The sequence below is a fragment of the Treponema bryantii genome, assembly GCF_036492245.1.
Taxonomy (GTDB): Bacteria; Spirochaetota; Spirochaetia; order Treponematales; family Treponemataceae; genus Treponema_D; species Treponema_D bryantii_C.
The window spans coordinates 1,608,052-1,665,722 of the sequence record NZ_AP025286.1; the positions used below are offsets into that span (position 1 = coordinate 1,608,052).

The 57,671-nt window shown below is 35.8% G+C and carries 54 protein-coding genes (2 of these 54 only partly in view); 22 read left to right on the forward strand and 32 right to left on the reverse strand.

Features of this window, described 5'->3' with window-relative positions:
* The 3 genes in view from AABJ44_RS07065 to AABJ44_RS07075 are tightly spaced (at most 12 nt apart) and all read right to left on the reverse strand, a layout consistent with a single transcriptional unit that may run on beyond the window.
* Positions 1 to 845: the 5' portion of a nucleotide sugar dehydrogenase gene (locus AABJ44_RS07065; RefSeq protein ID WP_338371182.1), read on the reverse strand. Its footprint begins 346 nt before the window's first position; 845 of the gene's 1,191 nt are visible here — the first part of the coding sequence; its start codon is at positions 843 to 845; the stop codon falls past the left edge of the window.
* 12 nt (positions 846 to 857) lie between these two features.
* Positions 858 to 1,853 (reverse strand): glycosyltransferase, encoded by a 996-nt coding sequence (locus AABJ44_RS07070; protein ID WP_338371183.1) that lies wholly within the window; start codon positions 1,851 to 1,853, stop codon positions 858 to 860.
* 2 nt (positions 1,854 to 1,855) lie between these two features.
* Entirely contained in the window at positions 1,856 to 2,893 is a 1,038-nt protein-coding gene (locus tag AABJ44_RS07075; RefSeq protein WP_338371185.1) for a GDP-mannose 4,6-dehydratase, read from the reverse strand.
* A 177-nt stretch (positions 2,894 to 3,070) separates the two neighbouring features.
* Between AABJ44_RS07075 and AABJ44_RS07080 the strand changes: the two genes are divergently transcribed.
* Entirely contained in the window at positions 3,071 to 4,198 is a 1,128-nt protein-coding gene (locus AABJ44_RS07080; protein WP_338371186.1) for an acyltransferase family protein, read from the forward strand.
* A gap of 11 nt (positions 4,199 to 4,209) precedes the next feature.
* Here AABJ44_RS07080 and AABJ44_RS07085 read toward each other — a convergent pair whose 3' ends face one another.
* On the reverse strand, positions 4,210 to 5,013 hold the full coding sequence (locus tag AABJ44_RS07085; protein ID WP_338371188.1) for a LicD family protein: 804 nt from the start codon (positions 5,011 to 5,013) through the stop codon (positions 4,210 to 4,212).
* Between the two features lie 90 nt (positions 5,014 to 5,103).
* Here AABJ44_RS07085 and AABJ44_RS07090 point away from each other — a divergent pair, with 90 nt between their 5' ends.
* Genes AABJ44_RS07090 through AABJ44_RS07110 form a run of 5 tightly spaced genes read left to right on the forward strand, consistent with a single transcriptional unit; the run spans position 5,104 to position 8,994 of the window.
* Positions 5,104 to 6,162, forward strand: a complete 1,059-nt coding sequence (locus tag AABJ44_RS07090) for a pyridoxal phosphate-dependent aminotransferase (RefSeq protein WP_338371190.1) — start codon at positions 5,104 to 5,106, stop codon at positions 6,160 to 6,162.
* 9 nt (positions 6,163 to 6,171) lie between these two features.
* The gene (locus AABJ44_RS07095; RefSeq protein WP_338371191.1) at positions 6,172 to 6,885 is read left to right on the forward strand and encodes an IspD/TarI family cytidylyltransferase; all 714 of its coding nucleotides are present in this window, start codon (positions 6,172 to 6,174) and stop codon (positions 6,883 to 6,885) included.
* On the forward strand, positions 6,882 to 7,310 hold the full coding sequence (gene rpiB, locus AABJ44_RS07100; protein ID WP_338371192.1) for a ribose 5-phosphate isomerase B: 429 nt from the start codon (positions 6,882 to 6,884) through the stop codon (positions 7,308 to 7,310). Before AABJ44_RS07095 ends, rpiB begins: the two co-directional genes overlap by 4 nt.
* A 22-nt stretch (positions 7,311 to 7,332) precedes the next feature.
* A complete protein-coding gene (locus AABJ44_RS07105; RefSeq protein ID WP_338371194.1) occupies positions 7,333 to 8,160 on the forward strand; it encodes a glycosyltransferase family 2 protein in 828 nt (275 codons plus the stop codon).
* 27 nt (positions 8,161 to 8,187) lie between these two features.
* Entirely contained in the window at positions 8,188 to 8,994 is an 807-nt protein-coding gene (locus AABJ44_RS07110) for a LicD family protein (protein WP_338371195.1), read from the forward strand.
* Here the strand turns inward: AABJ44_RS07110 and AABJ44_RS07115 are convergent.
* Complete coding sequence (locus AABJ44_RS07115) at positions 8,982 to 10,457, reverse strand: oligosaccharide flippase family protein (protein WP_338371197.1); 1,476 nt, start codon at positions 10,455 to 10,457, stop codon at positions 8,982 to 8,984. The genes AABJ44_RS07110 and AABJ44_RS07115 overlap by 13 nt on opposite strands.
* Positions 10,458 to 10,547: 90 nt before the next feature.
* Between AABJ44_RS07115 and AABJ44_RS07120 the strand changes: the two genes are divergently transcribed.
* Genes AABJ44_RS07120 through AABJ44_RS07130 form a run of 3 tightly spaced genes read left to right on the forward strand, consistent with a single transcriptional unit; the run spans position 10,548 to position 13,652 of the window.
* A complete protein-coding gene (locus AABJ44_RS07120; RefSeq protein WP_338371199.1) occupies positions 10,548 to 11,444 on the forward strand; it encodes a LicD family protein in 897 nt (298 codons plus the stop codon).
* 11 nt (positions 11,445 to 11,455) lie between these two features.
* Positions 11,456 to 12,616, forward strand: coding sequence for a CDP-glycerol glycerophosphotransferase family protein (locus AABJ44_RS07125; RefSeq protein WP_338371200.1), 1,161 nt, complete (start codon positions 11,456 to 11,458; stop codon positions 12,614 to 12,616).
* Between the two features lie 13 nt (positions 12,617 to 12,629).
* Positions 12,630 to 13,652 (forward strand): NAD-dependent epimerase/dehydratase family protein, encoded by a 1,023-nt coding sequence (locus AABJ44_RS07130; RefSeq protein ID WP_338371201.1) that lies wholly within the window; start codon positions 12,630 to 12,632, stop codon positions 13,650 to 13,652.
* A 16-nt stretch (positions 13,653 to 13,668) separates the two neighbouring features.
* On the opposite strand, the gene AABJ44_RS07135 is transcribed toward AABJ44_RS07130, so the two are convergent.
* Positions 13,669 to 15,444, reverse strand: a complete 1,776-nt coding sequence (locus AABJ44_RS07135) for a capsule assembly Wzi family protein (RefSeq protein WP_338371202.1) — start codon at positions 15,442 to 15,444, stop codon at positions 13,669 to 13,671.
* Positions 15,445 to 15,552: 108 nt separating this feature from the next.
* On the opposite strand from AABJ44_RS07135, the gene AABJ44_RS07140 reads away from it, so the two are divergent.
* The 4 genes from AABJ44_RS07140 (at position 15,553) to AABJ44_RS07155 (ending at position 20,003) form a co-directional block, all read left to right on the forward strand.
* Positions 15,553 to 16,275, forward strand: a complete 723-nt coding sequence (locus AABJ44_RS07140) for a DUF6675 family protein (protein ID WP_338371203.1) — start codon at positions 15,553 to 15,555, stop codon at positions 16,273 to 16,275.
* 23 nt (positions 16,276 to 16,298) lie between these two features.
* Positions 16,299 to 17,249: a dTDP-4-dehydrorhamnose reductase gene (gene rfbD / locus AABJ44_RS07145; RefSeq protein ID WP_338371204.1), complete on the forward strand. Its 951-nt coding sequence runs from the start codon at positions 16,299 to 16,301 to the stop codon at positions 17,247 to 17,249.
* Positions 17,250 to 17,315: 66 nt separating this feature from the next.
* Positions 17,316 to 18,503, forward strand: coding sequence for a pyridoxal phosphate-dependent aminotransferase (locus tag AABJ44_RS07150; RefSeq protein ID WP_338371205.1), 1,188 nt, complete (start codon positions 17,316 to 17,318; stop codon positions 18,501 to 18,503).
* 9 nt (positions 18,504 to 18,512) lie between these two features.
* Positions 18,513 to 20,003 carry a glycogen synthase gene (locus AABJ44_RS07155; RefSeq protein ID WP_338371206.1) on the forward strand — a complete coding sequence of 497 codons (1,491 nt, stop codon included), beginning with the start codon at positions 18,513 to 18,515 and terminating at the stop codon, positions 20,001 to 20,003.
* Here the strand turns inward: AABJ44_RS07155 and AABJ44_RS07160 are convergent.
* The 11 genes from AABJ44_RS07160 to AABJ44_RS07210 all read right to left on the reverse strand — a co-directional run bounded on the left by AABJ44_RS07160 (position 20,000) and on the right by AABJ44_RS07210 (position 30,349).
* The gene (locus tag AABJ44_RS07160) at positions 20,000 to 21,907 is read right to left on the reverse strand and encodes a WD40 repeat domain-containing protein (RefSeq protein WP_338371207.1); all 1,908 of its coding nucleotides are present in this window, start codon (positions 21,905 to 21,907) and stop codon (positions 20,000 to 20,002) included. The two genes, AABJ44_RS07155 and AABJ44_RS07160, sit on opposite strands and share 4 nt — an antisense overlap.
* Before the next feature lie 20 nt (positions 21,908 to 21,927).
* Positions 21,928 to 23,031 (reverse strand): M50 family metallopeptidase, encoded by a 1,104-nt coding sequence (locus tag AABJ44_RS07165; RefSeq protein WP_338371208.1) that lies wholly within the window; start codon positions 23,029 to 23,031, stop codon positions 21,928 to 21,930.
* Positions 23,028 to 24,116 (reverse strand): 1-deoxy-D-xylulose-5-phosphate reductoisomerase, encoded by a 1,089-nt coding sequence (dxr, locus tag AABJ44_RS07170; protein WP_338371209.1) that lies wholly within the window; start codon positions 24,114 to 24,116, stop codon positions 23,028 to 23,030. Before dxr ends, AABJ44_RS07165 begins: the two co-directional genes overlap by 4 nt.
* A 2-nt stretch (positions 24,117 to 24,118) precedes the next feature.
* Positions 24,119 to 24,955: a phosphatidate cytidylyltransferase gene (locus tag AABJ44_RS07175; protein WP_338371210.1), complete on the reverse strand. Its 837-nt coding sequence runs from the start codon at positions 24,953 to 24,955 to the stop codon at positions 24,119 to 24,121.
* A gap of 2 nt (positions 24,956 to 24,957) precedes the next feature.
* Complete coding sequence (gene uppS, locus AABJ44_RS07180) at positions 24,958 to 25,695, reverse strand: polyprenyl diphosphate synthase (RefSeq protein ID WP_338371211.1); 738 nt, start codon at positions 25,693 to 25,695, stop codon at positions 24,958 to 24,960.
* Positions 25,695 to 26,237: a ribosome recycling factor gene (gene frr, locus AABJ44_RS07185; protein ID WP_074645317.1), complete on the reverse strand. Its 543-nt coding sequence runs from the start codon at positions 26,235 to 26,237 to the stop codon at positions 25,695 to 25,697. The genes uppS and frr overlap by 1 nt, the downstream gene beginning before the upstream one ends.
* Before the next feature lie 97 nt (positions 26,238 to 26,334).
* Complete coding sequence (gene tsf / locus AABJ44_RS07190) at positions 26,335 to 27,168, reverse strand: translation elongation factor Ts (protein ID WP_338371212.1); 834 nt, start codon at positions 27,166 to 27,168, stop codon at positions 26,335 to 26,337.
* A gap of 3 nt (positions 27,169 to 27,171) precedes the next feature.
* Positions 27,172 to 28,047: a 30S ribosomal protein S2 gene (gene rpsB, locus AABJ44_RS07195; protein WP_074645321.1), complete on the reverse strand. Its 876-nt coding sequence runs from the start codon at positions 28,045 to 28,047 to the stop codon at positions 27,172 to 27,174.
* Between the two features lie 189 nt (positions 28,048 to 28,236).
* Entirely contained in the window at positions 28,237 to 28,827 is a 591-nt protein-coding gene (locus AABJ44_RS07200; RefSeq protein WP_338371213.1) for a Maf family protein, read from the reverse strand.
* 94 nt (positions 28,828 to 28,921) lie between these two features.
* Positions 28,922 to 29,638, reverse strand: a complete 717-nt coding sequence (locus AABJ44_RS07205; protein ID WP_338371214.1) for a HEAT repeat domain-containing protein — start codon at positions 29,636 to 29,638, stop codon at positions 28,922 to 28,924.
* 75 nt (positions 29,639 to 29,713) lie between these two features.
* Positions 29,714 to 30,349, reverse strand: a complete 636-nt coding sequence (locus tag AABJ44_RS07210) for a hypothetical protein (protein ID WP_074645326.1) — start codon at positions 30,347 to 30,349, stop codon at positions 29,714 to 29,716.
* A 55-nt stretch (positions 30,350 to 30,404) separates the two neighbouring features.
* Between AABJ44_RS07210 and coaD the strand changes: the two genes are divergently transcribed.
* The 7 genes from coaD (at position 30,405) to AABJ44_RS07245 (ending at position 37,292) form a co-directional block, all read left to right on the forward strand.
* Entirely contained in the window at positions 30,405 to 30,881 is a 477-nt protein-coding gene (gene coaD / locus AABJ44_RS07215) for a pantetheine-phosphate adenylyltransferase (protein ID WP_338371215.1), read from the forward strand.
* A 146-nt stretch (positions 30,882 to 31,027) separates the two neighbouring features.
* Positions 31,028 to 31,216, forward strand: coding sequence for a 50S ribosomal protein L32 (rpmF, locus tag AABJ44_RS07220; protein WP_074645330.1), 189 nt, complete (start codon positions 31,028 to 31,030; stop codon positions 31,214 to 31,216).
* A gap of 18 nt (positions 31,217 to 31,234) precedes the next feature.
* Positions 31,235 to 31,474 (forward strand): acyl carrier protein, encoded by a 240-nt coding sequence (gene acpP, locus AABJ44_RS07225; RefSeq protein WP_027726958.1) that lies wholly within the window; start codon positions 31,235 to 31,237, stop codon positions 31,472 to 31,474.
* Positions 31,475 to 31,542: 68 nt separating this feature from the next.
* Positions 31,543 to 32,238, forward strand: coding sequence for a ribonuclease III (rnc, locus tag AABJ44_RS07230; protein ID WP_338371216.1), 696 nt, complete (start codon positions 31,543 to 31,545; stop codon positions 32,236 to 32,238).
* 40 nt (positions 32,239 to 32,278) lie between these two features.
* The gene (locus tag AABJ44_RS07235; protein ID WP_338371217.1) at positions 32,279 to 35,170 is read left to right on the forward strand and encodes a CHASE2 domain-containing protein; all 2,892 of its coding nucleotides are present in this window, start codon (positions 32,279 to 32,281) and stop codon (positions 35,168 to 35,170) included.
* A gap of 31 nt (positions 35,171 to 35,201) precedes the next feature.
* On the forward strand, positions 35,202 to 36,923 hold the full coding sequence (locus AABJ44_RS07240) for a M30 family zinc metallopeptidase (RefSeq protein ID WP_338371218.1): 1,722 nt from the start codon (positions 35,202 to 35,204) through the stop codon (positions 36,921 to 36,923).
* A 15-nt stretch (positions 36,924 to 36,938) separates the two neighbouring features.
* The gene (locus tag AABJ44_RS07245; protein ID WP_338371219.1) at positions 36,939 to 37,292 is read left to right on the forward strand and encodes a hypothetical protein; all 354 of its coding nucleotides are present in this window, start codon (positions 36,939 to 36,941) and stop codon (positions 37,290 to 37,292) included.
* Between the two features lie 59 nt (positions 37,293 to 37,351).
* On the opposite strand, the gene AABJ44_RS07250 is transcribed toward AABJ44_RS07245, so the two are convergent.
* The gene (locus AABJ44_RS07250; RefSeq protein WP_074645136.1) at positions 37,352 to 38,569 is read right to left on the reverse strand and encodes an aspartate-alanine antiporter-like transporter; all 1,218 of its coding nucleotides are present in this window, start codon (positions 38,567 to 38,569) and stop codon (positions 37,352 to 37,354) included.
* Positions 38,570 to 38,657: 88 nt separating this feature from the next.
* Here AABJ44_RS07250 and AABJ44_RS07255 point away from each other — a divergent pair, with 88 nt between their 5' ends.
* Entirely contained in the window at positions 38,658 to 39,527 is an 870-nt protein-coding gene (locus tag AABJ44_RS07255; RefSeq protein ID WP_338371220.1) for a lipase family protein, read from the forward strand.
* Positions 39,528 to 39,597: 70 nt separating this feature from the next.
* Here the strand turns inward: AABJ44_RS07255 and AABJ44_RS07260 are convergent, their stop codons facing one another.
* The 9 genes from AABJ44_RS07260 to AABJ44_RS07300 are packed head-to-tail and all read right to left on the reverse strand — an operon-like array spanning position 39,598 to position 48,482.
* A complete protein-coding gene (locus AABJ44_RS07260) occupies positions 39,598 to 41,235 on the reverse strand; it encodes an FAD-dependent oxidoreductase (protein WP_074645132.1) in 1,638 nt (545 codons plus the stop codon).
* Positions 41,236 to 41,249: 14 nt separating this feature from the next.
* Positions 41,250 to 41,951: a 4Fe-4S dicluster domain-containing protein gene (locus AABJ44_RS07265; protein WP_338371221.1), complete on the reverse strand. Its 702-nt coding sequence runs from the start codon at positions 41,949 to 41,951 to the stop codon at positions 41,250 to 41,252.
* Positions 41,952 to 41,967: 16 nt separating this feature from the next.
* Complete coding sequence (locus AABJ44_RS07270) at positions 41,968 to 42,798, reverse strand: FAD/NAD(P)-binding protein (RefSeq protein WP_074645128.1); 831 nt, start codon at positions 42,796 to 42,798, stop codon at positions 41,968 to 41,970.
* Positions 42,798 to 43,865 carry a 4Fe-4S dicluster domain-containing protein gene (locus AABJ44_RS07275; RefSeq protein ID WP_338371223.1) on the reverse strand — a complete coding sequence of 356 codons (1,068 nt, stop codon included), beginning with the start codon at positions 43,863 to 43,865 and terminating at the stop codon, positions 42,798 to 42,800. Before AABJ44_RS07275 ends, AABJ44_RS07270 begins: the two co-directional genes overlap by 1 nt.
* Positions 43,865 to 44,827 (reverse strand): 4Fe-4S dicluster domain-containing protein, encoded by a 963-nt coding sequence (locus AABJ44_RS07280; RefSeq protein ID WP_338371225.1) that lies wholly within the window; start codon positions 44,825 to 44,827, stop codon positions 43,865 to 43,867. The genes AABJ44_RS07275 and AABJ44_RS07280 overlap by 1 nt, the downstream gene beginning before the upstream one ends.
* The gene (locus AABJ44_RS07285) at positions 44,812 to 45,252 is read right to left on the reverse strand and encodes a hydrogenase iron-sulfur subunit (protein WP_074645123.1); all 441 of its coding nucleotides are present in this window, start codon (positions 45,250 to 45,252) and stop codon (positions 44,812 to 44,814) included. The genes AABJ44_RS07280 and AABJ44_RS07285 overlap by 16 nt, the downstream gene beginning before the upstream one ends.
* 18 nt (positions 45,253 to 45,270) lie before the next feature.
* A complete protein-coding gene (locus AABJ44_RS07290; RefSeq protein ID WP_338371226.1) occupies positions 45,271 to 47,283 on the reverse strand; it encodes a 4Fe-4S binding protein in 2,013 nt (670 codons plus the stop codon).
* 15 nt (positions 47,284 to 47,298) lie between these two features.
* Positions 47,299 to 47,688 (reverse strand): 4Fe-4S dicluster domain-containing protein, encoded by a 390-nt coding sequence (locus AABJ44_RS07295; protein ID WP_074645120.1) that lies wholly within the window; start codon positions 47,686 to 47,688, stop codon positions 47,299 to 47,301.
* Positions 47,688 to 48,482, reverse strand: coding sequence for a CoB--CoM heterodisulfide reductase iron-sulfur subunit B family protein (locus AABJ44_RS07300; RefSeq protein WP_338371228.1), 795 nt, complete (start codon positions 48,480 to 48,482; stop codon positions 47,688 to 47,690). Before AABJ44_RS07300 ends, AABJ44_RS07295 begins: the two co-directional genes overlap by 1 nt.
* A 277-nt stretch (positions 48,483 to 48,759) precedes the next feature.
* Here AABJ44_RS07300 and AABJ44_RS07305 point away from each other — a divergent pair, with 277 nt between their 5' ends.
* Entirely contained in the window at positions 48,760 to 50,616 is a 1,857-nt protein-coding gene (locus AABJ44_RS07305) for a glycoside hydrolase family 36 protein (RefSeq protein WP_338371229.1), read from the forward strand.
* On the opposite strand, the gene AABJ44_RS07310 is transcribed toward AABJ44_RS07305, so the two are convergent.
* The 5 genes from AABJ44_RS07310 to AABJ44_RS07330 form a co-directional block, all read right to left on the reverse strand.
* Complete coding sequence (locus AABJ44_RS07310) at positions 50,613 to 51,356, reverse strand: response regulator (RefSeq protein ID WP_074645115.1); 744 nt, start codon at positions 51,354 to 51,356, stop codon at positions 50,613 to 50,615. The two genes, AABJ44_RS07305 and AABJ44_RS07310, sit on opposite strands and share 4 nt — an antisense overlap.
* Complete coding sequence (locus AABJ44_RS07315; RefSeq protein WP_338371230.1) at positions 51,353 to 54,412, reverse strand: hybrid sensor histidine kinase/response regulator; 3,060 nt, start codon at positions 54,410 to 54,412, stop codon at positions 51,353 to 51,355. The genes AABJ44_RS07310 and AABJ44_RS07315 overlap by 4 nt, the downstream gene beginning before the upstream one ends.
* Entirely contained in the window at positions 54,409 to 55,779 is a 1,371-nt protein-coding gene (locus AABJ44_RS07320; RefSeq protein WP_338371231.1) for a sensor domain-containing diguanylate cyclase, read from the reverse strand. Before AABJ44_RS07320 ends, AABJ44_RS07315 begins: the two co-directional genes overlap by 4 nt.
* 126 nt (positions 55,780 to 55,905) lie before the next feature.
* On the reverse strand, positions 55,906 to 57,294 hold the full coding sequence (gene fumC, locus AABJ44_RS07325; protein WP_074645110.1) for a class II fumarate hydratase: 1,389 nt from the start codon (positions 57,292 to 57,294) through the stop codon (positions 55,906 to 55,908).
* A 104-nt stretch (positions 57,295 to 57,398) separates the two neighbouring features.
* Positions 57,399 to 57,671 carry the 3' end of an L-lactate dehydrogenase gene (locus AABJ44_RS07330; protein ID WP_074645108.1) on the reverse strand. It continues 669 nt past the right edge of the window, so 273 of the gene's 942 nt are visible here — the last part of the coding sequence; the start codon falls outside the window, past its right edge — the gene reads right to left on this strand; the stop codon is at positions 57,399 to 57,401.

Below are 57,671 nucleotides of genomic sequence, written 5' to 3' on the forward strand. Positions count from 1 at the left end.
CGGATAAGATTCTGAGGTACATTATTATAATTAGCAAGCAACTGTTTTGTATCCTTTGGAAGACAATAACCGCCATATCCAAAACTTGGGTTATTATAGAAGTCTCCAATTCTTGGATCCAGACATATACCTTGAATTATCTGTTTTGTATTCAAACCGCGAACTACAGCATAAGTATCCAGTTCATTAAAATAGGCAACTCGTAAAGCAAGATAAGTATTTGCAAAAAGCTTTATCGCTTCAGCTTCAGTACAATGAGGGTGAAGAACAGGAATTTCATCAGCAGGTTTTAAAGCTCCCTGTTTAAGAAGTTCAGCAAATTGAATTGCTTTGTCTTTTAATTTTTCATCATCCTTTGGATAACTTGTCACAATTCTGCTTGGATAAAGATTGTCATAAAGTGCATGACCTTCTCGTAAGAATTCAGGACTAAAAATCATATTTAAGTAACCAGTATCTTCACGTAATTTTTCTGTATATCCAACAGGAACTGTTGATTTGATTACAACTGTAGCGGTTGAGCCGCATTCTTTTATTATATCCATTACAGTATCAATGCTTGATGTGTCAAAATAATTTTTATCTGGATTATAGTTTGTTGGAGTTGAAATAATAATAAAATCAGCATCTTTATAAGCGGAAGCACCATCTGTTGTAGCATTCAAATTCAGATCTTTTGTTTCTAAGTATTCTTCAATTTCTTTATCAATAATTGGTGATTTTTTATTATTAATTAGATTTACTTTTTCCTGAATTATATCTACTGCGGTTACTTCATTATTTTGAGCTAAAAGTATAGCATTAGATAGTCCAACATATCCTGTTCCTGCGACTGCGATTTTCATTTTAAACCTCGATTATTTTTTGAGTTTTTTTCCTAAAGTACGTAGAAAAGAAGCTTGTACTTCCATAAAAGTAAAAAGCCCTGGTAATTTTTCTTTGATATCTGCAAGTGTAAAAGTTAAAGGCGACTGCATAATACTTACAATTCTTTTATCATTTATTAAATGTACATTGTTAAATTGAAACTTTGGTTCCAAAATCATTTTCTGAATATCTTCTGGAATAGCTCCAGATTCTTTAATACGATTCTGTAAGTTTTTATCAGCAAGTTTATAATATGGAATATAATTTTTACCACTAAATTCACTGGAATAATAATGAATAATTTTTGCATCCTTTAGATATGCTAAACCTCCGTGACTCGGTTGACAATTCCATATACCGTTTAGATGCCCCATTTTCAGACCAGTACGATAATTAGCTTCATTTAATGCACTTTGGTCATGAAAATCATGCTTTTTATATGCAGAATATTTCCATACTTCATTCCATGTTTTAAACAATTGTTTTGTCTGTTCACCTTCTTTAGCAAGAATAATTCCACCATTTATATTGCACTCAGATTGCTGTGTTCCCTTAAAGCCAAGTTTTTTATCTCGTTTTAAAAAATAATTTTTATGAATATGATCTTCTAACATACAGTGTCCATCAAGAACCCCGGCCGTTTCAAAAGATTCATTTTTAATTGAAGATAAATCATCACAAATTATAGTATCGCAATCAATGTATAAAAAAGAACCTTCAACATAATCAGGAATAGAAGTTTTAATCAAACGACTACGTTCTATATTGGTAACTGAATTATCAAAGTCAATTGTTTTGATTAAACTTGCAACTGATTTAAGTTCTGTACGTTTATATTCAAGAGTAAAAGAAGATGCTGTTTTGTCATCAACAAGAACAATTATATCGGCATTTGGCATTTTTTGTCTAAGTGACCATACCGACATAAGACATTGCTCATAATACAAATCTTTAGGTGTTGAAGTCAGTACATAAACAAATTTCATATTTATCTATTGTAATAAGTTTTATACCATTTTGCAAATGCAGAAAGTCCCTGTTCAAGTGTTGTAGATGGTTTAAAATCAAAGTCTTTTTCAAGTTCTGAAACATCTGCATAAGTCTGATAAACATCTCCAGGTTGCATTGGAAGAAGTTCTTTCTTGCCAGGTTCAGAAATAATTCCTTCTTTTATCAGACAATTTTCCAAAATTTCAACAAAATTCATAAGGCTGGAAGGTTTATTATTTCCGATATTATAAACTTTATAAGGGGCACCATCCTCTGTTTCTTTAGGTATTTTTTGAATTACATTAATGATTCCTTTTACAATATCGTCAACAAAAGTAAAATCACGGTACATATCGCCCATATTATAAATCTGAATAGGTTCTCCTTTTACAAGCTTATTAGTAAACTTAAAATATGCCATATCTGGTCGACCCATAGGACCATAAACTGTAAAAAATCGTAAACCTGTACTTGGAATTTTATATAGTTTAGAGTAGGCATGTGCAAATAATTCATTTGACTTCTTTGTAGCAGCATAAAGGGAAACTGGATTATCTACTTTGTCATCTGTTGAATATGGAACTTTTTTATTAGAACCATAAACACTGGATGAAGATGCATATATAAGATGCTTTACAGGATTTTCTGTCTGCATTGTAGAACGACATGCTTCAAGTATATTATAAAAACCAATAATGTTTGAATGAATATAACTTTCTGGATTAGTAATTGAATAACGCACTCCTGCTTGTGCTGCAAGATTTACAACAATAGTTGGCTTATAGTTAGAAAAAACATTATTAAGAAAGTTTTGATCAGCAATATCTCCTTTAAGAAATGTAACCTTTCCTTTAGTATTTTTAAGCATATTAAGTCGTTCTTCTTTTAAGGAAATATCATAATAGTCTGTTATAGAGTCAATTCCAATAATTGATATAGAAGAAAATTGTTCCATAAGAGCTTTAGTAAGGAAACTTCCGATGAATCCTGCAGCGCCGGTGATTAAAATTGTTTGGTTGGAAAGTGTAATATTCATTTTTCATCCTTAATATCTTTTAGATTAAAGATATATATTATAATTAATATTTTATAAGTATTGTTTTGTAAACTCAATAGATGAATATAATCCTTTTTATATATAAAAAAAATATATTTTATAATAATACTATAATTAATTTTGTATTTATTATAAAAGAGTTTATAATTATTTATAATGAACACGAATAATTACAAAGAAAGAGATTCAAATATTGAATTATTACGATGTTTACTGATGTTTATGATTATGTGCTGTCATATTAAGGCACATGGACTTAGATTTATTAATGAAACTATAACTCCAATGGAAGCGTTTATGTCTTCATTTAATTGGAGTGGAAGTGTAGCAAATTACTGTTTCATGCTTATTTCAGGTTTCTATCTTTCATCAAGAAAATTTTCATGGAGAAAAGAAGGTAAAATATATGTTCAATTATGGTTTTATAGCAGTATTTTTGGATTATATTTATATTTGAAACAATGTAATATTTATCCACAAGGACTGATAATAGATTCAAATTCAGTACCGAAAATTATGGATAAAAAACATCTAATAGCTTCTTTTTTGCCATTCCTAACAAATCAAAATTGGTATGCTTCTGCATATTTAATATTTTATCCTTTATCAATATATGCTAATAAACTATTACAAAATCTAGAAAGAAAAGAACATTTTAATTTGTGTATTATACTTATTATAATTAGTGCTGGACTATCAAGTATACCATTACAAAAAGCATTTGATCCTGATTATTTAATTTATTTTTTCACCTTTTATTTTATTGCAAATTATATAAAAAAATATAATCCTTCTTGTTTTAATAATTTTAGGAAAAATTTAATAATATCAATATGTCTTATTTCTTTTTTCGTTTTGTGGGCTAATGGGATTTATTATGTTTCAAAATGTATAGAATTCGTTAGTAATAATTATAATTTTTTCGTATCCTTAATTATAAATGACTTGTTAAAGGTCATAACTGCAATTTATATTTTTTGTACATTTAGGGAATTAAAACTAAAACAAAATAAAATAATAAACTTAATAGGTGGGTGTACATTTGGAATATATTTAATTCATAATAATAGAACTTTCAAACATTATATGTGGTTTGAACTATTTAATACTCAATCATATATTGAAAGTGTATATTTGCCTTTATATTGTTTAAGCTGTGTCGTAATTCTTTTTGTTATTGGAACATTAATAGAATTAGTAAGACAAAAATTTTTTGTATTATTAAAAGTAATTATCAATAAATTATTTCTAGAGAAAAACATAAATAAATTTAACAATAGTTAAAAAGATTTTAACTATTTATAGATTTTATAATTATGATGCGGAATTCTTTCACTTTCAGGAGGTAAATTCATATAACCTTTATGAGTCAGAGTCAGCACAGAATCGTAATTATTTGGAATATATACTTTATGTCCTTCAAAATCAACTTCCGGTGGATTTATAAATAGATTTTTTTCAATGGGATCACAATCGTATAGAACTCCCACATAATTATCTTTTTCATTATGAAATCTGGAATTATATTTAATTAGTTTTGAATCAAAATCATAGTTCTTACCCCATAAAATCTTTAGGATAATGTAAAGAAGACATCGGACAAAAAATTTAAGGTTCCTTTTACCATTGTCAGGATTTAAATAAATCATATATTTTTTATCCCAATTTCTGATTTTCTTTCCAAATTTTTTTCCATGTTCAAAGGTATTACCACAATAATCTAAGATATAAATATCTACAAATGCGCCCAAATCAAATTTTTTTTCATAAGAATAACTTGATTCAAATATATAACTTGTATCAACAAAACGTGGAATTGATGGGGAGTAATTTTTTGTATTACTTCTTGTACATATTTTAAAAGGTTTTAGCTCCTCCTGGTGTGATTCCATGTATGTTTTTAGAATTTCATAATCTTTTCTAAGCATCATTACATCGATATCATCATCCCAAGGAATAAAACCTTTATGTCGTATAGCACCAATAAGTGTTCCAAATGCCATGTAATAATGTATATTCAGTTTTCGGCAAATCTCATCAAGTTTAAGAAAAGTTGAAAAGCATGCCTGTTGTATTTCCTGTAAATTTAATTCTTTCATATTAAAAATCCAAAATTAAGATTATATATTCAAAAATATGTATTTATGTTACAATAAACTAATTTTACAATAATTTTTGAGGAAAGTAAAATGCATTATGTTAATCCAATAATTAAGAACTTTTTGAGAACAAATCAACCGGAAGATAGAGGAAATTATATTCGCCTTGATCAGAATGAAAATCCTGATGGACTTCCAAAATGGCTTTTTGACGAGGCTATGAAAAAAATCACTCCTTCATATCTTTCGTTATACCCAGAAGAAATCAAATTTACTACAAAGTACGCAAAACTTCTTGGTCTGGAATATGATAATGTTACTTTAACAGACGGTTCTGTTGTTGCAATGGGATATGTAATTAAGGTTTTTGGTGAGCCCGGAAAAACTCTTTTATGTGTAACTCCAACCTTTGGTATGTATAAAGTATATGCGGACATGGCTCAGATGAATACAGAAATGGTACATTATGAATCTGATTATTCTTTTGATATTAATAAACTGATTGATAAAATTGATTCAAATACAGGTATTGTTTCTCTTGTTAATCCAAGTATGCCAATTGGAAATGTTTACTCAGATGATGAAATACGCCGTGTTGTTGAAAAAGCTAAATCTGTAAATGCTCTTGTAATAATTGATGAAGCATATCATTACTTTTATGATAAACATTCTCTTAATCTTATAAAAGAATTTGATAATGTTGTAATTCTCCGTACATTCTCTAAAATGCTTTCAATGCCAGGCTTACGTATGGGTGCTGTTATTTCCACAAAAGAAAATGTTCAGTATGTGAAGAATTATAAGCCGCACTATACAGTAAACAATGTTGCTCTTGCTTTTGGTGAAACAATTGTAGATAACTTTGATAAGGTAATTACAGAGCTTAAAAATACATTTAATGGTGGTAAAGACTATCTTATCAAAGCATTGGAAGATAACGGCTATTCATATATTCCAACTTATGGCTGTTTTATCTGTATAACTCCAAAATATAAAACTGCAGAAGAAATTACAGAAGAATTAAAGAAACAGAATATTTTAATTTTCTGTGGAAAAGGAGATAGTGCAGGTTTCTTAAGAGTTACAATCTGGGATGTAAAATATATGAAAATGTTCATGGATGCACTTTTGAAAATAGATGTAAAATAAGGATTTCATATGAAAAATATTGCAATCATTCTGGCTGGTGGTATTGGTTCAAGAATGGGCGGGCCAATGCCTAAACAATTTTTATCATTAAATGATAAACCTGTAATTGTTCATACAATCGAAAATTTCCAGAAAAACAAACAGGTTGACGAAATCATTATAGTTTGTGTAAAGGATTGGATTGATCATCTAAAAGAAATACTTGAAGAATACAAAATTTCAAAAGTTACTGATATTATTGAAGGCGGTGAAAGTGGACACGATTCAACCCGTAACGGTATTTTCAGTCTGAAAAATAAACTTTCAGAAGACGATTTTATTATAATTCATGATGCAGCTCGTCCAATACTTCCGCAGGCTGCCATTGATGATATGTTACGAATTGCACATGAAAAAGGAAATGCATCTCTTGCAATACCTTGTTATGAAACTGTAATTTATACAGATGATGGAAAAATGGGAAACAGTCAGCTTGATAGAAGCAAAATAATGCGTATTCAAACTCCACAGGCATATAAATATGGACCTATCCTTCGGCTTTATGAAAAAGCAGAAGCAGAAAATAAACATGATTTTATTTATGCAGATTTAGTTCTGATTTATTATGGTGAAACTGTTTATTTTTCTAGAGGTTTTACTAATAACATAAAAATAACCCGAAAAGAGGATATTCCGCTTTGTAAGGCACTTATGACATTTACAGAAGAGGAGTTGTTTTCATGAAAATTGCAATAGGTTCAGATCATGCAGGATTCAGTTATAAACAGAAGTTAATCGAATTTCTTACTTCAAAAGGTTATGATGTTATAAATGTTGGAACTGATTCTGAAGAACAGGTTGATTATCCAGTTTATGCAGATAAAGTATGTAAACTTATAGAAGAAAAATCTGTTGATACAGGCATACTCATTTGTGGAACTGGAATAGGTATGAGTATGGCTGCAAATAAACATAAATCTATACGTGCTGCTGTTTGTACAGATTTAAAATCAGCTGAATTTACAAGATTACATAATGATGCAAATGTTTTATGTATGGGAGAAAGAATAATCCCTTATGAACTTGCGCAGGAAATAACTGAAAAATATTTAACTACAGAATTCTTAGGCGGAAAGCATAAGACTAGAATAGATATGTTCAGTAAATAAACTTTAGCTAAAGGTAGTTTATATGAAAATTTATGCTATTATGCTCGTTAAAAATGAAGCTGATATAGTTGGTAAAGTAATTACAGAAGCCGAAAAATGGGCAGATAAAATTTTTATTCTTGATAATGGTTCTACTGATGGAACCTGGGAAATTATACAATCCTTAAAAAATGACATTGTTACTCCATGGAAACAGTATTTTGGAGATTATCATGACGGCTTAAGAGCTGATGTATATAATGAATTTAAATCAATTTCTAAACCAGGTGACTGGTGGTGTTTTAAGCTTGATGCTGATGAAATATATGCCGAAGATCCAAGAGAATTTTTACAGAAAATTCCAAAAAACTGTCATTTAGTAGCTAAGCAATCCCTGGATTATGTAATAACTAATGAAGATGTTGAAGAATATGAATTTACCGGAAATTTTGAGCATGACAGCCAATATTTAAAATATTTCAAAAATCCATGTTATTCAGAACCACGTTTTTTCAGATATAGAAAAGGACTGAAATGGATAAAAACTCCATATGCTCATTGGCCACAAAAGATTGGTGTTCTGGCTGATGAGAATATTTTATGTAAACACTATCAATGCCGTTCTCCTCAACAGATGCAGGCTCGTATTGATTTAAGGAACAATACCTGGGTTAAGAAAACCGGAATTGTATGGAAAACTAAAAAAGAAACAGACTGGCATGAACTTTTGAAACCTAGATGTGAACTTTATTATGATGATGGAGATATGGAAAAAATCAGAAAGCTTGAAATTGACAGAGGTGATTTTAAGCAAGGTACACTTAAAAAAATGATTAAACGTGTTTTAATAGCTCTCCATTTATATCAATAAAATTACTGTGTGTTAAAGGAAAATAATATGAAAAGAATGACAACCGATGAAATGAAAGCCACAATGCTTCCAATGATGAAATGCATACATGAATACTGTGAAACTAATAATATTCGATATTCATTATCAGGTGGTTCTCTAATTGGAGTCGTTCGTCATAAAGGTTATATTCCTTGGGATGATGATATTGATATTATGCTTCCACGTCCAGATTATGACAAATTTGTACAGAGCTTTAATTCAACACAAAACAGATATAGACTGATTAGCTGCGAAACAGATAAAGATTACTTTCAGCCATATGCAAAAGTTGTTGATACACAAACTAAACTTGTTGAACATTATGATAAAAAGATGAAATCATTGGGAGTATACATTGATGTTTTTCCTATTGATGGTTTACCTGATGATGACGAAAAAAGAATTGCTTACTGGCATAAACTATTTAAATTACGTAATCTGATGTCCTGTACGTATGAGAAAAGTTTAAATAGTGAAAAAGGAATAAAAAAATTATTAAGAAAGATTATTTTTTATTTATCACATATATTCCCTGCAAATTTTGCTGCAAAGCGTTTAAACTCTTATGTAAGAAAACAATATGATTTTGACAAATCAAAATATGTAGGATGTATTGTTTTTGGATACGGAATGAAAGAAGAGGTTCCACATTCTTTTTATGAAAAATTAACTGATATGGATTTTGAAAATCTGAAATTGAAAGCTTCTGAAGAAAACTATATTTATTTATCAAATATATATGGAGATTATATGAAGCTTCCGCCAGAAGACCAGCGCAAAACACGTCATCATGCAGAAGCTTATTTCTTATAATGTTTTTTCAGCATTGAAAGAATCATTAATGCAGAGGAATGTCTTAATAAACATTCAATAATTGCATAAACAATACTTCCAGTTATAACGCTTATAAGAATTTTTATTGTAATATTTGTAATTGTAGAAACAATTAAATAAAGTACCAGAAGCATTAATGCAGACCCAATAAGAGCTTTAAGTAAATCATAGAAATTCTTTTTGTTATTTATATATTTCCAGCCTGCAAAAAGTTTTACTATTGGTAAGGTAAGATCAACTAAAAGAGTTGCGATTCCTGCTCCGAATACTCCCCATTTTATTCCATATTTTAAACCATATGTAATTAAAATCCAGTTTAAGCCGCCATTTATAACAAGGGCTATAAGCTGTGCGTAAAGCATAAATCTTTCAAGCCTGTTTGGGGTAAGAATTAAATTATTTAAATAACTATTAAAACTGCAGAATATAATACTGATTGCAAGGAGCTTCATTGTTGGAACAGAATCCAGATAATTATCACCACAAAAAATAATTGTTAAAGGCTCTGCTAAAAAGAGCAGACCAACAGCGGCCGGAATACTCAGGAAAAAAGTAATACTCAAGACTTTTGTTAATAAAGATTCATATTCATCAGATTCTCTATGGTTAATTAAATATGAACTTCTTGGCATAAAAGTTGAAATAATAGAAGTGATAAGCTGCCGAACCATTTTACTTAGTTTTGTAGCCGCAATATAAAGACCAACACTAAGATCTCCAGATAAAAAACCTAACATAATGGTATCCAATACTCCATTAACTTTTCCTGCAGCATCTACAGAAAAGAAAGTAAGGATAGGTTTTATGTGTCTTGTAAGTTGTATTGGAGTTTTTTCCCGTAAATTAATGTATTTTCGAGAGTGTATAAAATTAAAAATATTGGCACCCACATTACTAAATACACCAATACCGGCATATATTAAATAGTCCTCTTTGGATTTTACTAAAGTGAATAATAGAATAAGACTTATTATTTGAAAAGCAATATGTCGGATAGTTATATATCCATAATCTTCTTGAGCTGTATATAACCAGCCAATTCCTATTGTTGAGAATAAAATTTTTGTTGAGCAGATTATAAGAAGTAACCTGTAATCTGAAAGACGGTTTATAAATAGAAGGCTGATGATTAATAATAAATATGCAATTGTAGTAGTTATGAAATTGAAGAATAATATTTCACGGGTTAATTTAGAAAGCTCATACTTATTATCTCTTATTCTTGCAGCTTCCCGGGCTGCATATGTTCCGATTCCGAGATCAGCAATTAATAAGAAATATTCAATAATGGAATTTGCAAAATTTACAGAACCAATTCCTTCTGGAAGTAAAATTCTACTTGCATATGGAAAGGAGATGATTGGAAAAATTATATTCATTACGCTTTTTATTGAACTAAAAAGCGCATTTTTTTTAAGTGATTTTTGTCTTATGTCTGACATACTTAAACTATATTATAATGATTTATAATGAAAATTTAAACAATTATTGATATAATTATGTATACGAATATTTTAGGAGAGTAATTACTTATGGTTCCACTTAATATAGAATTACCCGAACATTTCCTTGAAGAAGAAGAAAGAGAAGGGTATATTGTAACATCCCAAATGAAAGAACTATGGGCAGTTCAAATAGATTTACTTTTTCAATTAGATAAAATCTGTAAAAAATATATTTTGCGATATGTTGCAGATGGCGGAACTTTATTAGGTGTATTCAGACATAAAGGTTATATTCCTTGGGATGATGATATTGATGTTTGTATGCCTCGTTCTGATTATGAAGAATTATGTAAAATTGCTCCAAAAGAATTAAAATATCCATATTTTTTTCAAAATGAAAATACTGATCCGGGCTGTGTTTTTGGTTTTTCTAAAATATGTAATTCAGATACAGCTATGGTTCTTGAAGTAAATAAAAATAGAAATTTCAAATTTAATCAGGGAATAAATATAGATATTTTTCCTCAGGATAATGTTCCAGATGATGAAGAGGAACAAAAAAAGTTTTTTGAAGAATTACAAATATTAAGAAGAAAAGGCAAGATATTCCGTAACCGGATGCATTTAGATAATGGGGAAAAGAATACCATAAAGAAAATATTTGCATTTATTATGGAAAAATTAAAAATAAAAAATTATCCATATTTTAAGTTTGAAAAGGCATGTCAAAGATACAATAATAAAGACTGCAAATTATGTGGAAGTATTTCTTTCAGACCAGAAAGATGTATCGGCCTTAGACATACAGCAAGTTTTTCAAATATTGAAGAAAAACCTTTTGAGTTTTTTACACTCCCATGTACCACAGATGATGAATGGTATTTAACTGATTTTTATGGTGATTGGAAAACTCCGGTTAAGGGAAGTTCGCTTCATGGTGGAGTTATTATAGATACTGATAAGTCATATAAGGAATTTTTCTAAGAGGTATTTGTGTGAATTCTTTTATAGAAAAGAAATTTGGAAAATATTATCATCCGATTATCTGGAATTTGAAAAGAACATGGAAATATAAAGTTATATATGTTTCTGTTTATAAGAAATTAATAAAACAAACAAAAATAATACCTGATAGTGTTATAATATTTACTCGTGATTATGAAAAAATGTCTCCTTCTTTTGATAGGATTTATACACAATTAAAAGAAAAACAATTTTTAATTACAATAATTAATAGATTAAATAATGAAAATGAAGAATTAGATTTTATAAAAAAACTGGCTTCTGCAAATTTTGTAATAGTAAATCAGGCATGTACAATTATAAATGCTTTACCAATCAGAAAAGAAACTAAGTTAATAAATTTATGGCATGGATGCGGAGCATTAAAAAAATTTGGTTGCTCTAAAATGAAATCGTGGAACAAAAATTTTTATCCTTATAAAAGATTTAATAATTACACATTATTTACGGTGAGTTCAGATAAGATTCTAAAATATTATGAGGAAGCTACAAAGATTCCATTAAGAAAAGGAATATTGAAGCCTATCGGAATTAGTAGAACAGATATTTTTTTTGATAAAACTTTTATAAATAATTGTGAACAAAAAAAGAAACAGCTAACAGAGAAAAAAATAATTCTTTATGCACCTACATTGAGAGGTAATACGTTAACAGAAGCTTTTACGCCTGAATATATAAATTTTAAGGAAATGAAAGCGGCTTTAGGTAATGAATATATTTTAATCATAAAACGACATCCAGATACTTTAGATAAACCATATAATATACCGGATGATTGTAAAGATTTTTGTATTGATTTATCTTTTGATGGTTCTATCAGTGAATTAATAGTTATGAGCGACATCCTCATTTCAGATTATTCTTCATTATTTTTTGAATGGTGTCTTTTTGATAAACCTGTTATTTTTCTTACACCAGATTTTGAAGAATACGTTGATGAAAGAGGTTTTTATATTGATTTTAAGTCGATTGTCGAAAAGGCACGTTGTAATAATACACAAGAATTGATAAATATAATAAAGAATATAAATAATTATGATTTTTCATTTGTAAAGCAAATCAGAAACGATTATATGTCAGCTTGTGATGGTCATTCTACAGAAAGAATAGTAGAATTAATGAAATCACTTTAATATGGAGTAAAATTTGAATAATAAAAATATAATACAGGAAGATATAGAAAGCATTCTTTTACAAAATTGTGATTTTTCTATATTAAAAAACAAAACTATTTTACTGACAGGTGCCACCGGTCTCATAGGTTCTGTCATTACAGATATGCTTTGTTTTTTAAATGTTAAATACAATCTAAATTTAAAATTATTACTTATATCACGTCATGAACATGAATCAAAATCTTCATGCACAAAATACATAGTACATGATATAAATATCCCCTTTGTTTCAAATGAAAAAATTGATTTTATTATCCATGCTGCATCAAATACACATCCTGTACAATATGCATCTGAACCCATTGAAACAATAACCGCAAATATTTTTGGTACCTATAATTTGCTCCAGCTGGCAGAAAAAAATAAAAACTGCAGATTTATTCTTGCTTCAAGTGTAGAAATTTATGGAGATGATAAAGAGTGTAAAACAAAGGGATTTGAAGAAAAAGACTGTGGTTATTTAGATTGTAATACAGTTCGTGCCGGATATAACGAAAGTAAACGATTATGTGAAACTCTATGTCAGGCTTTTCTGGCACAAAAAAAAGTTGATTTTGTCAGTGCAAGACTTTGCAGGGCATACGGACCTACTTTGAAAAAAGATGATTCAAAAGTTATGAGTCAGTTTTTAAGGAATGGAGCAGATACAAAAGATATCATATTAAAAAGTGAAGGACTCCAGTATTATTCATATATTTATTCTGCAGATGCTGCAAGTGCAATTATTTATCTGATGCTCAAGGGAAAATCAGGTGAAGCATATAATATTGCTGGAAAAGATTCTGATATTCATTTAAAAGATTTAGCACAAATTATAGCTGATTATTCAGGAACAAAAGTAATTTTTGATTTACCTTCTGCTATTGAAAAACAAGGTTTCAGTAAAGCACAGCATGCTGTTTTAAATACAGATAAAATTTGTGAATTGGGTTGGAAACCAGTATATTCTATACTTGATGGCTGTAAGAGAACAATTGATTATTTTAAAGTATAAGCATTAATTATTTGAATTAAAAATTATACTTTGCAGAAAAAGAAAATCGGAAATTATGCCATACTAAATATTGTTCATCTGCCTGATTATATATTGGATTAACAATATGACAATATGCCAAACCAGCACCTAATCTGAAATCTTCTGTTATATAATAATCAGAATCTACACCAATTGTAAGAATACCTTTATAAAAATTCCATGTGCGGTTATGCAAATCTCCATTAGCACCTGTGGAAACATCATTTATAGCTTCTTTAAATAAATAACTATTATCAGGATTATATCTATGAATATAAATATGAGATAAACCTTTTGGATAGTAAATTTTACAGCCTAAATATTGACTTTGTCCTCCATAACCAATTCCAGAACCAAGCCACTGACCTTTATTTGTAAATCCTTGTGTAATTATATGATGGAATCCAAAACAATAATTGTATTGCATCTGGAAATCCTGTGACATTTCTGTATTATTCCATTCAAAAAGAATTTCACCTGAAATATTTCCTTTTTTATAAATATCGAAGGCTTTCTTTAAACCAAATGTGTAAGTAAATGTATGCCAGTAATGAGTTGTATATGAATTAATTGTATCTCTTGCATTTATATGATCATCAAATCCGAATTCAGCATATACATCAATTCCTCCTTTAGGAACTAACCAGTTAAGTGTAATAGAAATCTTTTGATCTTCAACTTCATTTCCGGATGCGGCTCCGCTTGTTCCATAAAAAGGATTGAAATATTTGTAAAATTCATTATCATCCCATTTACTTATACAGATTTTATTGATTCCAAGTGTAAGTCCAGGCAAGAAGAAAGGCGAATAAGATAATGTCATTCCGGTTATCTGGTTATGATCATTTGAACTGTCATTATCAAAATAATCACTTTCTGACAATTTTCCAATCCAGAAACGGAATTCAATATCACCAATATAATAATTAATATATGGAATATAAATTTGAGTCTTTCTTAAACCAATATCAAATTTAGGATAAGTGGCAGCGTTATTTGAATGTAAAAGTGGATTTAACCAGGCAGGTCCAAGCCACGGACTTTGAGTTCCAAAGCCTAAGGTTAAATTATACCAGCTCCATCTGATTTCTGAATCACCCCAATCGTAGGTCCAGAAAGCTTTATCACCAAAACGTTGAGGAGCATCAGCACCTTTGTCATTTCCATATCCCCATATATATCCGAATTCATTTGTATAAAAGGAACTGTTATCAACTAACTGAAACGCTTTATTTTGCGAAAAGCTCACCTGCGGTTTCACCGTTAACTCAAAGCCATAACCTTCAAGACGTAAGCCGGCGGTTAGCGAGGTGTTATAGCCGCGGCCCTGCCAGAGGGCGCCGTCGTTCTGTCCGTAAGGGGTGGCTGTATTGTAACTATTAAACCATTCAGGTCCATAAATACGGACAGTAAAATTCTGTTTAATACCACGGGTAAACCAGTTATCGATCGGAGACGCTGGCTGCCACAGTGTATATGTAGTTCCAAGATTGTTATTTTTCCAGATATGAGTTGGACTTTGTTCACCTGAAGTTCGTACTTTTGTGAAGGTTACTTCTTCGTTTTTTTCAAAGGATTCAATTTCATTAAATGTCCATACGTTGTCGCTTAAAGATCTATATCCAAGGGTAGGTCGTTTTACGACTCCTGTAAGAGATAGAAAATCATAATAGTCTTCTTCAATGCTTTTTAAAGATTCCTGAGAATTTAATGTAAAAATCAGAAATATAAATATAAATGGGACAGCAAAATTCTTTAAATTTAAATTCATAAAATAAATTATAGTAAATTCTTCTCAAATAATCTATTTGTAAAAAAAATAATAAAAGTGTACTGAATTGCAAGTTTGCGTGTTTTAAATTATAATAGGAGGATACATATGAAAAGAATAATTTGTTCCGCATTATTTTTAATTACTCTTGTTTTTGCTGGTTTTGCAGATCCATTTAACAGCAGACTTACTGAAAATGAAAGAGCAAAAATTGCTACTGGTGATATTTTAATTAAGAATATAAATTACGAAAAATATATCAGCCTCAAAAAAGGTGAAGTTACTCTTGGAGACAAGCTTCTTTCAGAAATTCATGATTTGAATCCTAAATATCTGGCAGAAGTAATTCAGATTAAGCCATATAAGGGAAATGAAGATCTTCCTCAGCGTCTTGAAACAATCTTAAATAATGTTCCTGAATATGCAGGTATTCCATATTATTCAGAACGTCATGATGCCTGGTGGGATTTGTATGATTCAGCAGAAATTGTAGAAACAATTGACCGTTCTGATGGAAAAACAATAAAGGCTAAGCTATTAATGGAGCCTTTTGACATTGTTCAGGAAGATATCGTACTCACTCGCGGTTCAGATTCTATCTTGTATTCAGCAGTTAATACAAACAAATTGCGATATCTTGATAAATTTGATTGTATCTGGCCACGTAAAATGAAAATCTGTATCCTTTTGTTCCGCGATGGAGATAACTGGGTACTTTATGGAATTGGTGGTGTAAATGCACCTCGTGTGCCATTCTTTACAGAACGAATTCAAACATCATTCATCAACAGAATAAATACTTTCTGTTCATTTATATTTAAGAAATTTTAATAAAAGAAAAGAGGAAGGGGAAAATGATCTGGTTAATCGGTTGCAAAGGTATGCTTGGTAGTGAGGTTGCAAAGCAGCTTGATGAAAAAAAACTTCCATGGATTGGTACAGACAACGAGGTTGATATTACTGATCCACAGGCACTTATTGATTTTACAAATAAAATCGAAACAGCCGCATATTTCCCTTCTGATTTACGCAAAGCAGACAGAAAAATTCAGTGGATTATTAACTGTTCTGCGTATACAAATGTAGACAAAGCAGAAGAAGAACCTGAACTTGCAGAGAAACTTAATGCAACTGGTCCTCTTAATATTGCCCGCGTTGCACGTTCTATTGGTGCTAAACTGATTCATATTTCAACTGATTATGTTTTTGATGGTCAGGGAACTTCTCCATACTCAGAAGAACTTCCAAAGGCACCTCTTGGTGTTTATGGTAAGACTAAAGCAGCCGGTGAAGATGCCATCATGAAGGAAATGAATACCTATTACATTATCCGTACTGCATGGCTTTATGGTTTTGATGGTAAGAATTTTGTATACACTATGACAAAGCTTATGAACAGTCATGACCAGATTCGCGTAGTAAATGATCAGAAAGGTACTCCAACTTATGCGCCAGACCTGGCTTCTGTAATTCTCCGTTTTATCGATAAAAGTGATAATGCTAAATCATTCTTCGGAAAAAACAGTGCTCCTGCATATGGAATCTATCACTTTACAAATGCTGGTCAGACAAACTGGCATGAATTTGCCTGCGAGATTTACCGTCTTGGACGTAAATTCGGCCGTATAACACAGGAATGTACTGTAAATCCTTGTACAACTGAAGAATACGGAGCAAAAGTTCAGCGCCCGGCTTATTCTGTACTCAGCAAGGATAAAATCGCAAAGAGTCTTAAGCTCAAGATTCCAGAATGGCAGAACAGCCTCGAGAAATTCATTAAGAGCGACAGATTTAATCCTCTTTAATCATAAATAATACTTCAAACAGAAACAACTTTTGCAAGTAAACAGAAACTGTGGTATAATATCTTTATGATTTCAAAGAAAGTAAAAGATATAGTTGAAAGCCCATCCAACGGAGTTATCCGCAAGATGTTTGAAGAGGGCGCCATTCTTAAGCAGAAATACGGTGCAGATAAAGTTTATGATTTCAGTATCGGAAACCCCGACCTTGACCCCCCGCAGAAAGTAGTTGATGCAGTTCGAGAAGTAGCTGCAGATACTACCCACCTCCGCCACGGTTATATGCCGAATGCCGGATACCCTGAAACCCGTGCCGCAATGGCCGCAAAAACAGCAAAAGAACAGGGAGTTCCTGTTACTGCAGACTGTGTTGTTATGGAAGTTGGAGCCGGTGGTGCACTTAATGTTGTCCTTAAGTCACTTCTGAATCCTGGCGAGGAAATTGTAATTCCTTGTCCATATTTTGCTGAATATAATAATTATGTTCATAATCACGACGGTGAAGTTGTTCCTGTAAAAACTAAGGAAGATTTTTCTCTTGATGTTGATGCGATAAAGGCAGCTCTTGGTCCTAAAACTGCTGCTGTTCTTATCAATTCACCTAACAATCCAAGTGGTCGTATTTATGATGAAGCTGATTTGATTGCGCTTACAGATATGCTCAAAGAGTTCGGTGCAAAAACAGGCCGTTATCCATATCTGATTTGTGATGAACCTTACCGCGACATTACTTATGGAAAAAAAGTTGCTACAGTTTTTGATAAATATGAATATTCTGTAATTGCAACTTCCTTTGCAAAAAATCTCAGTGTTCCAGGTGAGCGTGTAGGTTATGTTTGTGTAAATCCTGCCTGTCCTGAAAAAGCTGATTTTATTGCAGCTGCAATTTTCTGTACACGTGTCCTTGGCTTTGTAAACTGCCCGGCCTTTTTCCAGAAGGTTATTGCAAAAAGCTGGGATGCAGAATGTGATTTTTCTACATACGAAAAGCGCATGAAAGAAATCTGCGAGGTTATGGATTATGCCGGCCTCAAATATGCAAAACCAGAAGGTGCTTTCTACCTCTGGGTAAAATGTCCTGATAAATGGAATGATGATGATATGGCCTTCACAAATCATCTGAAAAAATACAATATTCTCTGCGCTCCAGGAAGCGGATTCGCAGGTAAAGGCTGGTTCAGAATCGCATATTGCTGTTCTGAACAGAGTATTTTGAATAGTAAAGAAGCTTTTTATAAAGCAGTTCATGAAGAATAGGAGAGCTATATGAAAATTTTGATGGTTACTTCGGAAACAGTTCCTTTTGCTAAAACCGGTGGACTTGCAGACGCCGTTTCAGCACTTGCAATAAATCTTAGAAAACAGGGACATGATGTTCGTATCGTTATGCCTCGTTACTATAAGATAGACCGCAGCAAACTTAAGGCCATTGAGGCTCCTCTTGCTGTTGCCGCTGGAACCATCGAAACCTGGGTAAAGGTTTATGAAGCTCCTCTTCCTGGAACTGATGTTCCTGTTTACTTTATTGATCACGAGCAGTGTTTCGGACGCGACGGTATTTATGGAACTAAGGCTGAGCCTGATTTCCATGATAATCCATACCGTTCTGCTGTTTTGTGCCACGGTGCTTTCCAGCTCTGTCGTCTGCTTGGCTGGTATCCGGACATTATGCATGCCCACGACTGGTTCTGTTGTCTTGTTCCAGTACTATTAAAACACGTTTGCCGTAACGGTTATTTTGCTCATACTGCCTCAGTTCTGACAATTCATAATCTTGGATATCAGGGCTGGTATAGTAAAGATTCATTCCCGGCTCTTGGTTTGGACTGGAATCTTTACTACGGCGGTGGTTTTGAACGTAACGGAAGCATCAACCTCTTACAGGCTGGTATTTCCTGTGCAGATATGATTACAACTGTTTCTCCAACTTATGCTGGCGAAATGAAGAGTGTAGAAGGTGGCTTCGGCCTCGATGGCTTGCTGCGTGTACGCTCAGATGTTGTTCGAGGTGTCCTCAACGGCTGTGACCTCGAAACCTGGAATCCAAAAACAGATAAACTTCTTCCTGCCAATTTTGATTATAAAGATCTTAGCGGTAAGGCTAAATGTAAGGAAGCTCTTCAGAAGCGAATGGGACTTCCGGTAAAGAAAGATGTTCCAGTTATTGGTATTGTAACCCGTCTTGCAGATCAGAAGGGTATTGCAGAAGTATTTGCTCCATCTTACGGAAGCATTTACAGCATCTGTGCAAATATGGATGTACAGTTTGCAATTCTGGGAAGCGGTGAAAAATGGTGTGAAGACGAAATAAATTCCCTTCAGTCAAAACTTCCGAATCTTCGTGCTTACATTGGATATGATGAAAGCCTTAGTCATCTGATTGAAGCAGGTTCTGACTTCTTCTTAATGCCTTCTCGCTATGAGCCATGTGGCCTTAATCAGATGTACTCAATGCTTTATGGAACTCTGCCAATTGTACGCCGTACTGGTGGCCTTGCAGACACAGTTGAGCAGTACAATGAGTTTAGTGGAGATGGAACCGGCTTCCTGTTTGATAATCTGACTCCAGGTGCAGTTTACGACACAACTGGCTGGGCTGTATGGGCATACTACAATAAAAAAGATCACATCAAAAAAATGCAGGTACGCGGTATGCAGAAAAATTTCAGCTGGGACACAAGCGCTCAAAATTATGTAGGAATATATTCTGATGCTCTGTGGCGTGGCTGTGGAATTAACACTGCCGACTGGCGTTAGAACTCGTACCACTGGTCATCTTTAGTAAGATACCAGTCTGCAAGCAATTTAGAATCAGAAGTTCCGCACCAAGAAATACTACCATTAGAGTTCAAAATAACCGCACGGCGGCTGTTCAAACAAAGTGTTTTAGGAATAGAAGCTGAGCGGTTATATGCGAATCTTTTCTTAGTAGAAAGATTATAGCAGTAAACCTTATTACGTCCGATGTTTGTAAAAAGTGTATTTCCATTCAGATAAGTAAATGCTTCTGCATCTTCTTCCGCAAACTTCAAAATATTTGTCATCTGCTTTGTATAAACATTATAAGAGAATACATAAGTATTGCGTCCTGTCTCATCAGAAACAATATAAAGACCATAAATTGTTTTACCATCTGTGCTCAGAGCGTAAGTAACGTTACCCTTAATACTGATAGGTACTGTTTCCATTGTCTCAGGATTTACTGTAAGCAGTGGAGTCTGTGGATTTGTTGCAGCAGACTTTGCAATATAAACGAGTTTATTGTTCATATAAACAGCATCTTGAATACCAGTTCCAGAATAAACTTCAGAAAGAGTACCAGTCTGAATATCATAAAGATTTACAACACTGTTACTTTCAATTTCAATAAGATAATCTTTTCCATCTACACTGCAAAGACGTACTTTTTGAACACTGTTCTTTGGAGTAAAAAGAACTGAAGGAGTTTTTGTATCAAGATTTAAAAGTTTAATTGGAGTCTTTTCAGACTGACTCCAGAGAATTACAGAATTATCTTTATAAGAAATAATATCAGTTTCTCCTGATGTTGATGAAAGCCTTGAGATTACACCAGTATCATAAGAAGAACGGTAAATTGCATTTGTAGTAAGGAAGTAGAAATCGTTTTCAGCAGGTGCCATTCCATAAATCTTTGAATATGTATTTTCTGTCATTTCTACCATTGTGTTTGTTGTAATAGTTGCTTCAACTTCACTTTTATAAACGGAACCTGTTTTGCTTCCAAAGTAAATGTTTGTAGCATCTTTTACAGCCGCGGTGATTACTGCTGAGCCACGCGGACCTTTAAGCGATTTTACAAGACGTGGATTTGAAACCTTGTTATCTTCAAGGCTTTCGAGCATTTTTACTTCGTAGTTTCCACGGCCATCAGTTTCGAGATAATAAAGGTTGTAATCAGCTTCTGTAGAAATTATAATCGGATTATTAGCTGATACAGAAGCAATTGTTTTTCCTGCTGCTGTAATATAAATTGAACCGTCTCTGATTCCTGCAAAATAACGGTTTTCATTATACATTACAGTTTGAGAAAGTCCTTTTACAATCTGCATCTTCTGTTTCAATTTTCCGGTTGTAAAATCATAAAAAGAAAGATTTCCCGAAGGAGAATAGAATGCACAGGTCTTTTCTGTAGCACTTGTATGAATATAACTTACAATTCCTGTATTTGCTTTAATTTTATCTACAATCTGCCAGCCCTGTGTTCTGATAAATACGGCACCGTCTACAGTAGCTGTTCCTGCAATAAGATAATTTCCTTTTGAAGAGTAGGAGAGTGATGTAATTGAATCAGAAAACTTCTTCAGATATTTTCTCGAAAGAGTTTTCCAGTCCCAGACTGTAATGCGGTTAATTGAACCACCGTCTGTTTCGTAAAGAGCAATTTCGTTTCCATCTGGAGAAACTGCAAGCAGTTTAATTGCAACATCAGAGAACTGATAATGTTCACCCTGTCCGTCGAAAGTCCATCTAATAACAAAGCCATCATCAGAAGCTGTGTAATATGAACCATCAGTTCCTCTGGCAGAAACCGGAGCAACCTGAGTTACCTGAGCCTGATGAGATTGGGTTGAAATATGAGATTGTGCTGAAACAGAGAAAATCAAAAAAGCTGAAGCAATCAAAGAAAAAATCTTTTTCATAACGGTTCAAAACTCCTGAATTATTTTTTTATAAAATATAGAATATCACCCTTTACGCCAATGATAAATAGTAAAGCAATGAATGCAAGGCCGATAAACTGCACATAATATTGAATGCGAGGATTTATACGGCGTCTAATTATAATTTCAATAAAAGCAATAAGAATGAGTCCGCCATCCAAAATTGGAATAGGCAGAAGATTCATAATAAAAAGAGAAATGCTGATTACAGACATAAGGCTCATAAGGCTTACAAAACCAACTCTAAATCCTTCTGAAAAACCGTTTTTTACAGTACTTCCAAGCATTTCTGTAACACGCGCAGGACCGCTCACAGCATTATCCATATCAACACCCTTAAATAAAATACCAATGCTTTTGATTGTTAAGGCTGCTGTTTTGATGGCATCAATAAAACCATGTCCTATTGCGCCAAAGAATCCGTAACGAGGAGATTCTTTTTCAAGCACATCAGATGTATCTGCTGCTACACCGAGTTTACCAGAACCTGTTGATTTATCGAGTTCTGTATGAACTGTAAACTCAAGTTCCTTTCCATCTCGTAAAACCCGTATAAGCAGGTCTTCATCTGGTCTGATTGAAACTTCTTCAATCAGATTAGAAAAGTCTTCAATAGTTTTTCCATTGATACTGATTATCTGATCTCCGGAAATAATTCCTGCATCTCTTGCGGCAGAAGATGTCACCTGATCATTTATTAAAATCTTATTTGAATAAGTATAATAGGTGTATCCGATTCCATTTATAAATGCACAGGCAATTACTGAAAAAATAAAATTAAAGAAAGGACCTGCAAAACCAATTAAAGCTCTCTTAAAAGGATGAATGCCATAAAGAGAATCTGCATCTCCGCCAACCTGAGGCAGCTTTTCTTCAATTGCTTTTTGAAAATCTTTTTCTCCTTTCATGCCACAGTAGCCGCCGAGGGGAATTAAAGATAAACGGTAATCTGTTCCACGTACAGTTCTGTGTAATAAAACAGGACCAAATCCTATTGAAAAACTTTCAACTTTTACACCAAAAAGTTTTGCTGCAATAAAGTGGCCGAATTCATGAAATACAATTAAAAAGAACAGACAGAGAATTCCGTAAAGCCATTTCATAGCTGCTCCGATGCAAGTGTACGTGCTTTTTTATCTGCTTCAAATACAGTATCAAATGAATCTAGTTTAGTATTCCAGTCATTATCAAGTACAGAACGTACAATTCTTGAAATAGCAGGGTATGTAATTTTTCCGTCTATAAAAGCATGTACCGCAACTTCATTAGCTGCGTTGAAAGCAATAGGATAACAGTTACCTTTTTTTACACATTCAAAAGCGTATGATAGAAGCGGGAAATCATCCATTCTAGGTTTGTAAAAAGTCATCTCTTTATCAAACAAATCAAATTGTTCCATGTAACAAGCCTTGTTTTCCGGCCAGTTGAGGGCACATAAAATCGGATGCTTCATATCCGGTTCAGAAATCTGTGCGTAAAGTTCACCGTCATTTGTACGAACAAGGGAATGAATAAGGCTCTGAGGATGTACAACAACCTGAATCTGTTCTGCAGTAACATCAAAAAGAAAAGCAGCTTCAATAACTTCAAGGCCCTTGTTAGCAAGTGTCGAAGAATCAATTGTGATTTTCTTTCCCATATTCCAGGTAGGATGTTTAAGTGCCTGTTCAAGTGTTACGTTTTCGAGCTGTTCTTTTGTATATGTACGGAAAGGACCGCCGCTTGCTGTAATCACAATCTTAGAGATGTTATTCATTCCAATTCTCTGAGTAAGATTGAAGATTGCAGAATGTTCTGAATCAACAGGAAGAAGTTGAGCCCCTTTAGTACGTGCAAGCTCTTTAATAAGAGGACCTGCCATTACAATTGTCTCTTTATTTGCGAGAGCAAGATCAATTCCGTTTTCAAGTACAACTTTTGAAGGAACGAGTCCTGCAGCTCCGGCAATTCCGTTTACTACGATATCTGGTTTTGATTCATCTATAAGCTTTTGAAAAGCTTCTGCAGAATTGTCTTCACAGGAAAGAAGGGAAGGACATTTGTAGTTTGCTGAAAGATCAGCAAGTTTATTTTTGTTTGAGTGAGCCTGAAGTCCGCATACACAAAAATCAGAACCCATATTATTAATAATATCGAGTGTACTGGTTCCTATTGAGCCAGTACAGCCAAGAACTAGAACTCTTTTCATAATTAGAACAGGAAGTTATATCCAATATAGAAAATTGGAGCTGCGATTACAACTGAGTCAATTGAATCAAGAACTCCACCACGGCCAGGAATTAAATTACCACTGTCTTTAATATCGCAGGAACGTTTGAAAACAGATTCAATCAAATCACCAATAATTGCAGAAACTGAAGTAATGATACCAAGAATTACAAGATTTAAATTGCTGATTGAAATTGCAGCTGGGAAGAAATATTTAAGAACAAAACCACAACCCAAAGAACCGATAATTCCGCCAATAAAACCTACAAGACTCTTATTAGGACTTGCTGCAACAAAACCTCGTGTTGATTTTCCAAAAAGGATTCCAAAGAACCATGCAAAAGAATCACACATGAAAACAAAAATCAAAAACAAACTTATGATTATTTTTGAATCTGGAAGGATTGTCATTCTTGAAAGGAATGTAAGAAGGAAGCCTGTGTAGAAGAAGGTAAGTGTTGTATAGGCAATTTTAGAAAGTGAGTTTTCAAAAGACTTTGCAGTAAAGCATTCAAAACCCATCAAAAGAATCACTAAAGAAATGAAAAGCCATGGTGTAATATCAAGTGAAAGACCTGATAAAATAAAGGTATAACAAGAAAATGGAAGGAGGGCAGTGCCAATCAAAACTACTTCACGATTAAAAAGTACTATACCTTTTTTAGACAGCATGTTGTAAAACTCATTTGCGCCTAATACTGCAAAGATTCCAATGGTAATCTGCAAAGGCAGGTGATTCAACCAGTCACAAAATACAATTGCAAGTACAAGTGGGATTCCTATAAAAAATGTCAAAAGTCTTTTTGCAACTTTGCTCATAATTATTTTCCTTTTTTAGAGGCCGGTTTTTCGGCACCGAAACGTCTGTTTCTATGCTGGAAGGCTTCTATATGTGAATAGAACTCTTCGTTTGAATAATCAGGCCAGAGTGTGTCTGTATATATTTGTTCAGCATAAGCAACATGCCATAACAGATAGTTGCTTAAACGCTGTTCTCCACCAGTTCTGATAAGAACATCGACATCCGGACATTCGGGCATATCGAGATAGCTGGAGAAAGTTTTTTCATCCAGTTGGTCGGGAGATACTTTATTTTCTATGATTTTTTTGATGCCGCGGATTATTTCGTCACGGCCGCCGTAGTTGATGGCAAGATTTACAGTCATACCCTTAAAGTCTGCTGTATCGTCCATTGCCTGTTTGATATCTTTTTGAATACTTGCCGGTAATGCTTCAAAATTACCGATATGTCGAACTCTTATTCCGTTTTCTTTATAAAAAGCAAGTTCTGCACAAAGGTGAGTGTGGATAAGGTTCATCAGGAATCCAACTTCTTGTTCAGCGCGCTTCCAGTTTTCAGTTGAAAATACATAAAGTGTAAGATACTTAATTCCGATGTCGCTTGCAGCCTTTACAATTCTTTTTGCGGTGCGAAGTCCTTCATCGTGACCAGAAGTGCGTGGAAGTTTTTTTGCCTGAGCCCATCTTCCGTTACCGTCCATCGTAATGGCAACATGCAGCGGAAGATTTTCCTTATCCAAAGCCATAATTGCCTGCATTAGTTCTGCATTATGTCCTTTTCTTTTGCATCGTAAATCTTGTTGATTTCATCGATGTATTTATCTGTAAGCTTCTGAAGCTTGTCTGTTTCAGTTTTAAGTCCGTCTTCTGTGAGCTCTCCGTCTTTCTGCTGCTTTTTGAGCTCATCGTTTCCGTCGCGACGGATGTTACGGATTGCAGTTCTTGAGTTTTCTGCAACTGTTTTAGCCTGCTTTACAAGTTCCTTACGGCGGTCTGCAGTAAGAGCAGGAATTGCAATGCGGATTACCTTACCATCGTTTGATGGGTTCAATCCAAGGTCAGCTACCTGAATAGCCTTTTCAATTTCAGAAATAAGTGATTTGTCAAAAGGAGTGATGATGACAGAACGTGCTTCAGGAATTGCAATTGTAGCAACCTGATTCAAAGGTGATTTTGTTCCGTAATAATCAACACGAACCTTATCAAAAATTGCGGCATTAGCGCGTCCAGTTCTGATTGTGTTAAAAGAATCCTTCAAAGAAGCGATTGTTTTTTCCATTCTTTCTTCAATGTCTGCCATTTTTTTCCTCCTAGAAACTCGTCATTGCGAGGAGCGAAGCGACGAAGCAATCTGTTAAATGGATTGCTTCGCTTCGCTCGCAATGACGGTGGTTTATTTACTTACCAAGAACAAAAAGTTTTGCTGTAGCAAAGCTGAGTGTAGCACCAGCTTCCTTTCCAACTTCTGCAAGTTTTGCTGTTACAGTTTTCTTGTCGTCCTTTACGAACATCTGGTCTTCGAAACAGATTTCTGCAAGGTGCTTGTTAATCTTACCCTGAAGAATTCCTTCCTTAACGTTCTCAGGCTTACCAGCCATCTTTTCGTCCTGATCCATCTGTGCCTTGAAGATTTCCTTCTGTTCAGCAACATAAGTCTCTGGAACATCTTTCTTTGATGTGTAAGCTGGTGTGAAAGCTGCAATGTGGAGACAGCAGTCATAAGCAAAAGTCTTTACTACATCTGCAGTAGAACCCTTAACTACAACTACAGCACCAGTTTTCTTGTCTGAGTGTACGTAGAATGAAGCAGATGCATCAGCAGGTACATCAATTACCTCAACCTTTGCAACCTTCATGTTTTCACGGATAGATACCTTGAGTGGTTCAAGGATAGCTTCGTGATCAGCCTCAACCTTTGTGTAACCCTTTTCGAAAGTTACGTCGAGGAGCTTTTCGCCTACAGCGATAAAGTCAGCGTTGTTTGCAACGAAGTCTGTTTCACAAGTAAGTTCAACAACAACGATCTTATTACCGTTCTGGCGGATGAAAAGACGACCTTCAGTTGTAGCACGCTCAGCGCGTTTAGCCATAGCTGCAAGTCCCTTTTCCTTAAGATATTTTTCGGCTTCTGCCATGTCGCCGTTACATTCTGTAAGGGCTTTTTTACATTCCATCATTCCGGCACCAGTTGCTTCGCGAAGTGCCTTTACGTCAGCTGCTGTGATTGCCATATATTAGTCCTTATAAATTTTGTCTTCGTCAACGTCGTCAGCAAGGCTTTCTTTTTCGTCTGCTTCAACATCTTCTTCTTTTGGTTCAGTTGGCTGATAGTTTGAGTAATCAACTATTTCCTGATCTTCTGTACGTGTAGAAGCGTCAGTCTGAACATCATCTTCGTCATTAAGGTTCTCAAGAATCTTAAGACCAGCTTCATTGTCAGATTCAATTACAGCGTTAGCAATAATAGAAGTGAACAAAGAAATAGCGCGGATAGCGTCATCGTTACCTGGAATAGGGTAGTCGATACCTTCTGGGTTACAGTTTGTATCAACAACAGCGATGATTGGGATACCCATTCTGCGTGCTTCTGCAACTGCGAGCTGTTCTTTGTGTGTATCGATTACGAAGAGAGCTCCTGGGAGTTCCTTCATTTCTTTAATACCACCGAGGTTCTTTTCGAGCTTTGCCTTTTCCTTCTGGAGAGCAGCTACTTCTTTCTTTGTAAGATTATCGAATGTGCCGTCAATTTCCATCTTTTCGATTTTCTTGAGGCGCTGAAGTGATTTTTTGATTGTAGCGAAGTTTGTAAGCATACCACCAAGCCAGCGGTTGTTTACATAGAACATACCACAGCGTTCAGCTTCTTTCTGTACAGCCTGCTGTGCCTGTTTTTTAGTTCCTACGAAGAGGATAGATTTGCCAGATGCAGTAACTCTACGTACTTCATCATAGCCGTCTTTGATTGCAGCGATTGTCTTCTGCAAGTCGATAATGTGGATACCATTGCGTTCTGCGAAGATGTACTTCTTCATACGTGGATCCCAGCGTTTTACCTGATGTCCGAAGTGTACTCCAGATTCCAACAGGTTCTTCATGGTTACTACTGCCATGATTAACTCCTTCACGGGTGAATTACAAATGCTTTACAGCACATTCACCACCAAACTCTATTTCTCGATGCTCGCCCAAGCGGGAGAGTACGGAAGATTATAGTGCTATGCTAACAGCCAGCACATAAAACGCGTTTGTCAAGGCTTTAAGCGAAGCGTGCCTTGACGAATGCGTATTTCACGGGGAAGTTATTCTATAATAGAATATCCCTGCTCTTTTAATATATCGTAAAGCTCAAAAATAGGCAAGCCGACCGCTCCGGAATAAGAGCCTTCAATCTTTGAGATAAAGCAGGATGCAAGACTCTGGATTCTATATCCGCCGGCAGCTCCATGCCATTCACCAGTTTCTACATACCATTCAATTTCTTCATTAGTCATTGGAGCAAAAGTAACGTTGGTTTTGCAAAGGCGAGAAATTGTTTTCTTTTCACGGCCGTTATAAAGAACAATTGCAGTTAAAACTGTATGAGTATTTCCCTGAAGTGCAGAAAGATATTCTACAGCCTGGTCATGATTCTCTGGTTTTCCAATAATCTTGTCATTAAAGAGAATAACTGTATCTGCTCCGAGAATCCACTGAATTTCCTGACCAACCGGCAGAGAACGGATTACAGCAGAAACTTTTTCCTGTGCAAGTAATTCTGGTATTTGTTCTTTTTCAATTGCAGAAGTTAGTGTTTCATCAATATTTGGAATGATAACTCTAAATGGAATCTTAAGCATTTTTAAGATTTCCTGTCTGCGTGGTGAAGATGAGGCGAGGATAATTGGTTCCATATTTGCTCCGACGTTATTGTAATTACTTTTTTTATGTTAAAAAAAGAGCTGCCTTTCGGAAGCCCTTTTTAAATATTAGAATTCTATTGCAAAATTATTTTGCATCAGAGCTGTTTGATTTCTTAGAATCTGAGTTGCTTGAGAGTGTCTTCAAAAGCTTGTATGCCTTCTGTCTTACAGGAGTTACATAGTGATAGTCTGTTGAAATACGTGCAACAGCATCAATCATAGTCTTTTTATTTTCTGTTTTATCAGCAAGCATTTCGAAAGCATTAAGAACTTCAAGTGCAAGTGAACTTGTTGGATTCAAAACCTGATTACGGCGGTTAGCAAAAGCGATTGCATCAACAACTTCATCATTTTCATTGATTCCGATTTCACCAAGAGATTTTACAGCAGCTGCAATTACCATTGGCTCATTATCTGCAACAGCAATTGAAACTAACATATTCTTAGAATGTTCGGTAGGAACTTTTGCCATAAGCTTACATGCTTCACGGCGGATTTCTGGGAAGTTGTTATTAAGACGTCCATTTGTACGAGACTGTGTTGTAAGACCTTCTCCAGCAAGACGATCAAGTGCCTGAATCACAGCATCAGAAGTATTACCATCATCAAGTGCAGCCTGAAGGTATTGAAGTGCTACAAGTTTATTATCATATTCATCTGAGTCAGCGAGTGTCATAATGATATCGCCATCAACATCATTAAGGTATTCGCTTTCAACAGATGTTTCTTTTTCCTGAGCAAAAGCAAAGCCACATACGAACATCATTGCAGATGCAATAAGAACTTTTCTAGAAAGTTTCATTAAAAATTCCTCCGTAATTGGTCATAGACCTAATAAAATAATTATAGAATATACTAGCCAAAAAATCAACGAAAATTACACGCGGTCTAACTGAACGTACCATTTACCGTTTACTTTTATGAACTGATAATATCTTGTAATACTTCCGTCCTCATGTACCTGAACGGCCTTTGTATTTGTTTTTGAGATATATCTGATTTCTGTAATTTCGCGGTTATGACGTGAAGGAATGAATACATACTTAAAATAGTCACCAATTCCATTCAAAACGATAGCTTTATTAGGAAGTTTTTTATTTACTTTTCTGATGTTTACAGGATTTGAATAGAAATTTTTAGAGTCTTTATCAACATATTTAAGCCATGCTTCAACATCTTCTTTTTCCATTACTTTCTGAAGTTCTTTGATGATACGGAGAATTTCAGCCTTATCTTCTGTGAATTCGTCTTTTGTTACAAATTCATCAGCAGAAAGAGCCTGTGTAGAACGCAAATATTCTTCTTCATCTTCTTCCTGAATAGAAACATCTTCATTAATCAATTCAACATCTTCTTCAACTTCTGTAACGTCTTCAGTGTCTTCAACTTCTAAGCTTTGTGTTTCTTCCACAACAGGTGCTTCAGGCTTAGTATCTTCTACCTGAGGCTTTGAGCCACATGAAATTAAACAAACTCCGAGTATAAGTGAAATTAAAACATAAATCTTCTTCATGCGGTAATTCTACATCTATTGCCCGTTTTCGTCAAATAAGATAGATTACTTATATATGGTAAAAGCTGTATTTGCAGGGTCATTTGATCCTCCTACAAATGGACATTTAGATATTATTAAAAGAGCATCCGGACTTTTTGAAAGTGTAGATGTAGTTGTTTCTGTAAATCCCGAAAAAAAGACAATGTTCTCTGAAGATGAAAGAGTTCAGTTTTTAAAGGAACTGATTAAACCATTCGGAAATGTTTCTGTTCATTCATATAAAGGTATTATTGTAAATTATGCAAAAGAAGTTGGTGCTAAAGTTTTAGTAAGGGGAGTGCGCTCTGCTAACGATTTTGGTTACGAATTTGAACTTGCATTGATGAATCAGAATTTGAATCCAGATATTGAAACTGTATTCCTTCAGTCAAAAGAAAAATATGCAATCGTAAAATCTTCATCAATAAAGCAGCTGGCTCAGTTTGGCGGTGATATTTCCCGTATGGTTCCAGCTATTGTAGCAGATGCATTAAAAAAGAAATATGAATAATTCCCGTAACGGGGAATTTAAATGACAAAATTTGAAATTTTGTTTGACAAACGATGTTAATTTGATATAATAGATTGACATTCAGATTGGAATTGTTGTATATTAAACTTCAGTTATATCTGATAAATTATAGTGAGGTTATATATATGGCAGTACCAAGAAGTAAAACATCAAAGGCCGTAACAAAAAGACGTCAGACAATCAACATGAAACTTAAGGCACCACAGCTTGTTGAATGCAGCAACTGCGGAAACCTTGTACAGTCTCATCACGTTTGTCCAAAATGTGGTTTCTACCGCGGACGCCAGGTTATCACACCTGAAGTTAATGGCTAATTCTTAGGAGTAAAAAGAATGGACGAATTGTTTGAAAAAATCCAGAAGCTTATTGCTGACAAATTGGAAATCGACGAAGGAAAGATTACTTTGGATTCTTCTTTCAGAAACGATCTTGGAGCAGATAGCCTTGATACTTATGAATTGGTATATGCTATCGAAGAAGAATTGGGAGTTAGCATCCCAGATGAAAAAGCAAACGAATTCGAAACTGTTCGCGACGCTTATGATTTCATCAAGTCTGAACAGGGCAAATAAGTCTTTAGACTAAGATAAAGCGTAGAAAGCACAAGTATTAAACTTGTGCTTTTTTTTTCGGAAAAAAAATGGAACTTACAAAACAACGTAAAAAAGAACTGTCTGATTTTTGTAACAGGGTAGGAATAAAATTTAAGAAGCTTGAGCATTTAGATCAGGCCTTTCATCATCGTTCACTTACAAATGAAGCACACGGAGTGAAAAATAATGAGCGGCTTGAATTCCTTGGCGACTCAGTACTTGGAATGGTAACGGCTGCCTATCTGTATAATAATTTAGACAATCCTGAAGGAGATCTTGCCAAAATAAAATCTGCAGTTGTATCAGAAAAAGCTCTTGCTCCTGTAGCAATTAAGTTTGGAATAGACAAGCTATTGATGCTCGGTCACGGTGAAGAGATGAGCGGTGGCCGCACAAAGCCTGCAATTCTTGCTGACTGTATGGAAGCAATTATCGGCGCTTATTATCTTGATTCAGGATACAAGGCTGCAGAAGCATATGTACTTTCTTTTATTGAACCTGCTGTAAAAGAAACTTTTTCACAGGGAGTAAAAGACTTTAAAACACAGCTTCAGGAAAAGTATCAGAAAAAAACAAAAAAATGTCCTCAGTATGAACTGGTTTCTAAAACAGGTCCAGATCATGATCAAACATTTAAAGTATGTGTTCATTTAGGTGATAAAGTATTCGGTCCTGTTACTGCTAAATCAAAAAAAGAAGCAGAACAACTGGCTGCAAAACTCGCTTTAGACTCTTTTAATTAAATTTTTTTACTTATTTAATAACATCTGATATAATAGGTTTATGAAAAATAAAAACCTATTTATCAGCTTTATCATCAAATTAATCATTTTTTTAGTTTTCGGAGTTTTATTTTATTCTGGTATATTTTCAAAACTCGATTTCCGTTTATATGATTCTTTATTAACACAAAGAAAAGAACCTGCTGCAGATCCAAACATCATGCTCGTAAAAATTGATGACTATGCAATTAAAGAGCTTGGTGAGTGGCCATGGGGACGCGATACTATTGCTGACGCATTGTTACGCATGAAAGAACTTGGCGTTGATACAGCAATCTTCGATATTGAGTATATTTCACCAACTAAAAACGGTATTGCTCCTGCAGCCGAACAGAAAATCTTCAAGCAAATTTATGCAACAGAAGATACTGTAAATGAACTTATCAGTCAGCTTTCTACCGCAATCAATGCTGGCTATGTACGGGCTTCTGAAGTTCCTTCTCTTGTCAGCCAAATGATAGCTGAAAATATAGAGCCAACTTTTGAAAATCTACAGACCTATATTGCAGAAAACATGTCGCGCGATAACGATGAATATTTTGCACGTTGTCTTCAGTTCTTTGGAAAGGCATATCTTACAATCAATCATGATAATTTAGGTTATGATATCACAAATGAAGATAAGCAATATATCATTAAAAGAATGCTTACAGATAAGATAGAAGATGTTTCAAATCTTGTAGAACTGGGAAATGAATATACATCAATTTCAACAGGTGAGGAACGTGGTTTTAATCCTGCAATGAATAAACTGATGACACGTGCTCATGGTGCAAACTTTACAAACTCTGTAGTAGACAGTGATGGTGTTCGCAGAAGAATACAGCTCCTTGTAAAGTTCAATGATACTTATATCAATCAGCTTGCTTTTGGTCCATTTCTTGAAATTGCTGATTCTAATACTCTTGTACGAGAAAAAGATTATCTTATTGTAAAAAATGCAAAAAATGCTTATACAGGAAAACGAAAAGATTTAAAAATTCCGCTTGATTCTAATGGCCGACTTATAATAAATTACCGCCATGGTTCAAGTGACGAATCCTTTAAAAATGATTCAATCATAAATATCATTCATCTGGATACATTCGAAGAACAGATACTTGTATGTCTTAATAATATTGCTCAGCAGGCCGTTTATGAAAATGATGGCTCAGAAATGGAATATACAAGAGCTGCATGGTATTTACTTGATGAATATGATACAATTACAAATATGAAGGATCAGCTTCTTTCTAAGTGTACTGGTTTTAATGAAGATGGTTCAGTAATAGATGGAATTACTCCAGATGAATATTCAGAATATTTTAATTTAAGAAATCAGTTTTATAAGGATGTAAATGAGTTTGCTTCTGCCGGATATCTTGAGACAGTTATACAAAGACTTGATAAACTTGCCAATCAGTTAGATAAAGAAACTGTTGAAGAATTAAAAACATACCTTACAGAAGATTTTGATAATCTGAAATATTTTTCAGATTCCTTTAATGATTTTATGAAGGAATTAAGGGAGCTTTATCAGAATGCATATTGTATTATCGGAAATACTGCTACTTCAACAACTGATATTGGAGCAACTCCTTACATTACTAAATATATGAACGTTGGTATTCACGCTAATGTTTTGAATACACTCTTAAACGAAGATTTTATCTATAACGTAAGATGGCAGTGGGGCTTTTTACTTGCATTCGCTCTTTCTATTTTTATGCTTACTTTTATTAAGGCTTCAAATGCAAAACAGAATATCATTACATTCATTGCATATCTTATTTATTGTCTTGTATGGGGAGGATTATTTGTTTTCAGCAAATATTATATTCAATTTATTGGAACAATTTTGTGTTTGGTCGTAGACCTGGCTGCCGGAATTGGTTACCGCTTCTTCCTTAGTAATAAAGAAAAGCAGTTCATTACACAGATTGCTTCTTCTTTTGCCAACAAGGATACCGTTAATGAACTTCGTAAAAATCCGGATGCATTCAAAACAGAAGGTCAGAAAAAATGTATTACAGCGCTTTTCTCTGATATTCAGAAATTTTCAACACTCAGTGAAAGCATTGGTAAACTTTATGGTGATGAAGGACCAAACAAGTTAATTGAGATTCTCAATGAATACCTTGGACAGATGTCAAATGAGATTCTGCGAAACAGTGGTAATATCGATAAATACGAAGGTGATGCGATTATCTCAATGTTTGGTGCTCCAGACCCAATGAATACTCATACACCGGAAGAATGGGCATATCTTTGTCTTGATTCTGCAATCAGAATGAAAAAAGTTGAAGTTGAGTTTAACCAAAAGCATGCTGATTTGTTTGAACCTAAAGAGATTACACATGAAGATGGAAGAAAAGAAATAATTCAGCTTAAACCTCTTCAAACCCGTATCGGTGTAAACTCTGGTGAAGCCTTTGTAGGTCTTATGGGAAGTAAAACCGATACCTTCAGTAAGCTTAATTACACTATGATTGGAGATACAGTAAACCTTGCAAGCCGTCTTGAAGGTGTAAATAAAGCTTATGGTTCATGGATTATGTGTTCTGATGATACCTGGAATATGGCAGATTCGGGTGCACATAAAGGAGCTATTGCTGCAAAGCGTCTAGATCAGGTTAGAGTAGTTGGACGCTCGACTCCAGTTCAGTTATACAGTATTATTGGTTTTACAAGCGAACTTACTCAGGAACAGAGTGAACAGATTGATGTCTTCCATGCCGCTCTGGATAAATACCTTACCCGTGATTTTGCAAATGCAGGTAAGTTGTTTATGCAGGCCAATTCAATGTGTGGCGGGGATCCGATTGCCCTTGTTTTTGCAGACCGTTGTAAGAACTTTATAGAAAACGGCGTAGCAGATGATTGGGACGGTGTTATAAATATGACTTCAAAATAAAAAAAATATTTAAAAATTCAAGGAGATTTAAATGAAAACAATTTTGAAAGTGTTTAGTGTTATGGCTTTATCCATAGCAATGGTTGGATGTGCTAAAGAAGCAGAAGATCCAAAGTATGAACCACCTAAAAATGTGATTCTGGAAAAAACTTCTGATGACCCAATTCAGATTGTTGAAGCTGAAGTTAATACAATTTATGATTTTTCGGTCTATGAAGGGAAAAAAGCTTTTCTGGTAGTTTCTAATAAAAGTCCTGAAACAAAAACTGTTTTTACACCATCTCGATCAGCAAACGTTGACAGAAATCTTATAACGGATGAAATTACTAATCAATATAAAATCAAATCAGTAAATCCACCTTCTCTTGGTATCAAGTATATAAAAAGTACAGAGGAATCTAGAGCTGCTATAAGAAATGAAGCAGAACAAAAAGAACCAGAACTCAATGATATCAGAGACTTTTTTGCCGCAACAGAGCTGTGGGGGACTTCAGAAGAATTAGCAAAAGGTGCAGTTTTGACAAATATTGGTGAACATTGTTATGTTTGGTATGTAAAAAATGATAATATCAATATTACTGACGAGAAATTACAGTTACTAGCTGATACATTTGACGAAATTTACGAAAAGGAAACTTATTTATTTGGTTCCAATATTCCAACTTTTGAATATTCAAATATAATTGATATTCCAGAAAATACAAAAATAAATATTATTGTCTATGATATTTATGGTGATTATGAAATAACTGAAGCAAATGATGGTGGTGGAGTAGCAGGATATTTCTGGCCTTTGGATTTTATAAAAAATGATTACCTGATCCAGAATGAAGATGTAAGAAAATCTAATGAATGTGAATGTATACATATTGATAGCTGGTTTCTTGAAAAACAACCAGAAATGCAGAGGTCAGCAATAGCTCATGAATTTCAGCACCTTTTACATTATGTAAATAAAACACTTAATCCAGGTTTTGTAGTTATAAAAGATGGAGTTAGATATAATCAAGAATCTGCAACATGGTTTAATGAAATGATGTCCATGGTTTGTGAAGATATAATGCAATCTCACCTTTCAATTGATGATAAAGATAGTCCAAAAGGTAGATTATTTTTATTTAATCAGACTTTTTATATGGGATTTAATTATTGGAGAGATAGAGCACATGGATATCAAGACGATAAGAATGTTCGTATTTCTTATGCTAATGCTTATGCCTTTGGTGCATATTTAGTCAGAAATTTTGGTATTGATTTTATAAAAGAATTAGCTACAAATAAATATATTGATGAAAGAGCCATTACAGAAGCTTTATCAAAAAAGTCAATAGATCCTGATGTAACAACATTTGAACAGGCTCTTAATCAATACTTTAATGTTATTATGAATCCTGAAACTAGTAAATATACATTAAATAAAAAAGTTGATAAAACTTATAATGATATTGCGGGAAATAAGACTGTTACATTTGAATGTAAAGCTATTGATTTGTCACAGTATGTAACTCTTCCTGGAAAACATATAAATGAGACTAACTGGTATATTGATCAATTATATAATGCTGAATTAAATACTGATTATTTAGGCCCGTTTATTTTGAAAGAAACTTATTTATATTATACACTTGATGGATATGGAATGTTTGCAACTTATTTAGGAACTGTTAGTCAAGATAATTATCAAAATTATTTAGATCCTAAATTTTGGTCAATGGATTCGAATATAAGTTATAAAGTTGTATTTAAAGATTAATTGGAGTAAAAGGTTATGAAAAGAATTTTTCTGGCATCTTTAATAATGCTTACAACTTTAATGTGTTTTGCATTTTCTAAACCTAAAACAGAAGAAGATGATTCGATATTGGTTGAAGGTCTTGTAAGGGTATATGGGAATGAACCGTTTACATTTATTGGAATTGTCTGTGATTCTGGTGAAGAATATTCTTTAATTGGAGATGCTAATGTTATTTCTGAATTAAGAAATACACAGGGAAAGAAAATACAGGTAAAAGGTTATCAGGATGAAGTCAAAAAGACTTCTGATGATGATGTTCCAGTTTTTTTGTTCGAAACTCTTAAAAACGGAAAATTGAATGTTATAGACTGGAAGTTTGTTAAATAAATAAAAGCCGGTTTTATGAGGAAACTCAAAAACCGGCTTTTTTTATATTCTTATAACGATTAGCGGAAAAGAATAATAAGGAACTGTGAAACAAGTACAACTGCTACAAGAGCGATAGGGTAAGTAGAAGCATAAGCACCTGCTACCTTTTCTGTTCCTGCTGTTGAAATCAAAGTTCCAAGAGCTGGAGTAGAAGTCATACCACCACAGATTGAACCAAGGTTATTCAAAAGGTTCAACTTAAGAACGAACTTAGCAAAGAAGAATCCAATAATCATTGGAAGAAGTGTCATGATAATTCCGTAGATGAAGTATACCCATTCAAAGTATTTAACGAATGAAGCACCACCTGCAACACCGGCACCAATCAAAAAGAGCATAAGACCAAGTTCGCGGAATACCTTAAGAGTTGCTTCCTGTGGCATAATGCTTACTTTTCCAATCTTCTGGAAGTGACCGAAAATCAAAGAAAGAATAAGACATCCACCAGTAGTTGTAAGAGAGAAGTTACCAAACTTGAAAGAACCAAAGAATACACCAAGAACAGCTACGAGAGAGAATGCACAGAAACCGAAAACATCAAGTTCAAGTTCTGAACCTGTGAGTTTTGATGGAGCTTCTGGAGCAGACTCAGAAAGTTTAGCGCGTTCTGTATCCATATCTGCTTTTACAAACTTTGGAACAAGTTGTACAAAAAGAACTACACCAACTACACCAAAGAGGTAAGCAATTCCATGACCTACAGCAACGATTGCTTCAAGATCATCACTTGTTACTGTTGCCTTAGCAGCAGAGAAAGCTGGAGTAGAAGTAAGAGAACCAGAAAGAAGACCTACGAGCATTGCAGAAACTTCTTCGAGGTCGCGTCCGAATACCTTGTTATCAAATACAATACAACCGGCACATGAAAGACCACCAATCAAAATGATGATTACACCAAGAAGAATGTAAGATTTGAAGTTCTTCTTCAAATCACCAAAGAAGCTTGGACCAGCAATAAAACCAACTGAAGTTACAAACAGAATCAAACCAAGATTTTCTACAATCTTAAGAGCGTTTGAAACATAAGTAGCACCACCAACCTTAAGCTGAGCAGCTAAAGGATTGTAAAGGAATGCACCAAAAAGAAGAGCTACGATGAATACTCCCGCAGTTCCCAAAGAAACACCTTTAATAGTGATTCTACCAAGCAGGTATCCTAATCCAGCGATTACGAATACACAGAATACTAAAAAACTGATTGTCTTAATTGATAAGATTCCACCAAAAAGAACCATTGTTATACCTCTATCTTCTATTATATTGATATGTAAAATGTGTTGCAAGTTACGTGAAAATTTGAGATTTAGGTGTTATAATATTTATATGAGAGAATTTTGTACTATTATAATTATATTTGTATCACTTGCATTTATATCCTGTAAGACAACAAATCAACTTCAGGATACTGAAAAAATTGAAGAAGAAACTGTTGCAGAAATAGAAATTGCACCACCTGTTATTGAAATTGAAATAAAAGAAGAAGAACCTGAAGCACCAAAACTCACACCTGAAGAAGAAGAGGCAATTCGTTGGGCTGGGATTCTTAAAGAATCTGAAAGTATGACTACTGAACAAAGAAAGTTTTATCTTCTTAAAAAGACTCGTGATTATGAAGTTGTAGGTGAAGATTTAGATTATAAAATAATGGTAAATGATGATACAAAAGAAGTAATTATTCAGTTTGAAGAAAGTGATAGTGAAGAAGACTGGAGAAATAATTATCTGTTTTTACCATGGCCGTTAAAGCTTGATAATAAAATAGTCTGGACAACTTATGGTTATGCAAAAGTCTATAAGTCTGCAAATAATATTCCTATAGATGAATTCTTTAAACAGATTGAACTGCATCCGGATTATAAAATTGTAATTTGGGGCTGGAGTATTGGTAGTGCAATGGCAAAAATTACTGCCCGACACTTTGAAATAAGAACTAAAAAACAGAAGAAAATTGATGAACTTACAACCTGGGGAGATGTAAAGTGCTGGTATAATCCATTTTATAGTGTTAAGAAAAGCTGTAAGAAAATCAGAGAGTATGTAACTCCAAATGATGTAGTTACCTGGTGTATTCCTGTGTGCCGGCGTGATGTAAAATGTGTAGTTGGAGATAAGTTCGGTTTCAGAAACAAAGATAGAGAACACTATCATTGTTATTATGAAGAATATGATTATTCAAAATATGAAGCAGAGTAAAAAAAGCCCGTCATTATAAATGACGGGCTTTTTTGTGATCTCTTTGTTTCTGCTCAGAGATCAGTCAAAATTAGAGTGTAGCTCCAGGGATTTCTTTGTCGAACTCTGGGTTACCGTGATGGTAAGTTGGGAGTATCTTTGGAGAAACTGCGCTGCCCTTAATCTTTGCAGCTGCACGTTCCTTTTCGAAATCCTTTACGTGCTGGAGGCTGAGTTTGTCAGAAAGCTTAATCTTCTTGAACATCTTTCCAGCTTCAATACCAGCTTCGCGTCCGAATACAACTACGTCGAGGAGTGAGTTACCCATCAGGCGGTTTGTACCATGAACACCACCAGAAGCTTCACCAGCTACGAGAAGGTTAGCAACGTTAGTGTGGCAAGTCTTGTCAATTTCAACACCACCATTCTGATAGTGGAGTGTAGGGTAAACAAGAATTGGTTCCTTACGGATATCGATTCCGTACTTAATGAACATGTTGTACATAGCAGGAATTGACTTAAGAATTGTTCCTTCTCCGTGGATCATTTCGATCATTGGAGTATCAAGCCATACAGCATCCTGTACGTCATTATGAACACCACGGCCTTCACGAACTTCGCGGATAATACCAGAAGCGTTTACGTCGCGTGTTTCAAGAGGGTGAATGTAAACTTCACCATCTTTATTGATAAGTTTTGCTCCAAGAGAGCGAACCTTTTCTGTTACAAGTTTACCAAGAATCTGAGTTGGGTAAGCAGCTCCAGTTGGGTGATACTGCAAAGAATCCTGATAGAGGAGTTTTGCACCAGCGCGGTATGCAATTACAAGACCGTCTGCTGTAGCACCGTAGTGGTTAGAAGTTGGGAAGCCCTGATAGTGCATACGTCCAGCACCACCAGTTGCAATGATTACAACCTTAGCCTTAGCAATGCGGATTTCTCCAGTTTCAATGTTCATAAGAACTGCACCACAAGCTTCGCCCTTGTCGTTCTTGATGATTTCGATAGCAGCTGTAAAGTCTACAACTGTAATCTTGTCTGCGCGGTTGAAAGTTTCATCGCGCAGCGTTCGCATGATTTCAGCACCAGAGTAGTCCTTACATGCATGCATACGCTTGCGGCTTGTTCCACCACCATGAGTTGTTACCATAGTTCCGTCTGGCATCTTGTCGAATTCAACACCAAGGTCGTTCAACCATTTGATTACAGATGGAGCCTTGTTTACGAGTGTATATACGAGTTCTGGTTTTCCGTCAAAGTGACCGCCACCAAAAGCGTCGAGGAAGTGCTGAGCAGGTGAGTCATTTGGCTTATCTGCAGCCTGGATTCCACCTTCTGCCATCATTGTGTTAGCGTCACCAACACGGAGCTTTGTTACGAGAAGAACTTTTGCTCCAGCTTCAGAAGCCATGATTGCAGCAGAAGTTCCAGCTCCACCACCACCAATTACGAGTACGTCTGACTCATAGTCAATGTGGTTAAGATCAATCTTTTCTGGCTCGAGGCGTGGTTTAGCCTGAAGCATTTCTGCGAGCTCGATAGGAGCCTGCTGTCCCTTGTTAGGACCAATCTTAAGTTCTGTGAACTGTTTCTTAATGCGGTCTGGGTGGAACTTCAAGAGAAGATCGTCTTTCTGTTCTGCTGTAAGACGAGCATGTTCAAATTTAAGGTTTTCTTCGCGTTTTTCAGCTACGATTTTCGCAGCATCGTCAAGGTAATTTCCGTACATATTCGTCTCCTTCCTTATTTTTCAATTTCGCGTGTGTTATACAGATTCTTAATCTGATCAATATTACCTGTACACATCTTTACAAGCTTCTTGATTTCAGCTTCGCATTTACCTTCATCGATTTCCTTAACACGGTCAATGAGGTGCTGACATTCCGGCTGGATGTACTTACCGTTGATACGGCGAGCAAGCTCTGCAACCTGTGGGTGAGAGATTCCTGCTGGACAGCGGCTTGAACAGCAGCCACACATTACACAGTCGAATGAGAGGTCTGCACACTTTGCAAAATCGCCGCGCTGTGCATAAGCGATATACTGCATTGTCTGCAGGTTCTGAGGACAGGCACGTGTACAAGCGTTACATCCTACACAAGAGTAAATCTCTGGATAGAGCTGCATCATAATCTGCTGCTCAGGTTTAATCTTATTAATATCGTAAATCTGCTTTACGAGAGGGAAGAATGGAAGAGTAGCGATATACATATCGTTTTCAACCTTCTTAGAACATGCCAGACAAGTCTGAAGCTGATTCTGTCCCTTAATACGATAGATTGTAGCACAAGCACCGCAGAAACCGTTACGGCATCCGCAACCGCGCTTGAGCTGATATCCAGCATATTCCATTGCGTTCATAATGGTAAGTTCAGCTGGAACATCATATTTTTTACCAAAAATATAAATTGTTGCCATTTCTTTTTCAGTTTTCTTTTCAGCCATTTTTTGCTCCTATAAATTAATACTCTGGTGGTAATTCACCGAGCTGATCAAAGCTGAATACTGGACCGTCTTTACAAACGAACTTGTCACCAATATTACAGCGTCCACATTTACCGATACCGCACTTCATGCGCATTTCCATAGTTGTGAAAATCTGTTCATCCTTGAAGCCAAGGTCCTTAAGGATTTTCAACGACATGTGGATAAGGATTGGAGGTCCACACATGATTACTGTCATGCCGGCATCCGGTTTAAGCTCTGTGATGAATGGTGGTACGAATCCAACGTGACCATCCCAGCCTTCTTCTGCACGGTCGATTGTGATATCGATAGAACAGTTTGGCTGTTTCATCCATACATTCTGCATCTCATCAAGGCGAACAAGGTCTGCCTTTGAGCGGGCACCGTAAATTACCTGAATCTTACCGTAGTTTTCGCGGTGATCCATCATATAATTTACTACAGAGTGTACAGGAGCAATACCAATACCTCCGGCAATTACGAGAATATCTTTTCCTTTAAGAGCGCCTTCTACAGGGAATCCGTTTCCAACTGGTCCGCGCAGACAAATCTGTTGACCAACTTCTGCGTTGTGGAGCCATTCAGTTACACAACCGCACTTTTTGATTGAGAATTCCATGTGAGATTCGAGAGTAGGTGAAGATGTAATAGAAATCATTGATTCACCAACACCAGGAACGATGAGCATTGCGCACTGTCCCGGGATATGGTTGAACAATTTCTTTCCATCAAGTCCTACTACGCTGAAAGTTTTAACGTCAGGAGTTTCCTGCTTGATGTCAATAATTTTTCCGATGTAAGGGATAAATGATTCGTTCTGTTCCATTATTTATCTCCTCCAATATCATCTGTTTCCTGAACAGCTTTGATAACTTTTACGATGTTCATATTTACAGGGCAACTTTCGAGACAGCGACCACAACCTACGCAGCTGAACAAGCCTTCGTGTGCCATTGGATAGTACATGAGCTTGTGCATAAAGCGCTGGCGGCTTCTTTCCTTCTGTGTGTGACGAGGGTTTTCTGCAGCCATCTGAGTGAAGTCGTTGTACATACAAGAGTCCCAGCAGCGGATCTGGCGGATTCCCTTATCTGTTCCTGTGTCAAAGTCTCGAACGTCAAAACACATACAGGTAGGGCAAACATAAGTACAAGTTCCGCATCCAAGACAAGCTTCAGAAACTTTATCCCAAACTTTTGAGTTGAAGATCTTGAGCATGTCTTTGCCCTGGAATTTTGAAAGATCAAGATGAGCAAACGGAAGTTTTTCTGTCTTGTCTTTAATATCTTTCTTAGCAGCTTCTACAGCTTTAGCGTCACCATCAGCGAGTGCTGACTTAGCAGCTTCTACAAACTTCTTACCTTTGTCTGTGTTTGCTTCAAAGAAATATTTTCCGTCAGCAAGCCAGCAGCTTACATCGCCTTTTGAACCATTCTTGTCTGTATCAAGGCTTGCGTCGATTCCGTATGTAGAACAGAAACAGGTCTTAGCAGGTTCGTTACATGCGAGTGTAATTACTGTTCCATGGTCGCGGCGGTTCTTGTAATAAGAATCAACCGGATTCATATGAAGGTAAACATTGTCGATTACTGTAAATCCAACTGCATCACAAGGACGTACACCGAAAACTACAAAGTCTTCGAGTTCCTTGCGTGGGTCTTCCATTGTGATTTCTTTTCCCTTCATTGTGTAGCTAACCATATGCTCAGTCTTAGGGAAGAAGAAGTCTTTAGCAGAGCGGACTGTCTTTAAGTTAGAAGAAAGCTTTACGCCTTTTTCCCACTTTTTGAAGTCTGCTTTGCCAGTATTGTTGTCTACCGGCAGGTACAGAGGCTGCTTTGTGCCGATGAGCTCAAACAATGAATCAATTTTATCAGCTGTAATAGATAACATTATTCAGCCTCCTTATCGTGAGAGCGGTCCCAAACGATAGTTGTTTCAGGGTCGCCTTCGGCATTAAATGTAAGCATAGCCGGTTTAGATTCCATATCTGCTCCAGCCTGATAGTCGCCGTAAATCTCGTTGATATCTTTAATGAACTTGCGGTTCAAGAGATACAATGGGATGTTCTGTGGACAAACGCGTGAACATTCACCACAGTCTGTACAGCGGCCGGCAACGTGCCATGCGCGGATAATATGGAAGAGGCTTTCTTCAAAGTTAGTCTGTGCAACTTTCTGAGAAGTGTACAGTTTGTTGTTGTCGAATACACATTTTTCGCAGGTACATGCAGGACAAATGTCACGGCATGCATTACAGCGCAGACAGCGGGAAAACTCATTCTTCCAGAATGAGTCGCGCTCATCTGCAGTCATTGCTTCAATCTTTGCAACTTCTGCCATGCGTGTAGATTCAACAGGAGTAACGTCTGCTTCAACTCCGATAAGCTCGTCGCATGAAACTGGCTTTTTATTCTTACAGGTTTCGCAAACGTCACCACCGTCGAGAGTGTCCTGACATGGAACTCCGATAGCATAAACGTCGTCGCGTGTAATGCGGTTTTCTTTCAAAAGCTGTGTAAATGAGTAAGTATCATTTGGCTTAAGGAAAACAAGAACATGTTCCTGTGGAATTGGGGCATCCTGAGCGTTTGGATCACGCTGTTTTGCCATTGTATTATTCATTCTTGTTGTGCTTTTAGCGATTTCAATTTTTCTTGTAATTCCTACAAGATATTTTGAAAGGTTAGCAGCACAGTATTTGTTGAATACAAAGTCTTTATCGAGTTCTTCTGCACTTGAGAAAACTGCAGGAGTAATATCATCTTCAAAAAGACCTTTTTTCCAGCCAACTACTTTCTGAACTTTGCCTTCTGCAAGAAGTTCTTTTGCACGTGCGATTAATTTGTCTTGCATCTTACATCCTCCAGCTTTTTACATTCGCCAAGCTCAGTAATCTGCTTTACGAAATCGTTCATAATTCCGGCAAAGCGTACACCTTCGGCAGCAGAACACCATTCAACGCGTGTACGACCTTTCTCAATTCCAAGGTAATCGAGCATAGAGAAAAGAAGAGTCATACGGCGGCGTGCAAAGTAGTTTCCGGTAGAGTAGTGACAGTCACCAGGGTGACATCCACACAAAATAACTCCGTCTGCTCCGCGCTGGAATGCACGCAAAATAAAGAGCGGATTCAAGCGGCAGGAACATGGGATACGAATAATCTTTACATTTCCAGGATACTCGAGACGGTTGTTACCAGCCAGGTCGGCACCTGCATAAGAACACCAGTTACAGCAGAATGCTACAATCTTTGGCGTCCAGTTTTTATTTTCACTCATAGTTCATTTCTTCAGTTATTAGAGAACTGAATCAACCTCCGCCAAGATTTGTTTGTTGCTGAATCCCTTAAGATCCATAGCGCCAGAAGGACATGCAACTGTACAAGCACCACAACCGTGACACATTGCACTGTTTACCTGAGATACGTGGCGTGTAATTGTAGTTCTGTTTGGACCACGGAAATCCTTATCAACATAAGAAATAGCTCCGTAAGGACAAACGTTTGCACACTGTCCACAACCGTTACAAGCATTTTCATCAGGATTTGCAGTACAAGGGTCGTTCTTGAGCTTGTCTTTTACGAGCAAGCAGATTGCCTTTGCAGCAGCACCAGAAGACTGAGCAACAGTTTCAGGAATATCTTTTGGTCCCTGACAGCATCCTGCAAGGAAGATACCTGCAGTTGGGCTTTCAACAGGACGGAGTTTTGCGTGAGCTTCGAGGAAGAAGTCGTTGTTGTCCATAGAAGTTGTAAGCATTGTAGCAAGTGGACGAGCAGATTTGTCTGCTTCGATAGATGCTGCAAGAACAACCATATCAGCCTTGATATGAACCTGTTTGTTCAAAATCAAATCGCTTCCCTGAACATCAAGAGTTCCGTCGCTCTGAGGAGTAACTTTTCCTACCTGACCTTTGATGTAGTGAACGCCATACTGTTCAACAGCGCGGCGATAGAATTCATCAAAGAGTTTACCTGGAGTACGAACGTCAATGTAGAATACATAACAGTTAGTATCAGGATAATGGTCGCGTGTAAGGATTGCGTGTTTTGCAGTATACATACAACAGATCTTAGAGCAGTACTCGTGACCTTTTGTAGAATCTGCAGAACAGCGTGAACCTACACACTGTACGAATACGATAGTCTTTGGCTCTTTTCCGTCTGAAGGGCGGAGAAGGTGACCGTTTGTAGGACCAGAAGCGTTGCAGAGACGTTCGAATTCAAGTGATGAAACAACGTCCGGGCTCTGGTTATAAGCGTATTCGTCAAACTTCTCGAGAGAGATAGGATTATATCCAGTTGCTACGATAATAGCACCGTACTTTTCTGTAATGATTTCTTCTTTCTGATCAAATTTGATAGCCCCTGCGGCACAAGCTTTTTCACAGAATCCACAAACATTGTCTTTACCGTTAGCAAGACCCTTCATGTGGAGACAGTAGTTAGCATCAATGTTTGCTACCTTTGGAACAGCCTGGGCAAATGGAATATCAATTGCCTTGCGATTATTCAAACCAAGGTTAAAGCTGTTTGGAACCTTCTTGTTAGGACACTTTTCGATACAAGCACCACAACCTGTACACTTTGTTTCATCAACATAGCGTGGGTGACGTTTGATATCGATTTCGAAGTTTCCGATATATCCTGAAACTCTGCTAACTTCAGAAGCTGAAAGAATGCGGATGTTAGGATTCTGGCTAACTTCTGTCATCTTTGGAGTTACGATACAAGATGCACAGTCCAAAGTAGGGAAGGTTTTATCAAGTTTAGCCATCTTACCACCGACAGTGTAGTCTTTTTCTACGATGTCTACTGGGAAACCAGCATCTGCGATGTCGAGGGCAGCTGTAATACCGGCAATACCACCACCAATTACCAAAGCGCGCTTTGTCATTGGAGTTTCACCTGCGATAAGAGGTGTGTCGAGGATTGTCTTTGCAATGGCAGCTTTACCAAGAGCAATGGCCTTTTCTGTAGCCTGCTCCATATCTTTCATTACCCATGAAGTCTGTTCACGGATATTTGCAACTTCAACTTTGAATGGGTTGAGACCAGCACGCTCTGCGCATGAACGGAAGGTTTTTTCGTGCATACGTGGAGAACATGAACAAAGAACAACGCCTGTAAGCTTGTCGTCTTTGATATGGTCTTCAATCATTTTCTGACCAGCAGATGAACACATGTAAGTGTAGTGTGTTGAATAAACAACTCCGTCTACCTTTCCAAGTTCTTCTGCAACTTTTTCTACGTCAACTGTTCCGGCAATGTTAGTACCACAGTGACATACAAATACACCAATTCTTTCCATTTTCTATGTCACTCCTTATTTCTTGTACTTTCTGAAAGCACTAACGATAGCCTGCTGAGGCATATCATCATCCAGATGCTCTGGAACCTGAACAGGATCAAGACGGTGAGGACCGCGCTGACCTTCAACATACTGACGTACACCGTCAATCAGTTTAGCTGGTTCTACCTGGCGTGGACAACGCTCGAGGCAGGCAAAACATGAAAGACATGCATAGATTGATTTAGAATTCAAAAGAGGCTCGAGGTCTCCGTTTTCTACCATCTGAACAAACTGATGTGGATGATATTCCATAGCATCATAGTTAGGGCAGGTAGCAGAACATTTACCGCAGACCATACATTTCTTAGGATTTACGCCGCTTTTCAAAAGGATAATTTCTTTTGCAAGTTCGTTGTTTTCCATTACTTTTCCTCCTTCAAGCCAAGTGCTTCTGCAAGGAGCTCTGTGAAGTAAATTACATCGAGCTTTGAATCACCTTTGTTCTTGATAAGGTTATAGCGGCAGAGTGGACAAGATGTAACAAGGAAGTCAGCACCCATATCTTCTGCATTAGAAAGGATTTTCTTAGATCTGTTCTTAGGAATTGATTCATCTTCGAACATTGTGTAAGCACCACAGCACTCGTTTCTCTGTCCATAGATAACTGGAGTACCACCGATGGCTTTAATAAAGTCCTCGATAATCTGTGGGTTTTCAGGATCGTCTAACTGAAGAACTTTTCCTGGGCGAAGAAGAAGACATCCGTAATAAGCACCGATTTTTTTACCGGTGAAAGGCTTTTTAACAGCAGCCTTTACTTTGTCCCAGCCTACAACATCACGCAGAATTTCGAGATAGTGAACTACTTTAGCTTCACCATGATACTCAATTTCATCCTGCTTGAGGTAATTATTCACCTTGAATGCTACATTCTCGTCTGTTGCAACATCGTTATTAACCTGCTTAAGAACGTTGTAACATGCAGAACAGAGAGTAACCAAGTCATGTCCTGAATCACGTGCATTTGCCAAAGCACGAACAGATGAAAGTTTAGAAGCGATTTCATCTTTTGCCATAGGGTATTCACCACCACAGCACTGCCATTCAGGAATTTCTTCAAGTGTGAATCCTAATGCTTCCGCAGATTTACGCGCATAAATATCAAGGTCAAGAGCCTTGTTTTTCAGCGTACAACCTGGAAAATAAGAATATGTCATACTTGCTCCCAATTAATAAATATACATATATGGAAATCAAAGAAAAAATTTTACCGATTCTTTCCCTAATTATCCTAATAATATACCTTGAATTTGAATTTTTGTGAAGATTAAAAATCGCCGCTTTTTAATAAATATTGTTATCCAGAACTTGTTTCGGGATCTTTAAAATAGATTCTGAAAAAGTTCAGAATGACGTCATAAAAATTAGTTAAACGTTCAATCAATTTCAGACTTTCGTTCTATTTTTTTAATCATTAAGATTTATAATATAAACATGGAATTTTATGCAGAATGGCGCCTTAGAGGCGACTCTTATAATAATGGATATGGAAACGGACATACACTTTCTCAGAGTGAGTCTGTTCGTGAATGTAAAAAAACAGTTGAGTCAGAAAATGAAACCTGTTTCGAAGGAAAGAATGGAATTAAAGTAAAATCAATTCATAACAAAAAGAAAAAAGTTTATGAATGCTTTACAGAAATTGAAAATACCGGCACTTCAGATGCCTATATAGAATTGCTTTCAAGTTTTGCATTAAAAGGAATGAAAGCAGACAAAATACATCGGGCAACTGCTTTCTGGAGTGCAGAGGGTAAACTGCTTTCTCAGGATTTAACAGACCTGAATATGGAACGTTCCTGGGCTAATCATGGTTTTAGAATTGAAAAGTTCGGGCAGATTGGTTCAATGCCGGTGCGTAAGTGGTTCCCGTTCCTGGTTCTGGAAAACTCGGTAGAAAAGAAATTCACCGGCATTCAGCTTTATTGTGCATCCAGCTGGCAGATTGAGATATTCAGGAATACAGATGATATAAGCGTGCAGGGCGGACTTGCAGACCGTGACTTTGGAAACTGGACAAAAAAGTTAACACCTGGAGAAAAGTTCAAAACTCCTAAGGCGGTAATAGCAGAAGGCTCGTCACTTGAAGAAGTCTGTGATCTGCTTGTAAAGGCTCAAAAGCCTCGGATTGCTGAGGTTGATAAAGACTTGCCTGTAATTTTCAACGAATACTGCACTACATGGGGAAATCCTTCAATAGAAAATCTTACTAAGACTGCAGAAAAACTTGATGGAAGTGGAGTCAAATATCTTGTAATTGACTGCGGATGGTATAAGCCAGATGGAGTTGAAAACTGGTTTGATGCAGCTGGTGACTGGATTCCAAGCAAAAAGCTTTTTCCAGAAGGAATTAAGTCTGCTGCAGATATGATTCGTTCGCATGGTCTGATTCCTGGAATCTGGTTTGAGTTTGAAAATGTAGGAACTGTAGCCGGTGCTTTTAATGAAACTGACCACGTACTCAAACGCGATAATTACTCGGTAACAGTAGGGGCACGACGCTTCTGGGATATGAGGCAGAAATGGGTATGGAATTATCTGGACGAAAAAGTTTTAGGACTTCTTAAAGAATGCCAGATGGGATATCTGAAGGTTGATTATAATGAAAATATCGGCCAGGGAGTTGATGGCGAGGAAAGCCTTGGCGAAAACCTTCGTGAATGTGTTTGTCAGAGTCAGGAATATTTCCGTCATATAGCACAAGAGATGCCAGAACTTGTTATTGAAAACTGTGCAAGTGGAGGGCACCGTCTTGAGCCTTCAATGATGGAACTTGTGAGTCAGGCAAGTTTTTCTGATGCCCATGAAGCAAAAGACATTCCTTTAGTTGCAGCAAATCTTCACAGACTTATTCGTCCTGAACAGAGTCAGATCTGGGCTGTGCTTCGAGCAGATGCAGACATTCACCGCATAAACTTTGTACTTACCTCAGGCTTTTTAGGCAGACTTTGTCTTTCTGGTGAGATTTTTGATTTAGCTGATGATAAATGGAATCAGGCTCTTAAAGCTATAGATTTCTATGGTAAAGTAAGTCATATCATCAAAAATGGATATACAAGTTTAATTCAGACAAATGTTAAAGATTATCTGAATCCGGAAGGCTTGCAGATTGTTCTCCGTGAGTACGAAAACGAGGCATTGCTGATTGTTCATACATTTGAAAATGCAGATGTTCAGGCTGATGTTTCAAAAGTTTTATCAGAGATACTTTCAAACTGGAAATTGAAAGAGACGTTTGGTTCAGAACTTGACGGAGACTTCAGAGGAAAAGTTTTCTGGCTGCGCCGTTAAACTTTTATGATACGATTTTTAAAGAAGTCGACAACGGCTTCTTTAATTTCGTCTGGAGCCTTGCTCTTGAGAATATAACCATCTGGTTTTAACTGCATTGCGTTTATTACACTCTGTCTGTCATTGTTTGCTGTAAGGAAAATAACAGGCAGGTTAGCAAGTCTTTTATCACTTCTGATTGCTTCCAGAACCTTTGGTCCATCCATAGTCGGCATTTTATAATCCAACAGAACAAGATCAACAGGGTGCATATCAAGGAATTCAAGGGCCATTTCACCTGAGCTGACAAGTGACAAATGAAAATCATCACCAAGCCAGACTTTTATACTTCTGAGAATAATAGGCTCGTCATCTACAACAAGAATATGTTTCTTGCTGACATTATTTCTTTCCATCAGTTCCAGAAGATTTTCAATATCAATAGTGTAGGATTCTAATTTAATAGAAGGAATCTTGTTGAAAAAATTATTATCTTCCAGAGAAATGGTTGTCATTTTACCGACAAAACATAAATGATAATCATATTTTTTCTGGTAAACAACAATCTTTCTAATGATATTAAATTCAATGTTATCTGAAAGAAGAATAAGAAGCTGAATTGAATAGTTTGGTAGTCTGTCTACATCTTCGTTAGTTGGAGCAAAAACATTTATTTTAAGGTCTGTAGCATTGAACTGATTTATAAGATTCTTTACAACAAGACGAGAAGAATCACCAACTATAAAAAGCTCATCCATCATTTATTATTGCTCCATTCAGAAAGTAAATTTCTTAGTTCTTTAAAATCAACATTTTCAACACTGGTTTTGATTTTATCAAATTTTTGTGAAAAATCAAAGGGGAGTTGAACAGAAGATAATTCAGAAATAAGATAATCCAGACCATCAATATCAAAATCATTGGCATAGTCTAGAAGAAGCTTGATTTTCTCTGATAATTCTTCCTGTGAAATTTCTTTTGCTGGTGTCTGATTTTTTTCTTCTTTTACAAGAGGGGCAAGTTTTTCTTTATAACTCAAAAACAGATCCAAAAGCGGCTTATGTTTTTCCTGTATTTCAGATACTGTATTATTATTTGCACACTTTTCCAAATGTTCTGCAAGTTTGGAAAGCTCTTTTGCACCAATAAGACGGGAAGTGCTTTTTAGTGCATGAACTTTAATTTCATAATTTTTCCAGTCTTCAGCTTCAAAGTATTGCTGTAATTCCTGTGCTTTCTGATCCATTGAAGTATAGTATTGCTTTATTGTAGATAATAGAACTTCTTCAGATCCTGTGAATCTGATGGCCTCAGAAATATCAAAACCTTCTATATTTGAAAGTGTTCGAATTACTTCGGAAGTTTCTGTTGTATTTTCAGTATTGACTGAAGTTTCATTTTCTTCTTCTGGGGCTGCTTCAATATAATCTTCAGGAAGATAACGGCGAATCATTTCTTCGAGTTTTGCCGGATTTACAGGTTTAGAAAGATAATCATCAAAACCTTCTTCAAGATACATTTTTTTGACACCACTAATAGCATTTGCAGTTAAAGCAATACAAGGTTTTCCGGCACAAAGATTGTCTGACATTTCTTTCATTGCATGAAGGGTTTCTATACCATCCATTTCGGGCATTCTATGATCAATAAAAAGAATATCGTATTTTGTAGTTTTGATTGCTTCGAGTGCCTGTTTACCACTAAGAGCTGTATCAACTGTAATTCCAGTGTTTTTGAGAAGGCCCTTAACGACATCAAGATTCATTTCTGTATCATCAACAAATAAAAGTTTTGCTTTTGGGGCATGAAGCTTTTCTTTATAATCTGCCATCTCCATAACGCTTTCTTCATAAGCTTCATTGATATCACCAACGGCTGTCCAGTCTGCAACTTTCTGTTTAATTTCAAAAGAGAAGTCTGAGCCTTTGCCATAAATTGTCTTTACTTTAAGCATACTTCCCATCATATCAAGAAGTCTGTTTACAATGCTTATTCCAAGACCTGTTCCTTCAATTGTTCTGTGTTTTATTTCATCAATTCGTTCGAAAGGTTTATAGAGTTTATCTATGTCTTCTGTTTTTATACCGCAGCCGGTGTCTTTTACATTTACTTTAAGGAGAATGTTGTCATCATCTTGTTTTTTGAAATCAATTTCAAAAGTTACGGAACCTTCTTTTGTATATTTAATTGCGTTAGTAAGAAGATTTATAATACACTGCTTTATACGGATACTGTCTCCATATAAGGTTTTAGGAAGTGAAGAGTTTACATTCAGATTAAATTTAAGGCCTTTAGCTTTTGCACGGTCTCGTGTCATATTTAAAAGGTCTATAATCATTGAAGAAACTTCATAGTTATCTGGAATAAGTTCCATTTTGCCGGCTTCGATTTTAGAGAAGTCGAGAATGTCATTTACAATGGAAAGAAGGTTTACACCGGCTATTTTGATATTCGATGAATAACCGATAATTGCTTTATCTTTAGATTCTCGAAGAATCATTTCATTCATGCCGAGTACTGCATTTATTGGAGTTCTGATTTCGTGGCTCATATTTGCAAGGAATGCACTTTTTGCCTGTGAGGCAGCAGCGTTTATCTGACTTTCGGTAAGAGCAGCTTCCTTTGCAGCACGTTCTTTTTTTGTCTGCTCACTGATGTACTCAATGTATTCTTTCATCTGAGTAGTCATCATACGGATATTATTTGTGAGAGTTCCAATTTCATTATCCGAAGTATATGGAATATCTACGTATAATTCTCCACGTGCAAGACGGTTTGTTGTTTTGAATAAGATATTAAATGGAATGATAATTTTACGCTTTAAGAAAAAGAAGAGCAGGGAAGTAATTAAACAGACAAATAAAAATATTATGATGAGTGAATTTATCTGACCGTTAATCAGCTGCATAGCCTCATCCTGAGTAATTGCCGTTATGTAAGTCATTCCATTATCAAGTTGTTTTAAGATTCCGAAATGCTTTTTTCCTTCCCAGGTGAATCTGGTGAGTTTTTTGCTATCTGCCTTTCGGAATTGTTCCATCATGGTTGCAATGTCTACAGAGCGTTCAACGGAATTAGACATTTCTTCTTTTTTATATAAATGAATATGATTCTGTTCTTTTCCAAAAAGAAGTCCTGTAGAGTTATCAATTTTAAGGGAATGTACAATATTTTCAATGATTGCAAGACTTAAATCAATTCCTAAAACTCCGAGAAGTTTACCGTTTTTATATACAGGAACACTGTAAGAAATAATTTTCTGGCGGAGATTTTCATTATCATAGGGAGAAGTCCATACCGGGCTTTTGTTCCAGATAGGAAGATAATACCAGCCGACATGATCTGTATCTGTTGGTGAATATTTTGAAAGATCTGTCAGACGAACACTTACATAAGTTTTCTGATATCCACCGATGAGGAATATACCTCGGGTAGGTCCATAGGTTTCTGCTTCAAGACGGAAAAAGGTACAGACAACTCCTTTTTCATTTACAACGTCTGAAGCCATTTTTGTAGATAAATCTCTCAAAAAATCATTTTCATAGTTTTTTTCATCCTGGAATTTCTTTTCATCAAGATTCATGAGAATATATTTCTTCCAGCCAGCTACAATATCTTCTGCAGTATTAAAAAAATAATTCAGTTCGAGGGATTTCTTTTCTGATTCAAGATAAATTGCATTTGTATAATTTTTAAGTAAAAGTGTATGCGATTGAGCAATAAGGATTAAGGCAGTTACTAAAAAGGTAAGAGCTATACTGGAGAGTATCAGTATTACAGTCTGATTTTTAAGAAGGTTCGAAGATTTTTCTCTCATTGCCTTCCAACGCCATTTCCACCTGCTTCTTTAATTGCATAGCAGTTTTGCACGGCACGGTAATAATTTATTTTGATAGAAACTGAAAGATCAACTTTTACAAGACCAACAGAAACTGTTATATCAAGTTTTTCCTTTGCTTTTTCACAGAGAGCTTTCATTTGATTTTCAGCTTCATCAATTTCCATTTCCATGAATAAAACAAATTCATCTCCTGACCAGCGGAATAGAATTCCTCTGTCATCAAGAAGTTCCTTAGCAATTTCTACAATTCCAAGAACAATTTTGTCGCCATCGCGCTCATCGTTTATTACCTTGAAATGATCAATATCAAAAACTGAGAGAGATTTATAACGGGTAGTATTAAATACTCCGAGTTCTCCATAAGCTTCTTTCAGATAATTACGATTTGGAAGTTTTGTTAATTCATCTACAGGACTTGTCGATTTTATAACAAATTCATGCTGTTTATACTTTTTATTAGTATCAAATAATGATAAGAAAAGACAAACAAAAAGGAGAATATAAATTACAAGAATTATAGAAGCACCTGCAAACTGTGCTTCAATTTCATTTTTACCCTGAACAACAAGATACCATTTTAAGTTAGGCATAAAACGGGTCATGCGGTAACCGTGGCCAGCTTTATCTGTATGGGTAAATTCTTTTTCGGAAGCATGATCAGAAATTGCTTCTGAAAGGTATGCATTCTTTATATTATTAAAATCTGTATCAATCTGCACAAGACCTTGTGTATCGATAAGATTGATTTTTACTTTGTATTCTTTTTCAACAGCTAAAAGCATTTTCTGCCAGTCTTCCATTGAAAGAGCAATTCCACAGACTCCTAGAGTTGTGCCATTGGAATCAACAATACGTGCGTTTATAAAAATACTCCAGCGCCAGTCAAATAACTGATCGCGGTCTGTTTCAAGCTGAATAGGAAGATTTGTATCAAGGAACATCTGATACCAGTTATCATAAGGATCTTCCTGAGGGTTTACGATTTTAGCAATTCCAGTAGGAGTGTAGTAGCGTTTTGTTTTTTCTGAAACAACAAATGAAGCATCATAACCAAACTGATTTTTTACTGCACCAAGGAAAGAAGACATCATTTCTTCCATAATGTTTTCAGGTATGTTTTCTTCCTGCTCAAGGGTGCGTACAAGGAATTCATCTGAACTTAAACCAGTTGAAATACCGATTGGTCGTTCAATATTTCCGGCAATGAGTCCGTAAATATGAGAAGCAACAAGCTGATTATTGGATATTTCATGTTTCTTATTATGTAAAAAAGATGGAGTTATAAAGGTGAGAAGAACAAGTGAAATACAAAGAAGAATTATTACTGGTAGTTTCTGTTTCAATAAATTATCCTTAAAATAAATAATAATTACTGAAGGTCGGCAAGCACAGCTTGTCTCTGAATCATTCTTTAGAAGAACCTAAACCGGCCCGCTGTCGCAGCCCGGTTTAGGTTCTTCGATTACTGGCTATTTCTGTGGGAATGCCATTGCTTCTGGTTTGAATACTTTATCAAACTCAGCAGCTGTGAGGAATCCGAGTCCTACGCAGGCATCCTTCAATGAAATGTTTTCATCAAATGCTTTGTGAGCTGTTTTAGCAGCATTTTCATAACCGATATATGGGTTCAATGCTGTTACGAGCATTAAAGAGTTGTAAAGGTTATGATGCATCTTAGCCTTGTCTGCCTTAATTCCAACTGCACAGTTCTTGTTGAAAGAAAGCATTGCTTCTGCAAGAAGACGTGCACTCTGAATAAAGTTGTATGCGATAACAGGCATGAATACGTTCAATTCAAAGTTACCCTGTGAAGCCGCGAAACCGATAGCAGCATCGTTACCCATTACCTGAACTGCAACCATTGTTACAGCTTCACACTGTGTTGGGTTTACTTTTCCCGGCATGATTGATGAACCCGGCTCGTTTTCAGGAATGCGGATTTCTCCAAGACCATCACGAGGACCAGATGCGAGCCAGCGAACATCGTTAGCAATCTTCATCATATCTGCAGCAAGAGCCTTGATTGCTCCGTGTGCATATACTAATTCGTCTTTAGAAGTAAGAGCGTGGAACTTGTTAGGTGCTGTAACGAACTTCTTTCCAGTGAGTTCAGATACACATTCAGCAACCTTTTTGTCAAAGCCCTTAGGTGCGTTCAAACCAGTTCCTACAGCTGTACCACCGAGAGCGAGCTGTTTAAGGAATGGAAGTGAAGACTGGAGCATCTTTTTATCCTGCTCAAGAGAAGTTCTCCAGCCGGAAATTTCCTGACCGAAAGAAATAGGTACAGCATCCTGAAGGTGTGTACGACCACTCTTTACAATCTTCATATTTTCTTTTTCAAGTTTCTTGAAAGTTTCTACCAGAGTGTCGATAGCTGGGAAGAGCTTGTCTTCGATAGCACATACTGCAGAAATGTGAAGTGCAGTAGGGAAGGTATCGTTTGAAGACTGACTCATGTTGATGTCATCATTTGGATGACAGAGTTTTTTACCTGCAATTTCGTTAGCGCGGTTAGCGATAACTTCGTTTGCATTCATGTTGCTCTGTGTACCAGAACCTGTCTGCCATACAACGAGTGGGAAGTGATCGTTGAGTTTGCCGGCGATTACTTCATCACAAGCCTTTTTAATTGCAGAAAGCTTTTCCTTGGTCATTTTCTCAGGCTTGAGGGCATTGTTTGCCATTGCAGCTGCCTTTTTGAGGTAACCGAAAGCCTTTGTTATTTCACGTGGCATTGTTTCAATGCCAACACCAATTTCGAAGTTTTCGTGACTGCGTTCAGTCTGAGCGCCCCAGTATTTATCTGCTGGAACTTTTACTTCACCCATTGAGTCATGTTCAATTTTGTATTCCATAGTTTTCATCCTTAAAAAAATTGTCATTGCGAGGAACTTTGTGACGAAGCAGTCTATATTAAATGGATTGCTTCGCTACGCTCGCAATGACGATTAATATTATATTAGAAGTTTACCTGTTTAATAACGTCTTTGAGACATTCTGCACTGTGGCGGAGAGATTCAATTTCTGAATCTGTAAGAGGAGCTTCGAGGCGTCCCTTAATTCCGTTTGCACCGATGATTGTTGGGATAGAAAGACATACATCCTTAATTCCGTATTCGCCATCGAGCATAGAAGAAATTGTAAGAACTGAATCTGTTTCGTAGTTCAAAGCTTCACAGAGAGTAGCTGTTGTAACACCGATAGCATAGTTTGTACATTTCTTAGCAGCAAT

Bases quoted from the DNA above. Each gene is read 5' to 3' on its own strand.
- AABJ44_RS07070 (WP_338371183.1), bottom strand. From the start codon at position 1,853: ATGAAATTTGTTTATGTACTGACTTCAACACCTAAAGATTTGTATTAT.
- AABJ44_RS07075 (WP_338371185.1), bottom strand. From the start codon at position 2,893: ATGAATATTACACTTTCCAACCAAACAATTTTAATCACCGGCGCTGCA.
- AABJ44_RS07080 (WP_338371186.1), top strand. From the start codon at position 3,071: ATGAACACGAATAATTACAAAGAAAGAGATTCAAATATTGAATTATTA.
- AABJ44_RS07085 (WP_338371188.1), bottom strand. From the start codon at position 5,013: ATGAAAGAATTAAATTTACAGGAAATACAACAGGCATGCTTTTCAACT.
- AABJ44_RS07090 (WP_338371190.1), top strand. From the start codon at position 5,104: ATGCATTATGTTAATCCAATAATTAAGAACTTTTTGAGAACAAATCAA.
- AABJ44_RS07095 (WP_338371191.1), top strand. From the start codon at position 6,172: ATGAAAAATATTGCAATCATTCTGGCTGGTGGTATTGGTTCAAGAATG.
- rpiB (WP_338371192.1), top strand. From the start codon at position 6,882: ATGAAAATTGCAATAGGTTCAGATCATGCAGGATTCAGTTATAAACAG.
- AABJ44_RS07105 (WP_338371194.1), top strand. From the start codon at position 7,333: ATGAAAATTTATGCTATTATGCTCGTTAAAAATGAAGCTGATATAGTT.
- AABJ44_RS07110 (WP_338371195.1), top strand. From the start codon at position 8,188: ATGAAAAGAATGACAACCGATGAAATGAAAGCCACAATGCTTCCAATG.
- AABJ44_RS07115 (WP_338371197.1), bottom strand. From the start codon at position 10,457: ATGTCAGACATAAGACAAAAATCACTTAAAAAAAATGCGCTTTTTAGT.
- AABJ44_RS07120 (WP_338371199.1), top strand. From the start codon at position 10,548: ATGGTTCCACTTAATATAGAATTACCCGAACATTTCCTTGAAGAAGAA.
- AABJ44_RS07135 (WP_338371202.1), bottom strand. From the start codon at position 15,444: ATGAATTTAAATTTAAAGAATTTTGCTGTCCCATTTATATTTATATTT.
- AABJ44_RS07140 (WP_338371203.1), top strand. From the start codon at position 15,553: ATGAAAAGAATAATTTGTTCCGCATTATTTTTAATTACTCTTGTTTTT.
- rfbD (WP_338371204.1), top strand. From the start codon at position 16,299: ATGATCTGGTTAATCGGTTGCAAAGGTATGCTTGGTAGTGAGGTTGCA.
- AABJ44_RS07150 (WP_338371205.1), top strand. From the start codon at position 17,316: ATGATTTCAAAGAAAGTAAAAGATATAGTTGAAAGCCCATCCAACGGA.
- AABJ44_RS07155 (WP_338371206.1), top strand. From the start codon at position 18,513: ATGAAAATTTTGATGGTTACTTCGGAAACAGTTCCTTTTGCTAAAACC.
- AABJ44_RS07160 (WP_338371207.1), bottom strand. From the start codon at position 21,907: ATGAAAAAGATTTTTTCTTTGATTGCTTCAGCTTTTTTGATTTTCTCT.
- AABJ44_RS07165 (WP_338371208.1), bottom strand. From the start codon at position 23,031: ATGAAATGGCTTTACGGAATTCTCTGTCTGTTCTTTTTAATTGTATTT.
- dxr (WP_338371209.1), bottom strand. From the start codon at position 24,116: ATGAAAAGAGTTCTAGTTCTTGGCTGTACTGGCTCAATAGGAACCAGT.
- AABJ44_RS07175 (WP_338371210.1), bottom strand. From the start codon at position 24,955: ATGAGCAAAGTTGCAAAAAGACTTTTGACATTTTTTATAGGAATCCCA.
- uppS (WP_338371211.1), bottom strand. From the start codon at position 25,695: ATGCAGGCAATTATGGCTTTGGATAAGGAAAATCTTCCGCTGCATGTT.
- frr (WP_074645317.1), bottom strand. From the start codon at position 26,237: ATGGCAGACATTGAAGAAAGAATGGAAAAAACAATCGCTTCTTTGAAG.
- tsf (WP_338371212.1), bottom strand. From the start codon at position 27,168: ATGGCAATCACAGCAGCTGACGTAAAGGCACTTCGCGAAGCAACTGGT.
- rpsB (WP_074645321.1), bottom strand. From the start codon at position 28,047: ATGGCAGTAGTAACCATGAAGAACCTGTTGGAATCTGGAGTACACTTC.
- AABJ44_RS07200 (WP_338371213.1), bottom strand. From the start codon at position 28,827: ATGGAACCAATTATCCTCGCCTCATCTTCACCACGCAGACAGGAAATC.
- AABJ44_RS07205 (WP_338371214.1), bottom strand. From the start codon at position 29,638: ATGAAACTTTCTAGAAAAGTTCTTATTGCATCTGCAATGATGTTCGTA.
- AABJ44_RS07210 (WP_074645326.1), bottom strand. From the start codon at position 30,349: ATGAAGAAGATTTATGTTTTAATTTCACTTATACTCGGAGTTTGTTTA.
- coaD (WP_338371215.1), top strand. From the start codon at position 30,405: ATGGTAAAAGCTGTATTTGCAGGGTCATTTGATCCTCCTACAAATGGA.
- rpmF (WP_074645330.1), top strand. From the start codon at position 31,028: ATGGCAGTACCAAGAAGTAAAACATCAAAGGCCGTAACAAAAAGACGT.
- acpP (WP_027726958.1), top strand. From the start codon at position 31,235: ATGGACGAATTGTTTGAAAAAATCCAGAAGCTTATTGCTGACAAATTG.
- rnc (WP_338371216.1), top strand. From the start codon at position 31,543: ATGGAACTTACAAAACAACGTAAAAAAGAACTGTCTGATTTTTGTAAC.
- AABJ44_RS07235 (WP_338371217.1), top strand. From the start codon at position 32,279: ATGAAAAATAAAAACCTATTTATCAGCTTTATCATCAAATTAATCATT.
- AABJ44_RS07240 (WP_338371218.1), top strand. From the start codon at position 35,202: ATGAAAACAATTTTGAAAGTGTTTAGTGTTATGGCTTTATCCATAGCA.
- AABJ44_RS07245 (WP_338371219.1), top strand. From the start codon at position 36,939: ATGAAAAGAATTTTTCTGGCATCTTTAATAATGCTTACAACTTTAATG.
- AABJ44_RS07250 (WP_074645136.1), bottom strand. From the start codon at position 38,569: ATGGTTCTTTTTGGTGGAATCTTATCAATTAAGACAATCAGTTTTTTA.
- AABJ44_RS07255 (WP_338371220.1), top strand. From the start codon at position 38,658: ATGAGAGAATTTTGTACTATTATAATTATATTTGTATCACTTGCATTT.
- AABJ44_RS07260 (WP_074645132.1), bottom strand. From the start codon at position 41,235: ATGTACGGAAATTACCTTGACGATGCTGCGAAAATCGTAGCTGAAAAA.
- AABJ44_RS07265 (WP_338371221.1), bottom strand. From the start codon at position 41,951: ATGGCTGAAAAGAAAACTGAAAAAGAAATGGCAACAATTTATATTTTT.
- AABJ44_RS07270 (WP_074645128.1), bottom strand. From the start codon at position 42,798: ATGGAACAGAACGAATCATTTATCCCTTACATCGGAAAAATTATTGAC.
- AABJ44_RS07275 (WP_338371223.1), bottom strand. From the start codon at position 43,865: ATGTTATCTATTACAGCTGATAAAATTGATTCATTGTTTGAGCTCATC.
- AABJ44_RS07280 (WP_338371225.1), bottom strand. From the start codon at position 44,827: ATGCAAGACAAATTAATCGCACGTGCAAAAGAACTTCTTGCAGAAGGC.
- AABJ44_RS07285 (WP_074645123.1), bottom strand. From the start codon at position 45,252: ATGAGTGAAAATAAAAACTGGACGCCAAAGATTGTAGCATTCTGCTGT.
- AABJ44_RS07290 (WP_338371226.1), bottom strand. From the start codon at position 47,283: ATGGAAAGAATTGGTGTATTTGTATGTCACTGTGGTACTAACATTGCC.
- AABJ44_RS07295 (WP_074645120.1), bottom strand. From the start codon at position 47,688: ATGGAAAACAACGAACTTGCAAAAGAAATTATCCTTTTGAAAAGCGGC.
- AABJ44_RS07300 (WP_338371228.1), bottom strand. From the start codon at position 48,482: ATGACATATTCTTATTTTCCAGGTTGTACGCTGAAAAACAAGGCTCTT.
- AABJ44_RS07305 (WP_338371229.1), top strand. From the start codon at position 48,760: ATGGAATTTTATGCAGAATGGCGCCTTAGAGGCGACTCTTATAATAAT.
- AABJ44_RS07310 (WP_074645115.1), bottom strand. From the start codon at position 51,356: ATGATGGATGAGCTTTTTATAGTTGGTGATTCTTCTCGTCTTGTTGTA.
- AABJ44_RS07315 (WP_338371230.1), bottom strand. From the start codon at position 54,412: ATGAGAGAAAAATCTTCGAACCTTCTTAAAAATCAGACTGTAATACTG.
- fumC (WP_074645110.1), bottom strand. From the start codon at position 57,294: ATGGAATACAAAATTGAACATGACTCAATGGGTGAAGTAAAAGTTCCA.